Genomic DNA, 56,150 nt, shown 5'->3' on the forward strand with positions numbered 1-56,150 from the left:
CGACGTGAAAGAGATCACCCCGGAAAAACTCGCCAGCCTCAACGAGCTGGGCGGTTCCGAGGCGAACGTTGCCACCGGCTACCACGCGATCGAATTCCTCCTATGGGGCCAGGATCTGAACGGCACCGGCCCTGGCGCTGGCAACCGTCCGGCCTCGGACTATCTGGAAGGCGCCGGCGCCACCGGTGGTCACAACGAGCGTCGTCGTGCCTACCTGAAAGCCGTGACCCAACTGCTGGTCAGCGACCTGGAAGAAATGGTCGGCAACTGGAAGCCGAACGTGGCCGACAACTACCGCGCCACCCTGGAAGCCGAGCCAGGCGAAACCGGCCTGCGCAAAATGCTCTTCGGCATGGGCAGCCTGTCCCTGGGTGAACTGGCGGGCGAACGCATGAAGGTTTCCCTGGAAGCCAACTCCCCGGAAGACGAGCAGGATTGCTTCAGCGACAACACCCACTACTCGCACTTCTACGACGCCAAAGGCGTGCGTAACGTTTACCTGGGCGAGTACACCCGTGTTGACGGCACCAAGCTGACCGGCGCCAGCCTGTCGTCGCTGGTAGCCAAGGCCGACCCGGCTGCCGACACCGCGCTGAAAGCCGATCTGGCCGCGACCGAAGCGAAGATCCAGGTCATGGTCGATCACGCCAACAAGGGTGAGCACTACGACCAGTTGATCGCTGCCGGCAACACCGCTGGCAACCAGGTCGTTCGCGACGCCATCGCCGCGCTGGTCAAGCAGACCGGCTCGATCGAAGCGGCAGCGGGCAAACTGGGCATCAGCGACCTGAACCCGGACAACGCCGATCACGAATTCTGATCGCAGCGTCCGCGTCAAAAAGAGGCGACCTTCGGGTCGCCTTTTTCATTATTGGCACACCACTATCCCTGTGGGAGCGAGCCTGCTCGCGAAGGCTTGATCCGGCGCAGCATTTACAGCGCGTCGGGCATCGCTTTCGCGAGCAGGCTCGCTCCCACAGTGTTGGCATGCGCTTCAAGGCTTGCGCGATATCAAGCAAACGATAATTCCTCTTATTCAAACTCCCCCGCCCTGTTAGACTTTGCGCCTTTGTTTTCGCCCGTTTGCAGGATGTCTGATGCTGTCGTTGCCGCTTCGCTTGTCCGCACTGTTGCTGGCCCTGGGCCTGAGTGCCTGCGATGACGCCCCGCGTTTCACCAAGGCCGAGCCGGGGGAAGCGCGTTCGGGCGGTGCGGCGACTGTGCGCAAGAGCGATCAGAACGCCTTCTCCCTGCCATCGGCCAACCTGCCGCCCTCGCGGCGCGTGGATTTCAGTGTCGGCAACAGTTTCTTTCGCAGCCCGTGGGTGATCGCGCCGTCGACCACCACGGCGCGCGACGGCCTCGGCCCGTTGTTCAATACCAACGCCTGCCAGAACTGCCACATCAAGGACGGTCGCGGGCATCCGCCGGCATCTGACGCATCCAATGCGGTGTCGATGCTGGTGCGCCTGTCGATTCCCGACGCGCCGGCCTACGCCAAAGTCATCGAACAGCTCGGCGTAGTGCCGGAGCCGGTGTATGGCGGGCAGTTCCAGGACATGGCCGTGCCCGGCGTCGCCCCGGAAGGCAAGGTGCGGGTCGACTACACACCGGTGTCCGTACGCTTCAAGGACGGCACTGAAGTCGAGCTGCGCAAGCCGACCCTGCAGATCACTCAACTCGGTTACGGCCCGATGCACCCGGACACGCGTTTTTCCGCGCGGGTGGCGCCGCCGACGATTGGTCTGGGCCTGCTCGAAGCCATCCCCGAGGAGGCGATCCTCGCCAACGCCGCCGCCCAGGCGAAAGAGAACAACGGCATCAACGGCCGGCCCAACCGTGTCTGGGATGACCAGTTGCAGAAAACCGTCATCGGCCGGTTCGGCTGGAAAGCCGGGCAGCCGAATCTCAATCAACAGAATGTTCATGCGTTCTCGGGTGACATGGGCCTGACCACCAGCCTGCGGCCGTTCGACGATTGCACCGAGGCGCAAAGCGCCTGCAAACAGGCGCCGAACGGCAATGGCCCGGACGGCGAACCGGAAGTCAGCGACAACATCCTGCGGCTGGTGCTGTTCTACAGCCGCAATCTCGCAGTGCCGGCGCGCCGTGGCGTCAACGATCCACAGGTGCTGGCCGGCAAGAATCTGTTTTTCCAGGCCGGTTGCCAGTCGTGCCACACGCCGAAATACACCACCGCCGCCGATGCCGCCGAACCGGAATTGGCCAATCAGGTGATTCGTCCGTACAGCGACTTGCTGCTGCATGACATGGGCGAAGGCCTGGCGGACAACCGCACGGAATTTCAGGCCTCCGGCCGCGACTGGCGCACCCCGCCGTTGTGGGGGATTGGTCTGACGCAAGCGGTCAGCGGTCACACCCAGTTTTTGCATGACGGTCGCGCACGCAACCTGCTCGAAGCGGTGCTCTGGCATGGCGGCGAAGCGTCGGCGGCGCAGCAACAGGTTTTGTCTTTCAATGCCGAGCAGCGCGCTGCGTTGCTGGCTTTTCTGAACTCACTTTAAATACTGTAAAAGCATCGGGAGCCCGACATGTTCCGTCCCAAGTTACTGTTCACCAGCCTCGCCGCGCTCGCCCTCGGCGCCTGCTCGCCGCAGGACCCGCAAGCGGTCACTTCGGCGGCGATCGCCAAATCGGTGATCCTGCCGACCTACACTCGCTGGGTCGAAGCCGACCGGCAACTGGCGGTCAGCGCCCTCGCCTATTGCCAGGGCAAGGAAAGCCTGGAAACTGCCCGTGCCGATTTCCTTCACGCGCAGAAAGCCTGGGCCGAACTGCAACCGCTGCTGATCGGGCCGCTGGCTGAGGGCAATCGTTCGTGGCAAGTGCAGTTCTGGCCGGACAAGAAAAACCTCGTCGGCCGTCAAGTCGAGCAACTGGTCGTCGCCCAGCCGCAGATCGACGCCGCCGCACTGGCCAAATCCAGCGTCGTGGTGCAAGGCCTGTCGGCTTACGAATACATCCTCTTCGACGCCAAGCCTGACGTCGCCAACGACGCGCAAAAAGCCAAATACTGCCCGCTGCTGATCGCCATCGGCGAACGCCAGAAGCAACTGGCCGAAGAGATCCTGCAGGGCTGGAACAACACCGATGGCATGCTCGCGCAGATGAGCAAGTTCCCCAACCAGCGCTATGCCGACTCCCACGAAGCGATCGCCGATCTGCTGCGCGTACAAGTGACTGCACTGGATACCCTGAAGAAAAAACTCGGCACGCCGATGGGCCGGCAGAGCAAAGGCGTGCCGCAGCCATTCCAGGCGGATGCGTGGCGCAGCCAGTCGTCGCTGACCGCACTGGAAGCCAGCCTAGCCGCGGCCAAAACCGTCTGGGAAGGCGTCGACAACAAAGGCCTGCGCGGTCTGCTGCCGGCCGAACAGAAGCCGTTGGCGGACAAGATCGATGCCGCCTATGCCGCTTCGCTGAAGCTGTTCGACAGCACCCAGCGCTCGCTGGGCGAAATGCTCGAAGACGACGCCGGTCGCCAGCAACTCAACGATATCTACGACAGCCTCAACGTCGTCCATCGCCTGCATGAAGGCGAGCTGGCCAAGGCGCTGGGCATCCAACTGGGCTTCAACGCCAACGACGGTGACTGATGAGGGCGAGTGCCATGCTGCGACGTCAGGTTCTGACTTTAGGTAGTGCACTGCTGGGAGCAGTGACGCTGGGCGGCTGGACGCTGTTCAAACGCAAGGATCAGAGCCCGCTGTTGCTGTCGGCGCGCGACGATACTGACGGCAAGCATTACGCCGTCGGCTATCGGCTCGACGGTACGCGGGTGTTCGCCACCCACGTCGGCCAGCGTTGCCACGACATCATCAATCATCCGACGCAGCCGCTGGCGCTGTTCGTTGCACGGCGCCCGGGTACCGAGAGTTACCTGATCGACCTGCGCGACGGCAAGCTGCTGCAGACCGTGACCTCGCAGCCGAACCGGCACTTCTACGGCCACGCCGTGGTGCACAAGGACGGCGAATACCTGTACGCCACCGAGAATGACACGAGCGATCCCGGCCGTGGCCTGCTCGGCGTGTACAAGTTCGAGGGCGAACGGCTGGTGCACACGGGCGAGATTTCCACCCATGGCCTGGGCCCCCATCAGGTGTCGTGGATGCCCGACGGCGAGACGCTGGTGGTGGCCAACGGCGGCATTCGCACCGAGGCGGAAAGCCGCGTCGACATGAACCTCAACGCCATGGAGCCGAGCCTGGTATTGATGCAGCGCGACGGCACGTTGCTGAGCAAGGAAACCCTCGCCCAGCAGATGAACAGCGTGCGCCACCTGGGCATCGCCAGTGACGGCACAATCGTTGCCGGTCAGCAATTCATGGGGCCGTCCCACGAGCGCTCGGAGCTGTTGGCGGTCAAGCGCCCCGGACAAGCGTTCGTGGCGTTCCCGGTGGCCGAGCAGCAGTTGCAGGCGATGGGGCACTACACCGCCAGCGTCGCGGTGCACAGCGACCTGCGTCTGGTCGCGTTGACAGCGCCGCGCGGCAATCGCTTCTTTATCTGGGATCTGGACAGCGGCGAACTGCGCCTCGATGCGCCTTTGCCTGATTGCGCCGGCGTTGGTGCGGTAAAGGATGGCTTTGTCGTGACCTCGGGTCAGGGCCGTTGCCGTTACTACGATTGCCGGCAGGAACAGCTGCTGGCCAAGCCGCTGGAATTGCCGGCGGGGCTCTGGGACAACCATCTGCACTTGATGGCCTGACAACAAGTCCCGTGGCTGACAATCAACCTGTGGCGAGGGGATTTATCCCCGTTGGGTGGCGCAGCCGCCCTTAAAACTGCAATTGCGGTATGACTGAAGGATTCAGGGGGCCGCTTCGCAGCCCAACGGGGATAAATCCCCTCGCCACAGGGTTCATATCCGGCCTTCACGTAATAACTGCCAGTTGGAATCCCCACCTGACTCGGAGTAATGTGCCCGCCTGTCTCATGATTTATCCAAGGAAATGGAAATATGCTGCGTCGCCGCATGCTGATCATGTTGGGTGTTGTTTTGCTGATCGTCCTGGTACTGGGCGGATACAAAGCCTTTTCGATCTACACGATGATCCAGGGCTTTTCCAAGCCCAAGCCGCCGATCAGCGTCGCCGTGGCCACTGCCGGCGCACAGCCGTGGCAGATGCGCCTGCCCACCGTCGGCACGCTCAAGGCACTGCAAGGTGTCGACTTGAGTCTGGAAGTCGCCGGCACCGTCACTGAACTCAAATTCGAATCAGGGCAGAAGGTCAAGGCCGGGCAACCGTTGCTGCAACTCGACAGCGCCGTGGAAACCGCCCTGCTCGAAACCGCCAAGGCTGATCTGGGCCTGGCGCAACTGGACTTCGGCCGTGGCGCGCAACTGATCGACAGCCGCGCGATCTCCAAAGGCGAGTACGACCGCCTCTCCGCCGTGCTGCAAAAGAACAAGGCCACGGTCAATCAGCTCAACGCGTCGCTGGCGAAAAAGCGCATCCTCGCGCCATTCAGCGGCACCATCGGCATCCGCCAGGTCGACGTCGGCGACTACCTCGCCAGCGGTACCAAAATCGCCACGCTGCAAGACTTGAGTAGCCTCTACGCCGACTTCTACGTGCCGGAACAAGCGGTGCCGAAACTCGCTATCGGTCAGCCCGTGCAGTTCACCGTCGCCGCTTATCCGGGGCAGAACTTCGTCGGCAAGATCAGCGCAATCAACCCGATCGTCGAAAGCACCACGCGCAACATCCTCGTCCGCGCCACCCTCGCCAACCCCGACGGCAAACTGTTGCCGGGCATGTTCGCCAGCCTTGAAGTGCTGCTGCCTGATCCGCAAAAGCACATCGTGGTGCCGGAGAGCGCGATCACCTACACCCTGTACGGCAACTCGGTGTACGTGGTCGGGCAGAAGAAGGCCGAGGACGGCAGCGTCGCCAAGGATGACAACGGCCAACCGCTGCTGATCGCCGAACGTCGTTTCGTCGAGACCGGTGAACGCCGCGATGGCCTGGTGATGATCAACAAGGGCGTGCAGAGCGGCGAACAAGTGGTGACGGCGGGCCAGATCAAACTGGACAACGGCGCCCACATTGCCATCAGCGACGACAAGACCCTCGGCGAGCAGAACAGTCCGCCTCGCGCCGACTGATCAAGGAATTCCCATGGCTTTTACCGATCCGTTCATCCGCCGCCCGGTGCTCGCCACCGTGGTCAGCCTGCTGATTGTGCTGCTTGGCTTCCAGGCCTGGAGCAAGCTGCCCCTGCGCCAGTACCCGCAAATGGAAAACGCCCTGATCACGGTGACCACGGCTTATCCCGGGGCCAACGCCGAAACCATTCAGGGCTACATCACCCAGCCGATGCAACAGAGCCTGGCCAGCGCCGAGGGCATCGATTACATGACCTCGGTCAGCCGGCAGAACTTCTCGGTGATTTCGATCTACGCGCGCATCGGTGCCAACACCGACCGCTTGTTCACCGAACTGCTGGCCAAGGCCAACGAGGTGAAGAACAAGCTGCCGCAGGACGCCGAAGACCCGGTGCTGAGCAAGGAATCCGCCGACGCTTCGGCGCTGATGTACATCAGTTTCTTCAGCAAGGACCTGAGCAACCCGCAGATCACCGATTATCTGTCGCGGGTCATCCAGCCGAAACTGGCGACGCTGCCGGGCATGGCCGAAGCGGAGATCCTCGGCAATCAGGTGTTCGCCATGCGCCTGTGGCTCGACCCGGTGAAACTCGCCGGCTTCGGCCTCAGCGCCGCCGACGTGACCGCTGCGGTGCGCCAGTACAACTTCCTCTCCGCTGCCGGCGAGGTGAAAGGCGAGTACACCGTCACCAGCATCAACGCCAACACCGAACTGAAATCCGCCGAAGCCTTCGCGGCGATTCCGCTCAAGGTCGATGGCGACAGCCGTGTGTTGCTGCGTGATGTCGCGCGGGTGGAAATGGGCGCGGAAAACTACGATTCGATCAGCTCGTTCGGCGGCACGCCGTCGGTGTATATCGGCATCAAGGCCACCCCCGGCGCCAACCCGCTGGACGTGATCAAGGAAGTGCGCAAGCTGATGCCCGAGCTGGAAGCGCAGCTGCCGCCGAACCTGAAAAGCGAAATCGCCTACGACGCCACGCTGTTCATTCAGGCCTCGATCGATGAGGTGGTGAAAACCCTGTTCGAAGCGGTGCTGATCGTCATCGTCGTGGTGTTCCTGTTCCTCGGCGCGCTGCGTTCGGTAGTGATCCCGGTGGTGACCATTCCGCTGTCGATGATCGGCGTGATGTTCTTCATGCAGATGATGGGTTACTCGATGAACCTGCTGACGCTGCTGGCCATGGTGCTGGCCATCGGTCTGGTGGTGGACGATGCGATCGTCGTGGTGGAAAACATCCACCGGCACATCGAGGAAGGCAAGACGCCGTTCGATGCAGCCCTGGAAGGCGCGCGGGAAATTGCCATGCCGGTGGTGTCGATGACCATCACCCTGGCGGCGGTGTATGCGCCGATCGGTTTCCTCACCGGGCTGACCGGAGCGCTGTTCAAGGAGTTCGCCCTGACCCTGGCCGGTGCGGTGGTGATCTCCGGCGTCGTCGCCCTGACGCTGTCGCCGATGATGTGCGCGTTTCTGCTGCGCCACGAAGAGAATCCCAGCGGCCTGGCCCATCGCCTCGACCGCGTCTTTGAAGGCCTCAAGCGCCGTTATCAAAGCATGCTCCACGGCACGCTCAATACGCGGCCGGTGGTGCTGGTGTTTGCGGTGATCGTGCTGTGCCTGATTCCGGTGTTTCTCAAGTTCACCAAGTCGGAACTGGCCCCGGACGAGGATCAAGGCATCATTTTCATGATGGCCAGCGCACCGCAGCCGACCAACCTCGACTACCTGAGCACCTACACCGACGAATTCATCACCATCTTCAAAGAGTTTCCCGAGTACTACTCATCGTTCCAGATCAACGGCTACAACGGCGTGCAGGCCGGTATCGGCGGCTTCCTGCTCAAGCCATGGAACGAGCGCAGCCGCACGCAGATGGAAATCCTCCCCGAGGTGCAGAGCAAACTGGAGAGCATTCCCGGCCTGCAGATCTTCGGTTTCAACCTGCCCTCCCTGCCCGGCACGGGTGAAGGCCTGCCCTTCGAATTCGTGGTCAACACCGCCAATGACTACGAGCTGCTGCTGCAAGTCGCCGAGCGCATCGAGAAGCGCGCCATGGAGTCGGGCAAGTTCGCCTTCGTCGACCTCGATCTGGCGTTCGACAAGCCGGAAGTAGTCGTGGATATCGACCGCGACAAGGCCGCGCAGATGGGCGTGTCGATGCTTGACCTCGGCAGCACGCTGGCGACCTTGCTCGGCGAGGCGGAAATCAACCGCTTCACCATCGACGGGCGCAGCTACAAGGTCATCGCCCAGGTTGAACGGGCCTACCGCGACAACCCGGACTGGCTGAACAATTACTACGTGAAAAACACTCAGGGCGAATTGCTGCCGCTGTCGACCTTGATCAAGGTCAGCGACCGCGCACGACCGCGCCAGCTCAATCAGTTCCAGCAGCTCAACGCAGCGAAGATTTCCGGTTTCCCGCTGGTGAGCATGGGCGAAGCCATCGACACCGTGCTGCAGATTGCCCGCGAAGAAGCACCGGCCGGGTTTGCCTTCGACTACGGCGGCGCCTCGCGCCAGTACGTGCAGGAAGGCAGCGCATTGTGGGTAACTTTCGCTCTGGCATTGGCGATCATCTTTCTCGTGCTGGCCGCACAGTTCGAAAGCTTCCGTGATCCGCTGGTGATTCTGGTGACCGTACCGCTGTCGATTTGCGGGGCGCTGATTCCGCTGTTCCTCGGCTGGTCGAGCATGAACATCTACACCCAGGTCGGGCTGGTGACGCTGATCGGCCTGATCAGCAAGCACGGCATCCTGATCGTCGAATTCGCCAACCAGTTGCGCAAGGACAAGGGTTTGAGCGCCCGTGAAGCCGTAGAGGAAGCAGCGGCAATTCGCTTGCGCCCGGTGCTGATGACGACGGCGGCAATGGTGTTCGGCATGGTGCCGCTGATTCTGGCCACCGGTGCGGGAGCCGTGAGCCGCTTTGATATAGGCATGGTGATTGCGACGGGGATGTCGATCGGCACGTTGTTTACGCTGTTCGTGCTGCCGTGTGTTTACACGTTCCTGGCGAAACCGGACCGCAAATAACACGCATCACGCTGTGGGAGCGAGCCTGCTCGCGAATGCGGTATTTTGATCGTTCCCACGCTCTGCTTGGGAATGCAGCTCGGGACGCTCCGCGTCCCATTGGAACGCGGAGCGTCCTTTGAGGCGTTCCCACGCAGAGCGTAGGAACGATCAAGCAAGATCAAAAGATCGCAGCCTTCGGCAGCTCCTACACAATCCGTATTCCAAAAAAAAGGCCTCGCAACTGCGAGGCCTTTCATTTGGGCTTCAATCGTTTCAACTGGCTGGCCTCATTCCCTGAGACAGTCCGAACATGAACAACAGCAAATCATGATCGGGCTGGGTCGCCACGGAGGATTTCGCCACCCGTGGAACCGAACAATGAGCGTCGTTCCCGGACGCCCCTATGACCTGCATGCGCGGCTGCTCCCAGGCAGCCACCGCCAGTGAAGCAACTGCCAAGGCCCCGACCAGGAACAAACCTCGTGCAATTTCGAGTTTCATCGCTATAAACCTTTGATAGCGCTGCCAAACGCCGTCTCATAAAAGTAGACGAGTTTTTTCCAGTCGGCATCGCGGAACGACGAATGGCGACGCAGTTGCTTCATGTCATGCTGCGCGGCGCGATAGGGTGTCAGACGCTGACGGCACTTCTCCAGATCGATCAACGCCACTTCAACCTGCGCCGCTTCACCTTCACCGGTGACGCGCACGAAAACGTGTTTGATGTAGATGCAGCTGTGTTGCCAGCGGCCCTTGTGCATGCGCGCCAGGTTCTCGGCGAGGTCCTTGAGGACTTTCTCGTAGACCACGTCACCACATTGATCGCGACCACCGGCAGCGGCCAGCCAGTGTTCCAGTTCCTGGAAACCGTCGAGGGATTTGGTGACGAGCAGCGCGCGCCACTTGTGTTGCGGATCCGGTTGCGCGCCGCAAAAAACGATTTGCGGAACACGCACGCCGAGTTTGCTTACGCCGGTCAGCGCATCGAGTTCACGCAATACGGTCGGGCGACCGAACGGGTGCAACCAACTGCGATAGATGTGCCCGGTCTGGCGCTTGGCGTACAAGAGCTGACCGTCACGGTCGACGATGCGCTGCACCCCGCTTTCGCCACCACGGCGCACATTGGGCTCTTCAACCCATTCGCCGCGCTGGTTCCAGTAATAATCGAAACGATCCAGGGGAGCGACATCCGCTTCAACCGCTGCTTGCACTGCCATCCTCTACCTCTTGCGTAATACGTAAACTCGCCACATCGCATAGAGCGGTATGAAGTCCAGTTGTTCCTGAATGCGGAAACCCGCCTGTTCAAATTCTTTCTCGATCATCGCCGCCGGAATCAGAAATCGATTCTGGTAATCATGACTTGGCCGATCCCGCTCGGCACGCTTGCGCTTCCAGGCCTTGAAATTGCCGTCAACCCACAACGAAACAATCACGCTGTCACGGGTCACCCGCTCGAACTCGCGCAGGATCACCCGGCGGTGCTCGGCCTCGCCGATGTGGTGCAACAGACGCATGCAAAAGATGCTGTCGACCGAGTTATCCGGCAGAGCGATATCGAATGCCGAGGTGTGCAGCGGTTGTACACGCTTGACCACATCGGCTGGCTGCCCTCGCAGCGCGGTCTTGATCATCGACTCGGAATTGTCCGCGCCGATGATCACCCGGTTGGGCTTCTCCGCGAGCATTGGCCAGAAACGCCCGGCACCGCAGGGCAGATCCAGCACCAGCCCGGGATCTCCCGCCAGCGCCAAGGCCTTGCGGCCGACTTGCTCATCGCGCCAGTGCGACAGGCGGCGACCGAGGCTTTGCTGGTGCTTGCGCAGATATCGTTGTGCGTGTTGGTCGTCGTACTTTTCGGAAAAATCGAGCTTGATCGGGCCGGCCATCATCTGGACTCCTGTTCTGATGACGCCACCTTAAGCAGCGGCGTGTCAGCGTCAGGTCATCCAATTGTGAAAATTCTGTCAGGTAAATCTGCAAAGTATTACAACGTTATACAGGATTTAGACAGGTGGGCGGGAGTAGCCTCGAGCCACTATTTGCTGGCATTCACGCCAAGATCTACCTCGAATCGGCAGCCATTGGGCTCCATCGTGCTCAAACTGACCGTCCAGCCCTGGTTTTCGCAGATACGCTGGACCAGCGACAGGCCCAAGCCGAGACCCTCGCCACGTTTCTCGCTACCGCGCACAAACGGCTCGAACATCGCCTCGCGTTTTTCCTCGGGAATACCCACCCCTGAGTCCTCGACGACAAAACCGTTGGCAGTGAGGGTAAGGCGAATAAAACCCTCTTCGGTGTAATGCAGTGCGTTACGCAGCAAGTTGCCCATCACCGCATTGAGCAAGGTCGCGTTGTAACGTGTGTCCGGTGGATCGCCCGGCTCGAACATCAGCGTCAGGCCCTTGCGCTCGATCGGTTCGCGCCACAGGCAGAGCAGGCTTTCGGCTACTTGCGTGAGGTTCTGCTGCGGCGCGGCGCCGGCCTCTTCGTTCTGTGCGCGCGCCAGCATCAGGAAGGTCTGCACCAGTTCGCGCATCTCCTCGCTGGCCCGGGCAATGCGCTCGACCTGGGCGCGACCGCGCTGATCGAGACCGGGGTTTTCCAGCAGCAGTTCGCAGGAACTGGCGAGGACCATCAGCGGCGTGCGCAATTCGTGGCTGACGTCGCTGGTGAACAAACGCTCGCGGTTCAGCGCCTGACGCAAGCGCCCCAGCGTGGCATCGAACGCCACCGCCAGTTCACCGACTTCATCCGCCGCATAGTCCGGCGCCAGGGGCGGCGCCAGCCCGAGCAACTGGTCGCGATGACGGACCTGCCGCGCCAGGCGCACCACCGGCGCCATCACCTTGCGCGCGAGCACCCAGCCAAGAAACACCGCCAGTGCCAGGCTGAGCACGAAGCCCACCAGCACCACGGCAAACAGCACGCGCTCGCGCTCTTCGAAATCGCTTTGGTCCTGCAATAGTACGTAGCGTCGACCATCCACCACCTCGACCATGGCGTGATAGGACAGCTGCTCGCGAAAGACCTCGTGGAAACCGGCATCGAGGTGACGCAGATCCTTGGGCAAATCGAAATCCCCCGGCCCGCCACTGAAATAGAACAACTGATCCGGCTCGGGGCGATGGCTCCAGTCGGAGACGTTGTCCATCAGCAGCAAACGTTGCAGGTCGCCGCCCAGCCCTGCGGAAATCAGTTTCTCTTCCACCAGGTGCACCGTCGCAACGATGCCCATGGCGAAAGCGCCGGCGACCAGTGCGCTCATCAGCGCAAAGGCGATGATGATCCGCTGGGAAAGACTCTGCTTAAACTCCATCTCGCCCCTCGGCCAAGCGATAACCGACACCGTGCACGGTGTGCAGCAGTGGCTTGGCGAATGGCTTGTCGATCACCTGGCGCAACTGGTGAACATGGCTGCGCAGGCTGTCGCTGTCCGGGCAGTCATCGCCCCACAGCGCTTCCTCGAGAATCTCCCGACGCAGCACGTGCGGGCTCTTCTGCATCAGCACTGCGAGCAGCTTGAGACCGACCGGGTTGAGCTTGAGCAGCTTGCCTTCGCGGGTCACTTCCAGGGTGTCGAGGTCGTAGCTCAGATCACCGACCTGCAATGCCCGGCGACCGCCGCCCTGAGCGCGGCGCATGACCGCTTCGACGCGGGCAGCCAGCTCGGACAGCGCAAACGGTTTGATCAGGTAATCGTCGGCGCCGGACTTGAAGCCTTGCAGCCGGTCGTCGAGTTGATCGCGGGCGGTCAGCATGATCACCGGCGTATCGCGCCGGGCGTCTTCACGCAGGCGCTTGCACAAGGTGTAGCCGTCGATGCCGGGCAGCATGATGTCGAGCACGATCAGGTCGTAATGCTCGGTCGCCGCCAGATGCAGACCGGACAAGCCGTCTTGTGCGCAATCGACGGTATAGCCTTTCATGCCCAGGTAATCGGCCAGATTGGCCAGGATGTCACGGTTGTCTTCGACCAGCAGAATTCGCATGGACATCTCCTCCGAACGGGGTAACGGCCGTCTTGGCCCGCGCAGCTTACGGCCAAGTGTGGCTCAGGGCTAGGGGCGTTTTTTGATAAACCTGCGCTGCGCGCGCTGCGACGTTTTTTTCACTTTCGGTTAACAAATCGCCGACGCCAGCGCGCGCAGACTCCCCGCGATTACGCTCTCTCGTCCGTTCATCGACCAAGGAACCTGCCATGGTGTCGACCTCTGCCCTTCCCGCTTCAAGACCGCTGAACTGGTGGTTGTGTCTGGGCATTCCCGCAGCGGCGGCGATCATTCTGCTGTTGCTCGAACTGACCGATCTGGACATGGTTCTGGCGCAAATGTTCTACGACCCGGTCGCCGGGGATTTCATCGGGCGGCACAGCTATTTTCTTGAAGACATCCTGCATGACCGGGCGAAACAGCTGGTGATCGGCTTCTCGGTGTTTGCCATTCTGGGTTTCATCGGCGCGTTTTTCATCGAACGGCTGAAACCGTTCAAGCGTGAACTGGGTTGCCTGGTGCTGTCGCTGGGGCTGGCGACTTCGTTTGTCACTCCAGTCAAAGCCGTCACTGCCGTGCAATGCCCGTGGAGCCTGGAGCAATTCGGCGGTCACGAGACCTACAGCAAACTGATGGAGCATCGCCCCGCCACGGACAGGCCGGGACGTTGCTGGCCGGGTGGCCATGCGGCAACCGGGTTTACGTTGTTTGCGTTGTTCTTCGTGTTGCGCGACCGCCGCCCGCGACTGGCAGGGCAGGCGTTTGTGTTCGCCTTTGCGCTGGGTTCGGTGTTCTCGATCAGTCGCATGATGCAGGGCGCGCACTTCTTTTCGCACAACGTGTGGACGGCGATTTTTTGCTGGCTGATTTGTCTGGGGGCTTATTACTGGGTGCTGTATCGCCCGGCTGGCAAGACTTCGACGGCGATGAACACACAGCCGATCAACGCCTGATATAAACAACCTGTGGGAGCGAGCCTGCTCGCGAATTGGCGGCTCAACTGGCTTGCATGTCGGATGACAGACCGCTTTCGCGAGCAGGCTCGCTCCCACAGGGGGATACCAGTGAGCTTCGAAATTGGGGCAATAAAAAACCCCGCTGACTTTCGCCAGCGGGGTTTTGCGTTACAGGGCCAGGGCTGGCTTACATCATGCCGCCCATGCCACCCATGCCGCCCATGTCTGGCATACCGCCGCCAGCTGCACCTTCTTTCTTCGGTGCGTCGGCAACCGCTGCTTCGGTGGTCAGGATCAGACCGCCGATGGAGGCTGCAGCTTGCAGAGCCGAACGGGTTACCTTGGTTGGGTCCAGGATACCCATTTCGATCATGTCGCCGTATTCGCCGGAAGCAGCGTTGTAACCGAAGTTACCTTTGCCGTTCTTCACTTCGTTGACGACTACGCTTGGCTCGTCACCGGAGTTGGCAGCGATCTGACGCAGCGGCGCTTCAACAGCGCGACGCAGCACAGCGATACCGACGTTCTGGTCAGCGTTGTCGCCGGTCAGCTCGGTCAGTGCTTCCAGAGCACGGATCAGCGCCACGCCACCGCCAGGTACCACGCCTTCTTCAACGGCTGCGCGGGTTGCGTGCAGGGCGTCTTCAACGCGGGCTTTCTTCTCTTTCATTTCAACTTCGGAACCAGCGCCAACCTTGATCACTGCAACGCCGCCGGACAGCTTGGCCAGACGCTCTTGCAGTTTTTCACGGTCGTAGTCCGAGGAAGTTTCGGCAACCTGGGCGCGGATCTGAGCGATACGGCCTTCGATGTCTGCCTGCACGCCAGCACCGTCAACGATGATGGTGTTTTCCTTGGACAGAGTTACGCGCTTGGCGTTACCCAGGTGCTCCAGGGTGGTGCTTTCCAGGCTCAGACCGATCTCTTCGGAGATAACGGTACCGCCGGTCAGAACAGCGATGTCCTGCAGCATGGCCTTGCGACGGTCGCCGAAGCCCGGTGCCTTGACGGCAGCGACTTTGACGATGCCACGCATGTTGTTCACAACCAGAGTCGCCAGGGCTTCGCCTTCAACGTCTTCGGCCACGATCAGCAGTGGGCGGCCGGCTTTGGCAACGGCTTCCAGCACTGGCAGCATTTCGCGGATGTTCGAGATCTTCTTGTCGACCAGCAGGATCAGCGGGCCGTCGAGCTCGGCAACCATGGTGTCCGGCTTGTTGACGAAGTATGGCGACAGGTAGCCACGGTCGAACTGCATGCCTTCTACAACCGACAGTTCGTTTTCCAGGCCCGAGCCTTCTTCAACGGTGATCACGCCTTCTTTACCGACTTTTTCCATGGCTTCGGCAATGATGTCGCCGATGGAGTTGTCGGAGTTGGCCGAGATGGTGCCGACCTGAGCGATGGCTTTGAAGTCAGCGCATGGCTTGGACAGGGCTTTGAGCTCTTTGACAATGGCGATGGTCGCCTTGTCGATACCGCGTTTCAGGTCCATCGGGTTCATGCCGGCAGCGACGGCTTTCAGGCCTTCGTTGACGATCGACTGAGCCAGAACGGTAGCGGTGGTAGTACCGTCACCAGCGTCATCGTTGGCACGGGAGGCAACGTCTTTGACCAGCTGCGCGCCCATGTTTTCGAAGCGGTCATCCAGTTCGATTTCTTTGGCGACGGAAACGCCGTCCTTGGTGATGGTCGGAGCGCCGAAGCTCTTCTCGATAACCACGTTACGGCCTTTCGGGCCCAGGGTCGCTTTTACCGCGTCAGCCAGAACGTTGACGCCTTTGAGCATCTTGGTACGGGCGGCATCGCCGAACTTAACTTCTTTAGCAGCCATGATCGATATTCCTTAAATACTTTGTAGTAGCGGGAAAATGAACGGGGATATCAGCCTTCGATAACCGCGAGGATTTCGTTCTCGCTCATTACCAGCAGGTCTTCGCCATCGACTTTCACAGTGTTGCTGCCGGAGTAAGGACCGAACACAACCTTGTCGCCTTCCTTCACGGACAGTGCACGCACTTCACCGTTTTCCAGAGCTTTGCCCGGGCCTACAGCGAGAATCACACCGTGGTTGGCTTTTTCAGCAGCCGAACCTGGCAGGACGATACCGCCAGCGGTTTTCTTTTCTTCTTCGCTGCGACGGATGACGACGCGGTCATGCAGAGGACGAAGCTTCATTGTCGATCTCTCCTAATTGTGGTTTTCATCGGCCGGTGTAGTCCCGGCGGGTTTAACGAATCCGGCCTGCGCCGGTTGCGGTCCGTCGAGCGAACCGCGCAAGTCTGTCCGGTTTGAATACCGGAAACCTTTCGGTGACCGATACATAGGGGCGTACAAGCCGATTACAAGGGCTGGCGGAAAAAATTTTTCATCCAGACACGGCAAATAACAGCCATAAACGAGCACGGCACCCGCAGGTGCCGTGTCGATGCTGATATCACTTGTTGTCGCGGTGTTCGAACTCGCCTTCGATCACATTCGGCTCCCGACCGAGCGGCTCGCGCGGGGCCGGGCCGCCACGGGGTTGCAGGTCGTCGGCGAAGGCACGCTGGCGCATCGCCTGGTCTTCAGCGCGCTGGCGCATCTTGTTCGCCAGCAGACGACGGGTGACCGGCAACAGCATCACCAGACCGACCACGTCACTGATGAAGCCGGGAATGATCAACAGGCCGCCGGCCAGTGCCAGCATCAGGCCTTCGAGCATGGTCTGCGCGGGCAATTCGCCGCGATTCAGGCTTTCCCGGGCACGCAATGCGGTGGCCAGACCGGCGACGCGCAGCACGAACACACCGAACATCGAGCCGAGAATGATCAGCAGCAGGGCCGGGAAGAACCCGATAGAGCCTGCCACTTTGACGAATACGAACAGCTCCAGCACTGGAAACAGCAGAAAGAGCAACAGAAAAGGGCGCATCAAAGTTTCCTCAACGCAAGAAATGCCTTGCAGTAAGCCTTAGATGACGTCGCCCTTGCGTGAATTCAAGCTTAACTTTGCGCTTTTTTCGGCCAGGACTGGGCGTGAGCCAGAGAAACCAAGGCCTCGCGCACTTGTGTCGGCGTATTACATGGCGCCGCGAAGGGCAACCAGTAGACGGCCTGACCGATGCGCAGGTGCATGCCCTCGCTGTCGATGCCGGCCAGTTGCGCCGGCGTGCTGTTGGGCAGCCCGGCCAGCTCGACGTAATGGGCAATGGCCTTGGCGTGATCGCTGTTCATGTGCTCGACCATGCTGATTTCCGCCTTGCCGGCGAACGGGTTGGCCAAGGTCAGATCGTCGATCCAGTGGATCGCGCCAAAGCCGCCGATGTAGCGATGGCGCACCGGATCGAGCACCCAGAAATCGAAATCGTGGGCCTGGTGATAATTCTGCGAGTCGGGGAAATAGCGGTAATAGCGCTCGGCGGCAGCCTCGATCGCTGCCGGTTCTGCGAGCTTCTGCGCTTCGGCCAGATAAGTCAGCCGCCCGACCGCCTGCACATCGTCGGCCTCGCGCTCGCCCACCAGCATCGAACACTTCGGATCTTTCTGCAGGTTATGCGTGTGCTGCGCGATGCGGCTGATCAGGATCAGCGGCCGGCCCTGCTCGTCCAGGCAATACGGCACAACCGAGCCAAAGGGAAAACCCGGCATCGATTTGGAGTGGGTCGACAGCACTCCACGGTATTCCTTGAGAAGCAATTCTCGGGCATTCTTCGCCACTTCAGCGCTCAATTTGTGACTCCTTAAATGGGTTCCGTCTAGAAAACGGACAGGCGCGCAGCGAAAAGTAACCGGCGCGCATCGGGCAAATGTTCGTGTGCAACCAGGCCTGACCGGTGCCGATCGAGCGTTGCCGACAACAAAAACAACTCAGACCTGCCAGCGGGACATGCGAATGCAACTCAACGACAAAGTAATCATTATCACCGGCGGTTGCCAGGGTTTGGGCCGTTCCATGGCCGAGTATTTCGCCGGCAAGGGCGCGAAACTGGCCCTGGTCGATCTGAATCAGGAAAAACTCGACGACGCCGTGGCCGCCTGTAAAGCCAAGGGTGTCGAAGCGCGCAGCTACCTGTGCAACGTCGCCAATGAAGAACAGGTCGAGCATATGGTCGCGCAAGTGGCCGCAGACTTCGGCGCCATCCACGGCCTGATCAACAACGCCGGGATCCTGCGCGATGGTCTGTTGCTGAAGGTCAAGGACGGTGAGATGACCAAGATGAGCCTGGCGCAGTGGCAGGCGGTGATCGACGTCAATCTGACCGGCGTGTTCCTCTGCACCCGTGAAGTCGCAGCGAAAATGGTCGAGCTGAAGAACAGCGGCGCGATCATCAATATTTCCTCGATCTCCCGCGCGGGCAACGTCGGCCAGACCAACTATTCCGCCGCCAAGGCTGGCGTCGCAGCGGCGACCGTGACCTGGGCGAAGGAGCTGGCGCGTTACGGCATTCGCGTGGCGGGCATCGCACCGGGCTTCATCGAAACCGAAATGACTTTGGGCATGAAGCCGGAAGCGCTGGAGAAGATGACGTCGGGGATTCCGCTCAAGCGCATGGGCAAGCCCGAAGAGATCGCCCATTCGGCGGCGTATATCTTCGAGAACGACTACTACACCGGGCGGATTCTGGAGATGGATGGCGGCTTGCGCATCTGACTGTCACCCTGAAACAAATGTGGGAGCGAGCCTGCTCGCGAAAGCGGTGGGTCAGCCAACATCTTCGTTGACTGACACTCCCTCTTCGCGAGCAGGCTCGCTCCCACATTTTCATCCAGCGTTTATTCAATCGTCGCTGATGGTGATATTCGGTATCGCCGGCGTGGCCGCTTCCTGCAACACGATCCGCGCACCGACGTGGCGGGCCAGTTCCTGATAGACCATGGCGATCTGGCTGTCCGGCTCGGCGATTACGGTTGGCTTGCCGCCATCGGCCTGTTCGCGGATCAGCATCGACAGCGGCAGTGAGGCCAGTAGTTCGACGCCGTACTGGGTGGCCAGTTTCTCGCCGCCGCCTTCACCGAACAGATGCTCGGCATGCCCGCAGTTCGAGCAGATGTGCACCGCCATGTTTTCCACCACGCCCAGCACCGGAATGTTGACCTTGCGGAACATTTCCACGCCTTTGCGTGCGTCGAGCAGTGCCAGGTCCTGCGGCGTAGTGACGATCACCGCGCCGGCCACCGGGACTTTCTGCGCCAGGGTCAGCTGGATGTCGCCGGTGCCCGGTGGCATGTCGATGACCAGATAATCCAGATCGCCCCAAGCGGTTTGCGTAACCAGTTGCAACAGCGCCCCGGAAACCATCGGCCCGCGCCAGACCATCGGCGTGTTGTCGTCGGTCAGGAACGCCATCGACATGACTTCCACGCCGTGAGCCTTGAGCGGCACGAACCACTTCTGATCCTTGACCTCGGGCCGGGTGCGCTCGGGAATGCCGAACATGATGCCCTGGCTCGGGCCGTAGATATCGGCATCGAGGATGCCGACTTTGGCGCCTTCGCGGGCCAGCGCCAGCGCGAGGTTGGCAGCGGTGGTGGATTTGCCCACGCCGCCCTTGCCGGACGCGACGGCGACGACGTTCTTGACGTTGGCCAGCCCGGGAATCTGCGCCTGGGCCTTGTGCGCGGCGATCACGCTGGTGACCTCGACGCGGGCGATGACCACGCCGTCGAGGTTTTCGATGGCCAGTTGCAGCAATTGCGCCCAGCCGCTCTTGAACAAACCGGCGGCGTAGCCGATTTCCAGCTGCACATTGACGCGGTCACCGATGATCTCGATGTTTTTCACGCACCCGGCGCTGACCGGATCCTGGTTCAGGTAGGGGTCGGTGTATTGGCTGAGGACGGCTTCCACCGCTGCGCGAGTGACGGCGCTCATGGGCAACTCCGATAACGAGACTGGAAAAGATGGCGGCTATCGTACGCTGGACACCGATTTGAGGCGAACAGATTACTTGCGCTGAAAAGCCACTGTGGTGAGGGGACTTATCCCCTCACCACACGAGCTCTCAAAGTACCCAGTGGCGCAGGGGTGAAAAATATGCGCCGGCGCTTTATAGTGGCCGACCTCCGTTTCATCAAGTAGCGAAGCCCCATGTCCGAGCCACGCAAGATCCTCGTCACCAGCGCCCTGCCCTACGCCAACGGTTCGATCCACCTTGGCCACATGCTGGAATACATCCAGACCGATATGTGGGTGCGCTTCCAGAAGCATCGCGGCAACCAATGCATCTATGTCTGCGCCGACGACGCCCACGGTTCGGCGATCATGCTGCGCGCGGAAAAGGAAGGCATCACCCCGGAACAACTGATCGCCAACGTGCAGGCTGAACACAGCGCCGACTTTGCCGACTTCCTCGTCGATTTCGACAATTTCCACTCCACTCACGCCGAAGAAAACCGTGAGCTGTCGAGCCAGATCTACCTCAAGCTGCGTGACGCCGGGCACATCGCCCAGCGCTCGATCACGCAGTATTTCGACCCGGAAAAGAAAATGTTCCTGGCCGACCGCTTCATCAAGGGCACCTGCCCGAAATGCGGCACCGAAGACCAGTACGGCGACAACTGCGAAAAATGTGGCGCGACCTACGCACCGACCGACCTGAAGGATCCGAAGTCGGCGATCTCCGGCGCCACCCCGGTGCTCAAGGATTCCCAGCACTTCTTCTTCAAGCTGCCGGATTTCCAGCAAATGCTGCAGACCTGGACCCGCAGCGGCACCCTGCAGGACGCCGTAGCCAACAAGATCGCCGAATGGCTGGATGCCGGCCTGCAGCAGTGGGACATCTCGCGCGATGCGCCGTACTTCGGTTTCGAGATTCCGGGCGAGCCGGGCAAGTATTTCTACGTCTGGCTGGATGCGCCGATCGGTTACATGGCCAGCTTCAAGAACCTCTGCAACCGCACGCCAGAGCTGGACTTCGACGCGTTCTGGGGCAAGGATTCGACTGCCGAGCTGTACCACTTCATCGGCAAGGACATCGTCAATTTCCACGCGCTGTTCTGGCCAGCCATGCTCGAAGGCGCCGGCTACCGCAAGCCGACCGGCATCAACGTGCACGGCTACCTGACCGTCAACGGCCAGAAGATGTCGAAGTCGCGCGGCACCTTCATCAAGGCCCGCACTTATCTCGATCACCTGTCGCCGGAATACCTGCGCTACTACTACGCGGCCAAGCTCGGCCGTGGCGTCGATGACCTCGACCTGAACCTCGAAGACTTCGTGCAGAAGGTCAACTCCGACCTGGTCGGCAAAGTGGTCAACATCGCCAGCCGTTGCGCCGGATTTATCCACAAAGGCAACGGCGGTCTGCTGGTCGACAACAATGCCGCGCCGGAGCTGACAGAGGCCTTCCTCGCCGCCGCGCCGAGCATTGCCGACGCCTACGAGGCCCGCGACTTCGCCCGCGCCATGCGTGAAACCATGGCCCTGGCTGACCGCGCCAACGCGTGGATCGCCGACAAGGCGCCGTGGTCGTTGAACAAGCAGGAAGGCAAGCAGGATGAAGTCCAGGCGATCTGCGCCACCGGCATCAACCTGTTCCGCCAGTTGGTGATCTTCCTCAAACCGGTACTGCCACTGCTGGCCGCTGATGCCGAGGCGTTCCTCAACGTCGCGCCGCTGACCTGGAATGACCACACCACCCTGCTGGCCAATCACCAGCTCAACGAATTCAAACCGTTGATGACCCGCATCGACCCGGTAAAAGTGCAAGCCATGACCGACGCCTCCAAGGAAGACCTGACCGCCAGCCAGACCGACACTGGCGCAGCCGCCCCTGCGGGCAACGGCGAACTGGCCAAGGATCCGCTGTCGCCGGAAATCGATTTCGACGCCTTTGCCGCCATCGATTTGCGCGTCGCTTTGATCGTCAAGGCCGAACACGTCGAAGGCGCGGACAAGCTGCTGCGCCTGACCCTCGACATCGGTGACGAGCAACGCAACGTGTTCTCCGGGATCAAGAGCGCGTATCCGGACCCGTCCAAGCTCGACGGTCGCCTGACCATGATGATCGCCAACCTCAAGCCGCGGAAAATGAAGTTCGGTATTTCCGAAGGCATGGTGATGGCAGCCGGTCCCGGCGGTGAAGAGATCTACCTGCTGAGCCCTGACAGCGGCGCCAAGCCGGGTCAGCGCATCAAGTAAGACGTTGCGATAAAACGATCCCACCGACGTGCTCTGCATGCCGGTGGGATTTTTCATATCTGGCCCGATAGTGCCTACCCTTAAGAGACACTGCCCGTTTCGCTGGCAGAACCATGACCGAACTCGTGTTAACGCTGATCAGTGCTGCGCTGCTCAACAACTTGGTGTTGCACTGGCCGCTGGGCGTCGCTCCGCTGCTGGCGGGCAGCCGTCGCCAGGTGCATGCGCTGGGATTGGCGACGTTGTGCCTGATGCTGGTAGTCAGCGTTATCGGTCATGCGATCTGGCAGTGGATATTGCTGCCGTTGCAGCTTGAAGCGCTGCGCCTGTTCGTGTTTCTGCCGTTGAGTGTGTTGTTGATCGCGCCGCTGCTGAAACTGCTGGCGCGCGGGCTGCCGGATTGGCCGTTCGAAGGATTGTGGCCGCTGCTGCTCGGCAATGCCGGCGTACTCGGGCTGGCGTTGATCAATGCGCAAAACGATCAAGGCCTGCTGCACGCAACGGCGTTGAGCTTCGGCGCCGGGCTGGGTTTCTGGCTGGTGTTGAGTGTGTTCTGCGACCTGCGCGAGCGCACGGTCGACAACGATGTTCCCTTGCCCTTTCGCGGCCTGCCGATCGATCTGATCAGCGCCGGACTGGTCGCAGTGATTTTTCTCGGATTCAGTGGATTGATCAAAACATGAGTCTGCTTCAACGCATCGATGCCCTGCTGCCGCAGACCCAATGCGGCAAGTGCGGACATCCCGGATGCAAACCCTATGCGCAAGGCATTGTTGACGGCGAGCCGATCAACAAGTGCCCGCCGGGCGGCGATGAAACCATCGCTGCCCTGGCCGAGCTGTTGAAAATACCGGTCCTGGAACTGGACATCAGCCGTGGCCCGGCACCGCCGCAAGTCGCCTTCATCCGCGAGGCCGAATGCATCGGCTGCACCAAGTGCATTCAGGCCTGCCCGGTCGACGCCATCGTCGGCGCGGCAAAACTCATGCACACGGTGCTGATCGACGAGTGCACCGGTTGTGATCTGTGCGTTGCGCCGTGCCCGGTCGACTGCATCGAAATGCATCCTTTGCCTGCGAACACGATCCCAGTGGTTGGCGGTCTCGCATTCGATCTTGAAGAACAGCGCGCCCGCGCGATCAAACGTGACCACGCGCGCCAGCGTTTCGAGCGCCGCAACCAGCGCCTGCTGCGTGAAGAACAGCAAAAGCAGGCCGAACGTGAAGCGCGAGCCGCGCGTGCGGCACAACCGCAAGTCTCGACCGCCGACCCGGTGCAGGCTGCGCTGGAGCGGGTGCGTGCGCAAAAAGCCGCGAACGCCGATGCGGCGCTGAAGAAGGCCAAGGTCGATGTGGCGATGAGTCGAGCGCAACTGCACAAATCGCTGAAAGCCTTCGGTCATCCGCCGACATTCGAGCAGCAGTCGCAATTGATCGTCCTGCAGCAACAATTCGAAGCCGCCGAGCACGCGCTGGCGAATCTGGAAAGCAGCCAACCGGTGATTCCCGCCGTCCCTGCTCCGAGCAACGACGCGGAGTTGAAACGGGCGAAGATTCAACTGGCCATGCGCCGCGCCGAGTTGAAAAAAGCCCAGGCAGCGGAGGCTGCGCCGGAGCAGATCGCAGCACTGGAGCAAGCCGTGACTGACGCCGAGCGCCGGGTGCAAGACCATGCCACCCCTTGAGGCAGCGGACGATCGCCTGCAACAGGCGATGAATACCGTGCTGCTCGCAGCGCTGCCGGGGCTGCTCGCTTTGTTCTGGTTGTATGGCTGGGGCGTGTTGATCAATCTGCTGTTGGCGGTTGCCAGTGCTTTGCTCGTCGAAGCCGGGGTCGCCCATTTGCGTCGGCAAGCGGTGCAAGCGGCACTGCGTGATGGCAGCGCGCTGGTCAGTGCAATGTTGCTGGCCGTTGCGCTGCCGGCTTATTGCCCTTGGTGGCTGACGGTCACCGCGACCGCTTCAGGCTTGTTGTTCGGCAAGCACCTGTATGGCGGCGTCGGCAGAAATCCGTTCAACCCGGCGATGCTTGGCTTTGCCCTGAGCATGGTGCTGTTTCCGCAAGCGATGACCCATTGGCCCGGTCATGGCCTCGATTTCCTCTCGGCGTTGCATCAGGTTTTCAACCCGACTCCAGCACCGGACGCCTGGGCGCAGGCCACGGCACTGGACAGTCTGCGCATCAATAAAAGCCTGACCATCGATGAGCTGTTCGCCAGCAACCCGGCCTTCGGCCGTTTCGGCGGGCGCGGTGTGGAATGGGTGAATCTGGCGTTTCTGCTCGGCGGTCTGTGGCTGTTGCAGCGGCGGATCTTTTCCTGGCATGCGCCGGTGGGGATGCTCGCCAGTCTGTTCCTCATCAGCCTGTTGTGCTGGAACGGCTCGGGGTCGGATTCCCATGGTTCGCCGCTGTTTCATCTGCTCAGCGGCGCGACCATGCTCGGTGCATTTTTTATCGTGACAGAACCTGTGTCCGGCGCGAAAAGCGCCCTCGCCCGCCTGTTGTTTGGCGTCGGGGTCGGCCTGCTCACGTACCTGATTCGCACATGGGGCGGATACCCGGACGGCGTCGCGTTTGCGGTATTGCTGATGAATCTGCTGGTGCCGACGCTGGAGCGCTTCGCCGCCAGCCGCCATCTGCCGGTGAGCACATGAACCGCTCGGTGAGTGTCGTGACGGTTGTACTGCTGGCTCTCGTTGGCGTGAGCGCGACATACGTGCTGCAGCGCAGCAGTGCACCGCAGATTGCCAGCGAGCAGCGCTTGCTCGCCAGCCGCCAATTGCTCGATGTCATGCCTGCAGCGCTCTACGACAATCAGCCGCTGGAGCAACCGCTGACGCTCGCCGAGCCTGTTTTGCGCCATAGCACGCTGTCAGGCGGCTATCGAGCGACCCGCTCCGGACAGACAGTTGCGGTGCTGTTGCGCAGTCGCAGCGAAGGTTACGCAGGCACTCTGGAACTGCTGATAGCCATCGATGCAAACGGCAGAGTTCTAGGCGTGAAAACCCTTGAGCAGCGCGAAACGCCGGGATTGGGTGGTCACATCGGTGAATGGCCGAATGCCTGGCTTCAGACCTTCCTCGGCAAATCCCGCACTGAGCCGACAGACGCCGGTTGGGCGCTGAAAAAGGATCAGGGGCAGTTCGATCAAATCGCTGGCGCGACCATTACCTCCCGTGCCGCCATCAACGCGATTCATGACGCACTGCGTTATTTCGATGAGCATCGGGCGTTGCTGTTAGGAACTGGCTCATGAAACGCACGGTAGGTTTATTGATGCTGGTGCCGCTATTGGGCGCCACACAAACACTCAGCGCTGCACTGGGGATAACCTTGATGCTCGGCGCGGTGCTCGGCGTTTTTGCCGTTTGCATGTCGCCGCTGCGCGAACGCCTGACGGGCACCCGTGCGTTGCTCGCCAGCCTGACGCTTGCTGCGACGTTGACTAGTTGCGCGGATATTGTGGCGCAACGCTGGTTTTTGCCATGGCAGCAAACATCTGGGCTCTACATAGGGCTGATCGCCTTGCACTGCGTCGTGCTTGAATACCACGGTGCCTTCCGCGAGCCCGTCGCTGTCAGCTTCAAACGCTGCGCCTTGTTCGGCGCGCTCATGCTGGTGGTCGGCGGGCTGCGCGAGATCATCGGTTATGGCAGCCTTGGCCGAGGTCTTTCGGAGCATTGGCAAGGTCTGATTTTGTTCCCCGATGGGCTGCATCTGTTTACGCTGGTCCCCGGCGCTTTCGTTTTACTGGGCCTGCTTCTCGCCGTACGTCAGGCGTGGACACGCCGCAACTCTGTCATCAAGGAAACGCATCGCCCATGAATGCTGCAAAACGTCTTGAGATATTTCGCCGACTGCACGAAGACAATCCCGAGCCGAAAACCGAACTGGCCTACTCTTCGCCGTTCGAGCTGCTGATTGCGGTGATTCTTTCGGCGCAGTCCACCGATGTCGGGGTCAACAAGGCGACTGCCAAACTCTTTCCCGTCGCCAATACACCTGCCGCGATTCATGCGCTGGGTGTCGAGGGGCTGTCCGAGTACATCAAGACCATTGGCCTGTACAACAGCAAAGCGAAGAACGTCATTGAAACCTGCCGTTTGCTGGTTGAACGCCACGGCGGTGAAGTTCCGCAAACCCGGGAAGAACTGGAAGCCTTGCCCGGCGTCGGGCGCAAGACCGCCAACGTGGTGCTCAACACCGCTTTCCGTCAATTGACCATGGCGGTCGACACGCACATTTTCCGCGTCAGCAATCGCACCGGCATCGCGCCGGGGAAAAATGTGGTGGAAGTTGAAATGAAGCTGATGAAGTTTGTACCGAAAGAATTCCTGCTCGACTCCCATCACTGGCTGATTTTGCATGGCCGCTATGTTTGCCTGGCGCGTAAACCGCGCTGTGGCAGCTGCCGCATCGAAGATCTGTGCGAATACAAACATAAAACTTCTGACGATTGAGCCGTCATCGGTTTTTCGTATCCATCGATTGAAAAAATCTTTTTTACCCGCCGCAGTAATGTCGATATAAGGAGCGCCAAAGGCAGTCTTAGCCGGGAGTTGACTTCATGAGTACCGACAAAGAGCAACTGGATGTAGAAGAAGATTTTATTGCCGTCGAGGCCGATGAGGTCGAACCGGTGGTCGAGGTGGCGAAGACCAACCTCAGCAAGCGTCGCACAATCGACAACCTGCTTGAGGAGCGCCGACTGCAAAGGCAATTGGCCGATTACGATTTTGATCTGTGATACCTGAAGGCCTCCCGAAGCGGAGGCTTTTCATTTTCTGCGACAACCGAGCTTGATCGGCCCATGACGGTCTCAGCTGTCGAATCGTTCAAACCAGGCCGTTGCGCTGCGCCAACTCGATCAGATCAACCAGAGACCGCGCATTGAGTTTCAGCAACAGGCGAGTCTTGTAAGTGCTTACAGTCTTGTTGCTCAAAAACATGCCGTCGGCGATTTCCTTGTTGGTCTTGCCGCGCGCCAATTGCTGCAACACCATCATTTCCCGCCCGGACAGACGATCAACCATGTCCGCCTCACTCGCATTGCCCAGACTGGTACGCACAGTGTGCAGGGCCTGATTGGGGAAATAGCTGTAGCCGGACAGAACTGCCTTGATCGCACTCAGCAGTTCGGTCAGATCCTGCTGCTTGCACACATAACCCGCTGCACCCGATTGCATGCAACGCATTGAAAAATGTCCGGGAGCCTGGGAAGTCAGCACCAGCACTTTCACCGGCATGGCGGTGGAAGTCAGGCGAGCAATAACTTCCAGTCCATCGAGTTTGGGTATTCCAATATCCAGAATGACAAGATCCGGTATTTGTTCACGAGCAATTTGTAGTGCATCAACGCCATTATCCGTTTCTGCAATGACTTCGTAGCCATGCCGTTCCATCAGCATACGTACCGCAAGTCGAATGACGGGGTGGTCATCCACGATCAGCACTTTATTCATGGGCAAGTCCAGTTTTCGCTGTTCGAATTTTTAGAACACGCACGATATCCCAGTCACTTGCTTCAAGGGATGGCAACTTTTACACGCATTTGCATCGAGAGACATTCCCTACAGGCATTGAGGATAATTCCCACAAATAGGTCCCGTCGCATCCATCGCAACTGCTTCCCGTCCTTCAAGACCGCAGCGAATTTCCGTTTACTGCGCACACGTCCTACGCAGCTGCGAATTCCAATCGAGCCATCTGAAATTTCCTGGACCACTTTTGCCGGCTGCCGATTCGACATATGACGTAACGAACCGCCGCTACTGCATATTCGACGCACCGGCAGCCCTTCTATAAAACTTGAAACAACAGCCTGAAACTTCAATGAAGGCTTTTGCTATATATAGAAATATTCAACCTCAAACAAACAGCATAGAACTTGAATCATGCTCAAGATAACGAAAAAGATCACTAACCCAATGACCGTCATCGCGATATTCGCCATTATCTCGGAAACTTCAGCGGCGGTATCGCTGCCGTTTCTCGACAACAAGGACCGGGAGATTTATGTCTGGTTTCTGATCAGCTTTCCGTTTTACTTGTTATTTCTTTTTTTTATCACGCTGAACTTCAACCACCGCTCACTCTACTCGCCCTCGGATTTCGGCAAGGACAAAAATTTCCTGAAGGCGGCTGAACATTCGGAACGCGACAGCGAACGAAAAGTACCGTTGCGAAAAACCGATGGATCGTGCGCTTTCGAGATAACCAGCTGCGTCGTGTCCAGCAACACTGGGAGCGGCGGATTCCAGCGTCCATGCAGGATTCACAACGCGCCTGACCCACCAACCGATATCGATGGCCAAGCGAACCCCGTGGTGCAGACGATCAAACTGTCACCGCTGATAAGCGAACTGAACATCATCGACGCCCGGGACGTTGATGCGTCCAGGGAGTTCGATGCGATTCTCGACACTCTTCGGAGCGCCGGTAAAAAAAATCCGCGAGTGCTGGTTTTTCTGTCGAATCATGTTTCGGACTCTCTGGCGCATACTTCGCTGCAACAGATCAAACAGGCGAAGAAAAGCTCAGGTGCAACACTGTGTGTCGTTTACAACCTGTGCACACAGACAGTTACCCTGCTGGGGCGAACCAGCTGACAGGCGTGGCACATCCCGCAAGCGGGCAGACAAGAGAAACGGCTTGATGAACCCGATGAAAATTCCGAAAAAAAAGGCGGCCCTGAACTGGCCGCCTTTTTTATTGCGCGTGGGTCTGAGCCGCTTAGAACAACTTGCGGCCCTTGTTGGCAGCAATGCGCATGCGCAGCGCGTTGAGCTTGATGAAGCCCGCCGCGTCGGCCTGGTTGTAAGCGCCGCCATCTTCTTCGAAGGTGGCGATGTTGGCGTCGAACAGCGAATCGTCGGACTTGCGACCGGTGACGATGACGTTGCCCTTGTACAGCTTCAGGCGCACTACGCCGTTCACGTTGACCTGCGAAGCATCGATCATCTGTTGCAGCATCAGACGCTCAGGGCTCCACCAGTAACCGGTGTAGATCAGGCTGGCGTACTTGGGCATCAGCTCGTCTTTGAGGTGAGCGACTTCGCGGTCCAGAGTGATCGATTCGATGGCGCGGTGCGCGCGCAGCATGATGGTGCCGCCCGGGGTTTCGTAGCAGCCGCGGGACTTCATGCCGACATAACGGTTTTCGACGATGTCGAGACGACCGATGCCGTGCTCGCCGCCGATCCTGTTCAGCGTCGCCAGTACGGTGGCCGGGGTCATTTCGACGCCGTCCAGTGCGACGATGTCGCCGTTGCGGTAGGTCAGTTCCAGGTATTGCGGGGTGTCGGGAGCCTTCTCCGGGGAGACGGTCCAGCGCCACATGTCTTCTTCGTGCTCGGTCCAGGTATCTTCCAGCACGCCGCCTTCATAAGAGATGTGCAGCAGGTTGGCGTCCATCGAGTACGGAGATTTTTTCTTGCCGTGGCGTTCGATCGGGATCGCGTGCTTCTCGGCGTAGTCCATCAGCTTCTCGCGGGACAGCAGGTCCCACTCGCGCCAAGGGGCAATAACTTTTACGCCTGGCTTGAGCGCGTAGGCGCCCAGTTCGAAACGCACCTGGTCGTTGCCCTTGCCGGTGGCGCCATGGGAAATGGCGTCGGCGCCGGTTTCGTTGGCGATTTCGATCAGGCGCTTGGCGATCAGCGGACGGGCGATGGAAGTACCCAGCAGGTACTCGCCTTCGTAAACGGTGTTGGCGCGGAACATCGGGAACACGAAATCACGCACGAATTCTTCGCGCAGGTCGTCGATGTAGATTTCTTTGACGCCCATGGCCTGAGCCTTGGCGCGGGCCGGCTCGACCTCTTCGCCTTGACCAAGATCAGCGGTGAAGGTCACCACTTCACAGTTATAAGTATCCTGCAGCCACTTGAGGATCACCGAAGTGTCCAGGCCGCCGGAATACGCCAGAACGACCTTGTTTACGTCCGCCATGCCATCACTCCACGGGGTTCTACGGAAAGCCGGGGAGTCTACCGCTCAAACGCGATAATTTACAGAGGCGCGACAGCTTAAGACGACAAAGCGACAGAATCTGTCGAGAGCGCGACGATGACCGGCGAGTCAGGAAGTCGTTGCGGCCGTGGCCGGCGTACTCGCTTGCGGCGCCGGAGCCGGGGCGGTAGTCGGTGCGACGCGCGACAGTTTCACGTTGACCCGACGGTTCTTCGCACGATTGGCCTTGCTGGTGTTGGGCACGATCGGATACTGCTCGCCGTGGAAACGCACGGTGATCTGCGATTCCTGAATGCCGTTGGCCTTGAAGAAATCCACCACCGCCAGCGCGCGGCGGCGCGACAATTCGCGGTTGGTCAGACGATTGCCGCTGTTGTCGGAATGACCGTCGAGGTCAATGTGGTTCACCGTCGGGTCGGCCTTCATGTATTCGAGCATCACTTGCAGCTTGGCCTTGGCAGCCGGATCCAGCTCAACGCCTTCGCCGGGGAAGCCGATCTGCGACTGCTTGATCTGGTCGAAATTCTGCGGCAGCAATTTCGCCACGCAGCCTTGATAGTCGTTGAACGCCTTGCTGAATTTCACCGGCAACAAACGCACTTCGGAGACGCGGCCATCGCCAGACGCACGGCGTACCACCGGGCTGCGACCGTCCAGCAGACCGCTGATCAATCCCCCGGCCTGGGATTGCGAGCTGTTGAACAACACATTGCCGCTGCCCAGACGCACAGAGCCCAGATTGATGTCGCCACGCCCTGGCTGCCAAGGTGCTGCGGCAGCGAGCAAGGTCGCCGAACCGCCGCCGAGCATGGCGTTGTAGGCGTTCAGGCGAAAGATCGCCTGCTCACCGGCCTTGCGCACGAACTCGCCCGAGCCGAAATCGGTGATCGGCTGGGTCAGGCGGCATTCGAACTGGTCGCCGGCGACCGTCCACTCAATGTTCTCCAGACGGGTCTGGTAAGTCAGCGCCATCGCGGGAAGGCTGGCAAACACACTGAGCAGGGCTAAATAACGCTGGCGCACGGGAGGCTCCATTGGCTTGTGAAACACAAACACCGATTCACACAATGTTTACGGCATACCTCCGGGATATCGGACGCGTGTGGCAAAACTTGATAGCGGGTGCCTGCAAGAGTCTTTTCCGGTAGCATTCGCCTCAGTTTGACCCGCCTGGAATCCCCTCATGTCCGACCGCCTGACCCTGCTGCGTCCCGACGACTGGCACATTCATCTTCGCGATGGTGCCGTGTTGACCAATACCGTTGCCGATGTGGCCCGCACCTTCGGGCGCGCGATCATCATGCCGAACCTGGTACCGCCGGTGCGCAACGCCGCTGAAGCCGACGGCTATCGTCAGCGCATTCTCGCTGCCCGCCCGGCCGGCAGTCAGTTCGAGCCGTTGATGGTGCTGTACCTCACCGACCGCACCCAACCGGAAGAAATTCGTCAGGCCAAGGCCAGCGGTTTCGTCTACGCCGCCAAGCTGTACCCGGCCGGCGCGACCACCAACTCCGATTCCGGCGTGACCAGCATCGACAAGATCTTCCCGGCGCTGGAAGCCATGGCCGAAGTCGGCATGCCGCTGTTGATCCACGGTGAAGTCACCCGTGGCGACGTCGATGTATTCGACCGCGAAAAGATTTTCATCGACGAGCACATGCGCCGCGTGGTCGAGCGTTTCCCGACGCTGAAAGTGGTGTTCGAACACATCACCACCGGCGACGCCGTGCAGTTCGTCAACGAGGCTTCGGCCAACGTCGGCGCGACCATCACCGCGCATCACCTGCTGTACAACCGCAACCACATGCTGGTCGGCGGGATTCGGCCGCACTTCTACTGCTTGCCGATTCTCAAGCGCAACACCCATCAGGAAGCCTTGCTCGACGCCGCCACCAGCGGCAGCGCCAAGTTCTTCCTCGGCACCGACTCGGCGCCCCACGCCCAGCACGCCAAGGAAGCCGCCTGCGGTTGTGCCGGTTGCTACACCGCTTACGCCGCCATCGAGATGTATGCCGAAGCGTTCGAACAGCGTAACGCGCTGGACAAGCTCGAAGCCTTCGCCAGCCTCAACGGCCCGCGTTTCTACGGCCTGCCGGCAAATACCGATCGCATCACCCTGGTCCGTGAAGAATGGACCGCCCCGACCAGTCTGCCATTTGGCGAGCTGACCGTTATCCCGCTGCGCGCCGGTGAAAAACTGCGCTGGCGCCTGCTGGAGGAACACGCGTGAGTGAAGACAATTTCGACGATGAACTGGACGGTCAAGGTGGCGGCGGCGGTTCCCGTCATCCGATGGCAGCGCGCTTTCGCGGCTACCTGCCGGTTGTCGTCGACGTAGAAACCGGTGGCTTCAACGCAGCCACCGATGCCTTGCTGGAGATTGCCGCGACCACCATCGCCATGGATGAAAAGGGTTTCGTCTACCCGGATCACACCTACTTCTTCCGCGTCGAGCCATTCGAAGGCGCCAACGTTGAAGCGGCAGCGCTGGAGTTCACCGGGATCAAGCTCGATCATCCGCTGCGCATGGCCGTCAGCGAAGAAACCGCGCTGACCGACATCTTCCGTGGCATCCGCAAGGCGCTGAAAGCCAACGGCTGCAAGCGGGCAATTCTGGTCGGGCACAACAGCAGTTTCGACCTGGGCTTCCTCAATGCAGCAGTTGCGCGCCTGGACATGAAGCGCAACCCGTTCCACCCGTTCTCCAGTTTCGACACCGCGACCCTGGCGGGTCTGGCGTATGGTCAGACCGTGCTGGCGAAAGCCTGTCAGGCGGCCGGCATCGATTTCGACGGTCGTGAAGCACACTCGGCGCGTTACGACACCGAAAAGACAGCTGAGCTGTTCTGCGGCATCGTCAATCGCTGGAAGCAGATGGGCGGCTGGGAAGACTTCGACGACTGATCGTCGGCGAACAAATCCCGCGCATGAAAAAACCGGCCACGTGGGCCGGTTTTTTTGTACCTCGACGTTGCGCCTTACAGGGCCGCAGCGTTCTCGGTCAGGTAAGCCGCAACGCCTTCCGGCGAAGCGTTCATGCCTTTGTCGCCTTTCTTCCAGTTGGCCGGGCAGACTTCGCCGTGCTCTTCGTGGAATTGCAGCGCGTCGACCAGACGGATCAGCTCTTCCATGTTACGGCCCAGTGGCAGGTCGTTGATGATCTGCGAGCGAACCACGCCTTTGTCGTCGATCAGGAACGCGCCACGGAAAGCCACGCCGCCTTCGGATTCAACGTCGTATGCCTTGGCGATGTCGTGCTTCATGTCGGCAGCCATGGTGTATTTCACCTGGCCGATGCCGCCATTGTTCACTGGAGTGTTGCGCCAGGCGTTGTGGGTGAAGTGCGAGTCGATCGACACAGCGATCACTTCAACGTTGCGCGCCTTGAAGTCAGCCATGCGGTTGTCCAGAGCGATCAGCTCGGACGGGCAGACGAAGGTGAAGTCCAGCGGATAGAAGAACACCAGGCCGTATTTGCCTTTGATGGCCGAGGACAGGGTGAAGCTGTCAACGATCTCGCCATTGCCGAGCACGGCCGGGACGGTGAAGTCTGGGGCTTGTTTGCCTACGAGTACGCTCATTGATATCTCCTGGTGTAAAAACTTGAAGTTCAGGGTCCGGGCCAGCCTGTCACCCTCAGGCGACAGCCCTGTGACACGAACCCTCTTCGCAAGGGACGACCATCATACACTGCGTGTTTGGCCTGTCCGTAACGGATTTTCCCTGTTCGGTTATCCACTGCGTATTCATGGGGTCAGACGCGCATTTGGAAAATACCGTTCGTCAGTCGCTGGGAAATTGGCTGGGAAGCGTTCCGAAAGCACTTTGACAATCATTCTCGTTAACATTAAGATCCATTGCAATTGAGTCACAACCAGCGACGGTTCTTACTTATGTATGTTTGCCTCTGCACTGGCGTCACCGACGGACAGATCCGCGAAGCGATCTATGAAGGTTGCTGCAGCTACAAAGAAGTTCGCCAGGCCACCGGCGTCGCCAGCCAGTGTGGCAAATGCGCCTGCCTTGCCAAGGAAGTGGTGCGCGAAACCCTGACCAAGCTGCAAACCGCCCAGGCCGCGATCCCTTACCCGGTAGAATTTACTGCTGCGTAAATGCCCCATTTCAAAGAACCGGACTAGATGTCCGGTTTTTTTATGCCTGAAAATCAATTGCTTAGCGTCCAGACGCGGAACACAAACATTCTTATTCCGATTAATTTTCATTTATTATTCAATAACTTAGGTTTGACACTTATAACTGCCAAGCTCAAACTCCGCCTTATATACGGTTAATTCAGGGCAGGACTCCGATCATGAAAGGCGACATTACAGTCATCCAGCATCTCAACAAGATCCTCGCCAATGAGCTGGTCGCGATCAATCAGTACTTCCTGCATGCGCGCATGTATGAAGATTGGGGTCTGAACAAGCTCGGCAAGCACGAATATCACGAATCCATCGACGAGATGAAACACGCGGACAAGCTGATCAAGCGCATCCTGTTCCTTGAAGGCCTGCCGAACGTTCAAGACCTGGGCAAGCTGCACATCGGCGAGCACACCCGCGAGATGCTCGAATGCGACCTGCGCATCGAAAAGACCGGCCACGCCGATCTGAAAGCCGCCATCGCCCATTGCGAAACCGTTGGCGACTTCGGCAGCCGTGAACTGCTCGAAGACATTCTCGAGTCGGAAGAAGAACACATCGACTGGCTGGAAACCCAGCTCGGCCTGATCGACAAGATCGGCCTGGAAAACTATCTGCAGTCGCAGATGGGCGAAGAGTAGGAGCTGTCGAGTGAAACGAGGCTGCGATCTTTATCGATTTCAGCCTTGATACTCAGTCAACTCGTATAACCAACAAAAAGCCCCGCCCTCTTTCGAGGTGCGGGGCTTTTTGCTGGCCGAAGATCATAAGATCGCAGCCTCGTTTCACTCGACAGCTCCTACAGGAGACGCGTCGTCGAGCGAAACTCTATGAAAGTAGAATCAGGCTTCGGACTTGTTCGCCGCTGCCGCTTCCACAGCCGCCTTGATGGTGCTTTGCAGCGAACCGTCTGCAGCCATCTCGGTCATGATGTCGCTGCCGCCGACCAGCTCACCGCCGACCCACAGTTGCGGGAAAGTCGGCCAGTTGGCGTACTTTGGCAGGTTGGCGCGGATTTCCGGGTTCTGCAGGATGTCCACGTACGCGAACTTTTCACCACAGGCCATCACGGCTTGCGCAGCTTTCGCGGAGAAGCCGCACTGCGGGGCATTCGGCGAGCCTTTCATGTAAAGCAGAATGGTGTTGTTGGCAATCTGCTCTTTAATCGTTTCGATGATATCCATGGAGCACCTCGGCTGAACTTTCCGACTCAGGGGTCGGCACGGTGGCGCATTGTAACGGAATCCCGAGCGCCATGCTCGGTCTCCCCGACAGACCCGCTCAAGCCGCCGCCACCGTCACCGGCACACCGTTCAACGCCGCGTTGCCCGACAGTTCGTCGAGCTGGCACTCGTCGGTCAGGTCGTTGGCGCTCGATCCCGGCTGGCCGCTGGCGATCGCCATCTGCACGCCCGGGCGCGCATGGCCCCAACCGTGGGGCAGGCTGACCACGCCTTTCATCATGTCGAGACTGGCGAGCACTTCCACCTCGATCTGCCCGACCCGCGAACTCACCCGAACCCGTTGCCCGTCAGCCAGGCCACGGCTGGCCAGATCATCCGGGTGCATCAGCAACTGATGCCGCGGCTTGCCCTTCACCAGTCGATGGAAGTTGTGCATCCACGAATTGTTGCTGCGCACATGGCGGCGGCCGATCATCAACAATTCATCGGCAGCCGGCGCCTGCAACGCGGCAAAGCGAGCGAGGTCAGCGAGAATTTCCGGCGGTGCGGCCTGGATACGCTGATTCGGCGTTTTCAGACGTGATGCCAGATTCGGCTTCAGCGCACCCAGATCCACGCCATGCGGATGATCGAACAGCGTCGCCAACGACAACTTGTGCTCGGACGCATCGCCGTAGCGGCCCATGCGCAGGCCCATGTCGATCATCTTCGCCGGCGGCATCGTCGGTTTCAGTTCTTTACCGGTTTTCTCGGCGAAGGCCTTGGCCAGCCCGACGAAGATCTCCCAATCATGCAAAGCCCCCTCGGGCTTGGCGAGGATGGCGCGATTGAAGCGGGTGACGTTACGCACCGCGAACAGATTGAACGTGGTGTCGTAGTGATCGTTTTCCAGCGCCGAGGTCGACGGCAGGATCAGATCGGCATAGCGCGTGGTTTCGTTGATGTACAGGTCGATGCTGAGCATGAAGTCGAGGCCGTCCAGCGCCTGCTCCAGCTGCCGGCCGTTGGGTGTCGACAACACCGGGTTGCCGGCCACAGTGATCAGCGCGCGGATCTGCCCCTCGCCCTCCGTGAGCATCTCTTCGGCCAGTGCCGAGACCGGCAACTCGCCGCCGTATTCAGGACGCCCGGAAACCCGGCTCTGCCATTTGTTGAAATGCCCGCCCGAGGTCGACGCCACCAGATCCACCGCCGGCTCGGTGCAAAGAGCACCGCCAACGCGGTCGAGATTGCCGGTGACCAGATTGATCAACTGCACCACCCAGTGACAGAGGGTGCCGAAGGCCTGGGTCGAGACGCCCATGCGCCCATAGCAGACCGCACTCGGTGCGGCAGCGAAGTCGCGCGCCAGTTGGCGAATCTGTTCGGCAGGCACTGCGCAGAGCGGGCTCATCGCTTCGGCACTAAACGCAGCCACGGCGCTGCGCACCTCGTCGAGGCCATCGACCGGCAAATGGCTGTCGCGGGTCAGGCCTTCGCTGAACAGCGTATTGAGCATGCCGAACAACAGCGCCGCATCGCCGCCCGGGCGGACGAACACGTGCTGATCAGCCATCGCTGCGGTTTCGCTGCGGCGCGGATCGACCACCACCACTTTGCCGCCGCGCGCCTGAATCGCCTTCAGGCGCTTCTCGACGTCCGGCACGGTCATGATGCTGCCGTTGGACGCCAGCGGATTGCCGCCGAGGATCAGCATGAAGTCGGTGTGATCGATATCGGGAATCGGTAACAGCAAACCGTGGCCGTACATCAGGTAGCTGCTGAGGTGGTGCGGCAGTTGATCGACCGACGTTGCCGAGTAGCGATTGCGGGTTTTCAGCAACCCCAAGAAGTAATTGCTGTGGGTCATCAGGCCGTAGTTGTGCACGCTCGGATTGCCCTGATACACCGCAACGGCGTTCTGCCCGTGACGTTCCTGAATCGCCGCGAGTTTCTCGGACACCAGCGCAAACGCCTCGTCCCATTCGATCGGCAGCCATTCGCTGCCGACGCGGCGCATTGGCTGACGCAGCCGGTCGGGATCGTTTTGAATATCTTGCAGGGCCACGGCTTTCGGGCAGATATGGCCGCGGCTGAAGGTGTCGAGGGCATCGCCCTTGATCGAGGTGATCGCGACATCGCCATCGGTTTCCGTGGTTTCGATGGTCAGGCCGCAAATGGCTTCGCACAGATGGCATGCACGGTGGTGAAGAGTCTTGGTCATGGCCAGTCTCTGTCTTGTTCGGGAGCAGGCAATCACGCCCGCGGGAACAAAACTATGGCCCGTGCGCAGAGACGGCGCCAGCGACGTTCGTCTTGTGAATCGACGGTTATCAGGACAGCCGATAAATCGCCGCCGTCAGTTCGGCGGCAACTGCGGCGGTGCCGCCAGCTGGATTTCCTGAATGGTTTCTATCTGCTCATGGGCGACGTGGACGCCGGTGAGCTCGCCGATCAAACGCCAGTGCTCATCAAGCCCGGCGCTGATGGTGGCCATGCGATCGATCATGTGTCGACCGGCGGATTTGACCACTTCATCGTCACTGCGCAGCAACTCGAAAGACATCGAGGTGACGGACGCGGTGAGATGGGTCAGGGAGCGAGCCGTGTGGCCCAGCAGCTCCATTAACAGTTGTTCTTTCGATTCCATGCGGAGGCTTCCTGCGTCGCTCGAAACTTATTTATAACCCAGCACTTTGCTTTAGCAAATGTTTCAGTCTGAACATCCGACCAAGCGAATCGGTGGCGCCGCGTTCGTAAACCGACCAGGACCGCTGCGTTGCCGTCGCGGCGCATTGCCAAGCCCGGCGGCGCCAGTGTACAAAGAGGCTCACCGCTGTACTGAATCCGGCTTCAACATGCGTGATCGAAATGCTCGGTCCGCGCTCCGAATCCCGCTGAATAAGTACCCTATTGGAAAAACGCGACATTTAGTGTCAATATCGCGCCTTCCCCTATTTCGTCGCCCCGTGCGGCTTACGCCGCAGGTCTCGCCCGTTGTTCCGTTAAACAAGGCTTTGAGCATCTGCGGTCTGTAGCAAAAAGGTAGTCAATGATGAGCGCAAGGCACTTTCTCTCCCTGATGGATTGCACGCCCGAAGAGCTGGTCAGCGTGATCCGTCGAGGCGTTGAGCTCAAGGACCTGCGTAACCGCGGCGTACTGTTCGAGCCTCTGAAAAACCGCGTGCTGGGGATGATCTTCGAAAAATCCTCGACCCGCACCCGGATTTCCTTCGAGGCCGGCATGATCCAGCTCGGCGGCCAGGCGATTTTCCTGTCCCCGCGCGATACCCAACTGGGCCGTGGCGAGCCGATCAGCGATTGCGCCATCGTCATGTCGAGCATGCTCGATGCGGTGATGATCCGCACCTTCGCCCATAGCACCCTCACCGAATTCGCCGCCAACTCGCGGGTGCCGGTGATCAACGGCCTGTCCGATGATCTGCACCCGTGCCAGTTGCTCGCCGACATGCAGACCTTCCTCGAACACCGTGGCTCGATCCAGGGCAAGACCGTGGCCTGGATCGGTGACGGCAACAACATGTGCAACAGCTATATAGAAGCGGCGATCCAGTTCGACTTCCAATTGCGCGTTGCCTGCCCGGAAGGCTACGAGCCGAACCCGGAATTCGTCGCCCAGGCTGGTGATCGCGTGACCATCGTCCGCGATCCGCAAGACGCCGTGCGTGGCGCGCATCTGGTCAGCACCGACGTCTGGACTTCGATGGGTCAGGAAGAGGAAACTGCCAAGCGCCTCAAGCTGTTCGCGCCGTTTCAGGTCAACCGTGCCCTGCTCGACCTCGCTGCCGAGGACGTGCTGTTCATGCACTGCCTGCCGGCGCACCGTGGCGAAGAAATCAGTCTCGACCTGCTCGATGACCCGCGCTCCGTCGCCTGGGATCAGGCAGAAAACCGTCTCCACGCACAGAAGGCCCTGCTCGAGTTCCTCGTCGAACCGGCATATCACCACGCATGAGCCATGAATTACTGCTGAACCTGCGCAACCTCGCTTGCGGCTATCAAGATCAACGCGTGGTGCAGAACCTCAATCTGCACCTCAACGCCGGCGACATCGGCTGCCTGCTTGGCTCGTCCGGCTGCGGCAAGACCACCACCCTGCGCGCCATCGCCGGTTTCGAACCGGTGCACGAAGGCGAAATCACCCTCGGTGGCGAAACCCTCTCCAGTGCCGGTTTCACCCTGGCGCCGGAGAAACGCCGGATCGGCATGGTGTTTCAGGACTACGCGCTGTTCCCGCACCTGAGCGTGGCCGACAACATCGCCTTCGGCATTCGCAAGCACCCGAACAAGGCGCGCGTGGTCGAAGAGCTGCTGGAACTGGTCAACCTGAAAAACCTCGGCAAGCGCTTCCCCCACGAGCTGTCCGGCGGCCAGCAACAGCGCGTCGCCCTCGCCCGCGCCCTGGCGCCGGAACCGCAGCTGTTGCTGCTCGACGAGCCGTTCTCCAACCTCGATGGCGAGTTGCGCCGCAAGCTCAGCCATGAGGTACGCGACATCCTCAAGGCCCGTGGTACCAGTGCGATTCTGGTCACCCACGATCAGGAAGAAGCCTTTGCCGTCAGCGATCACGTTGGTGTGTTCAAGGAAGGTCGGCTGGAACAGTGGGACACGCCCTACAACCTCTACCACGAACCGGCGACGCCGTATGTCGCCAGTTTCATCGGTCAGGGCTATTTCATTCGCGGCCAACTCGTCAGTCCGGAGTCGGTGCAGACCGAACTCGGTGAACTGCGCGGTAATCGTGCTTACACCTGGCCGATTGGCGGCGCGGTGGACGTGCTGTTGCGTCCGGATGACATTGTTTATGCGCCGGATAGCTCACTGAAGGCGCAGATCGTCGGCAAGACATTCCTCGGCGCGGCGACCTTGTATCGCCTGCAACTGCCGACCGGTGCGCAACTGGAATCGATCTTCCCCAGCCATGCCGATCATCTGGTTGGCGCGCAGGTCGGGATTCGCGTAGCGGCGGATCACCTGGTGCTGTTCCAGGCTTCGGGGAGCACTGCGGCACAGATTCCGGCGGTGGAAAACGGCGTCCGTCGATTCAGCACCAGCCTTTAATCCGCACTGGATAAAAATTGTGGGAGCGAGCCTGCTCGCGAATGCGGTGTTTCAGTCGCCGAAGATGTTGACTGAAAGAGCGCTTTCGCGAGCAGGCTCGCTCCCACAGTTGGTATTGCCTCAGCCTAAAAACAGGGTACCGCTGGCCACCAGCGTCGCATTGCCGCCAATCTTCACCCGCTCACCTTCCAGCCGACAGAACAACTCCCCGCCCCGCGCCGAGCGCTGGCACGCGGTCAGGTTCGATTTGCCCAGACGTTTGGCCCAGTAAGGAATCAGGCTGCAATGGGTCGAGCCGGTCACCGGGTCTTCATTGATACCGATGGCCGGGGCGAAATAGCGCGAGACGAAGTCATGCTGGTTGCCACGCGCAGTAACGATCGCGCCCAGCCATGGCAGTTTCGCCAGCGCCGCCATGTCCGGTTTGCAGTCGAGCACGGCCTGTTCCGAGTCCAGCACCACGAACAGCTCGTTGGAGCCGAGCACATCAACCGCCTCGACACCGAGCGCCCGCTCGACGTCCAGCGTCACGCCGATTTCCGACGGCACGATGGTCGGGAAATCCAGCCACAAGCGGTCGCCTTCACGGCTGACACTCAAAGGGCCGGACTTGCAGGTGAAGTCGATGCGCTCGGCGCTTTCCTGATAAATTTCGAACAGCACAAATGCGCTGGCCAGGGTCGCATGCCCGCACAGCGGCACTTCGGTGGTCGGGGTGAACCAGCGGATATGCCAGGCCTGGCCTTCGCGCACCAGAAACGCAGTCTCCGCCAAGTTGTGTTCGGCGGCGATCTTCTGCATCAAGTCATCGGCCAGCCAGCTGTCGAGCCGATAGACCATCGCCGGGTTGCCACTGAACGGCCGATCACTGAACGCGTCGACCTGATGAAACGCAAGCTGCATGATTTTCTCCCTGAATTGGTCGACCGAGCATGCAACGGCGGGCCGGATCACTGCCAGTGACAGAAGCGCAATTTTTTCTTCATACAGCCGGCGCGACTATTACGCGCGGCCGATATCGGCGAACTGCGCCTGGGTGTGCTCAGCCAATACTGCTGGCGCCAGCTCCACTTCAAGTCCTCGCCGCCCGGCACTCACATAGATAGTCGCAAACTCCTGAGCGGAATTGTCGATGAAGGTGCGCAGGCGTTTCTTCTGCCCGAGCGGGCTGATGCCGCCCAACAGGTAGCCGGTGGAGCGTTGCGCGGCGGCGGGATCAGCCATTTCGGCTTTTTTCACTCCAGCGGCATGGGCCAGGCCCTTGAGGTCGAGCGTTCCGACGACCGGCACTACGGCCACCAGCAGTTCGCCTTTTTCACTGGCGGCCAGCAGGGTTTTGAACACTTGCGCCGGTGCGAGCCCGAGCTTCTCCGCTGCCTCCAGCCCGTAGGACGCGGCCTTCGGATCATGTTCGTAACTGTGCACGCGATGTTCGGCACGAACTTTTTTCAACAAGTCCAACGCAGGGGTCATGGCAGCTCCGGGTTCGGCAATCTTTGAAAAAACTGCGGCGGATTCTAGGTCATCGTTGGGCAAAAGGCTCTATTCCAAGCCGCGAATCCCGTGGCTTCGCGCTGCTTTCAAGCCATTCGCGCCGCTGATCATTCACATGGCGAATAGTTTTATTGTGACCGACGGTTCACTTTCGACCTTTGACAGGTTTGTTTCTTGTCTATATTTTTTCGAATCTGAATAATGTAAGAATCATGCTCCGCGCAGTACCCAGCAGTAACCCGGGAACCGAATGGGGATTCCGACCCGGTGAAGATCGCGCCCTGCTCCGTTGGCAAGGCGCTACACAAGAAAAAGAACCGAGGTTTTCAATGACAGCTGCTTTACCGCAACCATCGCTTTCCGGCCAATGCATGGCCGAATTCCTGGGCACCGCCCTTCTGATCTTCTTCGGCACCGGTTGTGTCGCCGCGCTCAAAGTCGCGGGCGCCAGCTTCGGCCTGTGGGAAATCAGCATCATCTGGGGCGTCGGCGTGAGCATGGCGATCTACCTCACCGCCGGGGTTTCCGGCGCGCATCTGAACCCGGCCGTGAGCATCGCTCTGGCAATCTTCGCTGACTTCGAAAAGCGCAAACTGCCGTTCTACATCCTTTCGCAAATTGCCGGCGCCTTCTGCGGCGCGTTGCTGGTCTACACGCTCTACAGCAATCTGTTCTTCGATTACGAACAAACCCACCAGATGGTTCGTGGCTCGGCCGCCAGCCTGGAATTGGCCTCGGTGTTCTCTACCTACCCGAACCCGGTGCTGTCGACGGCCCAGGCGTTTCTGGTCGAGATGATCATCACCGCGATCCTGATGGGCGTGATCATGGCCCTGACCGATGACAACAACGGCCTGCCACGCGGCCCGATGGCGCCGCTGCTGATCGGTTTGCTGATCGCCGTGATCGGCAGTGCGATGGGCCCGCTGACCGGTTTCGCGATGAACCCCGCGCGTGACTTCGGTCCGAAACTGATGACTTTCTTTACCGGTTGGGGTGAAATTTCCTTCACCGGTGGTCGTGATATTCCGTACTTCCTGGTTCCGATTTTTGCACCGATTGTCGGTGCCTGCCTCGGCGCTGCCGGGTATCGCGGGCTGATTGCCCGTCACCTGACCGGCGCCACACCTGCTACAAAGGATGCAGAACCGGCCATTGACGGCAAACCAAGAACTTCTTGAAACAGTCGGCGCCGGCTCCTGCCCATCCGAGCCTGCGCCACGGCCCACTCTCGTTTTTTTTCGTCCAAGGCAATCGACATGACCGACATTCAGAACAAGAACTACATCATTGCCCTTGATCAGGGTACGACCAGCTCGCGCGCGATCATCTTCGACCGCGACGCGAACGTGGTCTGCACCGCGCAGCGCGAATTCGTTCAGCATTACCCGCAAGCCGGTTGGGTCGAGCACGACCCGATGGAAATTTTCGCCACCCAGAGCGCGGTGATGGTTGAGGCGCTGGCCCAGGCCGGCCTGCATCATGACCAGGTCGCCGCGATCGGCATCACCAACCAGCGTGAAACCACTGTGGTCTGGGACAAGACCACTGGCCGTCCGGTCTATAACGCAATCGTCTGGCAGTGCCGCCGCAGCACCGAGATCTGCCAGCAGCTCAAGCGCGATGGTCACGAAGACTACATCCGCGACACCACCGGCCTGGTCACCGACCCGTACTTCTCCGGCACCAAACTGAAGTGGATCCTCGACAACGTCGAAGGCAGCCGCGAGCGTGCGCGCAACGGCGAACTGCTGTTCGGCACCGTCGATAGCTGGCTGATCTGGAAATTCACCGGCGGCAAGGTGCACGTCACCGACTACACCAACGCCTCGCGCACCATGCTCTTCAACATTCACTCGCTGGAGTGGGATTCGAAGATGCTGGAGATCCTCGACATCCCGCGCGAGATGCTCCCGGAAGTCAAAGCCTCCTCGGAAATCTACGGTCGCACCAAGAGCGGCATCGCCATCGGCGGTATCGCTGGCGACCAGCAGGCAGCACTGTTCGGCCAGATGTGTGTGGAGCCGGGCCAAGCGAAAAACACCTACGGCACCGGTTGCTTCCTGCTGATGAACACCGGCGACAAAGCAGTGAAATCCCAGCACGGCATGCTCACCACCATCGCCTGCGGCCCACGCGGCGAAGTGGCTTATGCTCTGGAAGGCGCCGTGTTCAACGGCGGTTCGACCGTGCAATGGCTGCGCGATGAACTGAAAATCGTCAACGACGCCCACGACACCGAATACTTTGCCAACAAGGTCAAGGACAGCAACGGCGTGTATCTGGTGCCGGCGTTTACCGGTCTCGGCGCACCGTACTGGGACCCGTATGCCCGTGGCGCGCTGTTCGGCCTGACGCGCGGCGTACGCGTGGATCACATCATCCGCGCCGCGCTGGAATCGATCGCCTACCAGACCCGCGACGTACTCGACGCCATGCAACAGGACTCCGGCGAACGCCTCAAGGCCCTGCGTGTGGACGGCGGCGCGGTGGCGAACAACTTCCTCATGCAGTTCCAGGCCGACATCCTCGGCACTCAGGTGGAGCGCCCGCAAATGCGCGAAACCACTGCACTGGGCGCGGCTTATCTGGCCGGTCTGGCCTGCGGTTTCTGGGGCAGCCTGGAAGAACTGCGCGGCAAGGCAGTGATCGAGCGCGAGTTCGAACCGAGCCTGGACGAAGTCGAGAAAGAGAAACTCTACAAAGGCTGGAAAAAAGCCGTCAGCCGCACCCGTGACTGGGCGCGTGAGGACGCTGAATAAGCCAGCCTTGAGTTACACATAGGTATCTAACTGGTCGGGAGCGGATTCCTGCGGCATCATGGGCAAATTTTGCACGGCAGCCCAAAGGAAGCCCCATGAATCTGCCTCCCCGTCAGCAGCAAATCCTCGAGCTGGTCCGCGAACGCGGCTATGTGAGCATCGAGGAAATGGCCACGCTGTTCGTTGTCACCCCGCAAACTATCCGCCGCGACATCAATCAGCTCGCGGAAGCCAATCTGCTGCGTCGCTACCACGGTGGCGCCGCGTACGATTCCAGTGTCGAAAACACCGCGTATGCGATGCGCGCCGATCAGATGCGCGACGAAAAGCAACGCATCGGCGAAGCCATCGCCGCACAGATCCCCGATCACGCCTCGCTGTTCATCAATATCGGTACCACCACCGAATCGATCGCCCGCGCCCTGCTCAATCACAATCACCTGAAGATCATCACCAACAACCTGCACGTCGCCTCGATGCTCAGCGCCAAGGATGATTTCGATGTGCTGCTGACCGGCGGCAACGTGCGGCGGGATGGCGGAGTTGTAGGTCAGGCAAGTGTGGACTTCATCAACCAGTTCAAGGTCGATTTCGCCTTGGTCGGCATCAGCGGGATCGATGAGGACGGCAGCCTGCTCGACTTCGATTATCAGGAAGTTCGCGTTTCCCAAGCGATCATTGCCAATGCGCGGCAGGTGATTCTGGCGGCGGACTCGAGCAAGTTCGGGCGTAACGCGATGATTCGACTGGGGCCGATCAGCCTGATCGATTGCCTGGTTACCGATCAGCAACCGGTGCCGGCGCTGGCGCAGTTGCTGAGTCAGCACAAGATTCGGCTGGAAGTCGTCTGATTCCTCTCCCTCGCTGACCGAACCGACGCTTTCGCGAGCAGGCTCGCTCCCACTCTTGGAATGCATTGCAAAATGTGGGAGCGAGCCTGCTCGCGAAAACAATCGATCAAACAACACATCTTCTGCGCCCTTGCGCGCGTTCATGTTCGAAAATTTTCTTTTAATCGCCCTTCGATGAGTTTTTTCAATCGAACGCGACTGGCTGCGCGCGTGTTTATGGGCTACCATTTTCGTAAATGAACATTAATGTTCGATTTCCAAGACATAAAACCAAAAGAACCGAGGCCAGCCGATGTCCACCTCTACCTTGCGTACGCCCCCTCTCTCCGAGATCTATGACGTTGCCGTGATTGGCGGCGGGATCAACGGCGTAGGGATCGCAGCGGATGCCGCCGGTCGCGGTCTTTCGGTGTTCCTTTGCGAAAAAGACGACTTGGCCAGCCACACCTCGTCGGCCAGCAGCAAGCTGATCCACGGTGGCCTGCGCTATCTGGAGCATTACGAATTCCGTCTGGTGCGTGAAGCGCTGGCTGAGCGCGAAGTGCTGCTGGCCAAGGGGCCGCACATCGTCAAACCGATGCGTTTCGTCCTGCCACACCGCCCGCACCTGCGGCCGGCGTGGATGATTCGTGCCGGCCTGTTCCTTTACGACAACCTCGGCAAGCGCGAAAAATTGCCGAGTTCGAAAAGCCTGAAGTTTGGCGCCGACAGCGCGCTGAAAAGCGAAATCAAGAAAGGCTTCGAATACTCCGACTGCTGGGTCGATGACGCCCGCCTCGTGGTCCTGAACGCTATGGCCGCCCGCGAAAAAGGCGCCCACGTTCATACCCAGACCCGCTGTGTCAGTGCCCGCCGCAGCAAAGGTTTGTGGCATCTGCATCTGGAGCGCGCCGACGGCAGCCTGTTTTCGATCACCGCCAAAGCCCTGGTCAACGCCGCCGGTCCGTGGGTGGCGAAGTTCATTCGTGACGACCTGAAGATGGAATCGCCGTACGGCATCCGTCTGATTCAGGGCAGCCATATCATCGTGCCGAAACTGTACGAAGGCGAACATGCGCACATTCTGCAAAACGAAGACCAGCGCATCGTTTTCACCATTCCGTACCTGAACCACTTCACCCTGATCGGCACCACCGACCGCGAGTACACCGGCGACCCGGCGAAAGTGGCGATCACCGAAGGCGAAACCGATTACGTGCTGAAAGTGGTCAACGCCCACTTCAAGAAGCAGCTGAGCCGCGAAGATATTGTGCACAGCTACTCGGGCGTTCGCCCGCTGTGCAACGACGAATCCGACAACCCGTCGGCAGTGACCCGCGATTACACCCTGGCGCTGTCGGGCAGTACCGAAGAAGCGCCGTTGCTGTCGGTGTTCGGTGGCAAGCTGACCACTTACCGCAAACTCGCCGAGTCGGCGATGGCGCAATTGATGCCGTTCTTCACCCAAATGCGCCCGAGCTGGACTGCCACCGCCACCCTGCCCGGCGGCGAAGACATGACCACGCCAGAGGCGCTGAGCGCGCGAATTCGCGACAAATTCGATTTCGTCCCGACTGAAATCGCCCGGCGCTGGGCCGTCACCTACGGCAGCCGCACCTGGCGCATGCTCGAAGGCGTGGAAACACTGGCCGACATGGGCGAACACATCGGCGGCGGGCTCTACACCCGCGAAGTCGATTACCTTTGCAGCGAAGAATGGGCGACCACGGCGCATGACATTCTGTGGCGCCGCACCAAGCTAGGCTTGTTCACCACAGCGGAGGAGCAGCAGAAGCTCGCGACGTATCTGGGCAAGGTTGAGCAGAATCGGAAGATCGAAGCGGCTTGATCTCACCGTTCAAATGAAAGCCCCTGAATCGAGAGATTCAGGGGCTTTTTGTTATGTGGACTTTGTTGAACCTGATTGGGGCAGTTAGATCTTTTCCCCCTCACCCCAGCCCTCTCCCCCCAGGGGTAGAGGGGGAAAGGGAGCCGATCTCCGTGGGTTCCACAGTCCGAGGTCGACTCGGTATCTCACGTCGCCGTAACTCGACCATCCACCGCAGTCAGTCCCCTCTCCCTCCGGGAGAGGGTTAGGGTGAGGGGCTTTTGATCGTTCGGTTTTCCGAACGCGACTCCACAGTCGATTCGGTTAACCGGATCTCATCTTCAACAAATTACCGCCACAAAACTTTAATAACGTTATAAAACAACCGCTTAACTGACTTCGACTGCTCTGGCACGAGTCATGCTCTACACTCTCTCGACGAATGCCTGCTGTGCCAACACTTCAGGAGCCGTCAGGCATTCGAAGCACAAAAAGGGCCGACAAACTGGCTCCATAAAAAAAACAATGTCGAGGAAAATTTGATGCGCATCGTTCCCCATATCCTGGGCGCAGCCATTGCTGCCGCTCTGATCAGCACGCCAGTTTTCGCCGCCGAGCTCACCGGCACCCTGAAGAAAATCAAAGAGTCCGGTGTCATCACCCTGGGCCACCGTGACGCCTCCATTCCGTTCTCCTACATCGCTGATGCATCCGGCAAACCGGTCGGCTACTCGCACGACATCCAGCTGGCCATCGTCGAAGCGATCAAGAAAGACCTCGACCTGCCGAACCTGCAAGTCAAATACAACCTCGTCACCTCGCAGACCCGTATCCCGCTGGTGCAGAACGGCACCGTGGACGTCGAGTGCGGTTCGACCACCAACAACGTCGAGCGTCAGCAGCAGGTCGACTTCTCCGTCGGCATCTTCGAAATCGGTACCCGTCTGCTGTCCAAGAAAGACTCCAAGTACAAGGATTTCGACGATCTGAAAGGCAAGAACGTCGTGACCACCGCCGGTACTACTTCCGAGCGCATCCTCAAGGCGATGAACGCCGACAAGCAGATGGGCATGAACGTCATCTCCGCCAAAGACCACGGCGAGTCCTTCCAGATGCTGGAATCGGGCCGTGCCGTTGCCTTCATGATGGATGACGCACTGCTGGCCGGCGAAGCCGCCAAGGCCAAGAAAGCCGCCGATTGGGAAGTGACCGGCACGCCACAGTCGTATGAAATCTACGGCTGCATGATGCGCAAAGGCGACGAGCCGTTCAAAAAAGCTGTGGATGACGCGATCAAGGCCACCTACGCTTCGGGCGACATCAACAAGATCTACGAGAAGTGGTTCATGCAGCCGATTCCGCCAAAAGGCCTGAACCTGAACTTCCCGATGAGCGACGAGCTCAAGGCGCTGATCGCCAATCCGACCGACAAAGCGGCTGACGACAAGAAGTCCTGATTTTCTGACTAACCTTATCCCCTGAGGAGGCGCCTGCCTTTTCAGGGGATGGTCACTCCCTGCTGGCATTTTTTCTGGAAACACTCGAACCGGTGGCTGTCGAGCCGATCGCGTGTGCCCGGTCTTTGAAAAAAGACTGGGGAGGGAACGGAGTTCCCCAGGCGGGCACTTGTACATCGATCGAATCGAGGGGAGACCCTAATGAATTACAACTGGGACTGGGGCGTGTTCTTCAAGTCCACCGGCGTGGGCAGCGAGACCTATCTCGACTGGTTCATCTCCGGTCTGGGCTGGACCATCGCCATCGCCGTCGTGGCGTGGATCATCGCCCTGCTGCTCGGCTCGCTGCTGGGCATCATGCGCACCGTGCCGAACCGCATCGTATCGGGCATCGCGACCTGCTACGTCGAGCTGTTCCGTAACGTGCCGCTGCTGGTGCAGCTGTTCATCTGGTACTTCCTGGTTCCCGATCTGCTGCCACCGGATCTGCAGGAGTGGTACAAGCAGGACCTCAACCCGACCACTTCGGCCTACCTGAGCGTTGTCGTCTGCCTCGGTCTGTTCACCGCCGCCCGTGTCTGCGAGCAAGTGCGCACCGGTATCCAGGCACTGCCTCGTGGCCAGGAATCCGCCGCCCGCGCGATGGGTTTCAAGCTGCCGCAGATCTACTGGAACGTGCTGCTGCCCCAGGCCTACCGGATCATCATTCCGCCGCTCACCTCGGAATTTTTGAACGTGTTCAAGAACTCCTCCGTGGCGTCCCTGATCGGTTTGATGGAATTGCTGGCGCAGACCAAACAGACCGCCGAGTTCTCGGCCAACCTGTTCGAAGCGTTCACCCTGGCAACCCTGATCTATTTCACCCTCAACATGAGCCTGATGCTGCTGATGCGCCTGGTCGAGAAGAAAGTCGCGGTGCCCGGCCTGATCTCCGTGGGGGGTAAATAATGGAATTCGATTTCAGTGGCATCGTCCCGGCCATTCCCGGTTTGTGGAACGGCATGGTGATGACCCTCAAGCTGATGGCCATGGGCGTGATCGGCGGGATGATACTCGGCACGATCCTCGCGCTGTGCCGTCTGTCGCACAACAAGCTGCTGTCGAGCATCGCTGGCGCCTACGTCAACTATTTCCGCTCGATCCCGCTGCTGCTGGTGATCACCTGGTTCTACCTGGCAGTGCCGTTCGTGCTGCGCTGGATCACCGGCGAAGACACGCCGATCGGTGCGTTCACCTCGTGCGTCGTGGCATTCATGATGTTCGAAGCGGCGTACTTCTGCGAAATCGTCCGGGCCGGTGTGCAGTCGATTTCCAAGGGCCAGATGGGTGCCGCACAAGCGCTGGGCATGAACTACGGGCAGATGATGCGCCTGATCATCCTGCCGCAGGCGTTCCGCAAGATGACCCCGCTGCTGCTGCAGCAGAGCATCATCCTGTTCCAGGACACCTCGCTGGTCTACACCGTGGGCCTGGTGGATTTCCTCAACGCCTCGCGCGCCAGCGGCGACATCATCGGCCGCTCCAATGAGTTCCTGATTTTCGCCGGTCTCGTGTACTTCATCATCAGCTTCGCCGCCTCGCGGTTGGTCAAGCGTCTGCAAAAAAGGTTCGCCGTATGATCTCTATCAAAAACATCAACAAGTGGTATGGGGACTTCCAGGTGCTGACTGATTGCAGCACCGAGGTCAAAAAAGGCGAAGTGATTGTGGTCTGCGGCCCGTCGGGTTCCGGCAAGTCGACGCTGATCAAGTGCGTCAACGCCCTGGAGCCGTTCCAGAAAGGCGACGTGGTGGTTGACGGTACGTCGATCGCTGACCCGAAAACCAACCTGCCGAAACTGCGTTCGCGGGTGGGCATGGTGTTCCAGCATTTCGAGCTGTTCCCGCACCTGACCATCACCGAAAACCTGACCATCGCGCAGATCAAGGTGCTCGGTCGCAGCAAGGAAGAGGCGACCAAAAAAGGTCTGCAACTGCTCGAGCGCGTAGGTTTGTCGGCGCACGCCCACAAGCATCCGGGGCAACTGTCCGGTGGTCAGCAACAGCGTGTGGCGATTGCCCGTGCGCTGGCGATGGACCCGATCGTCATGCTGTTCGACGAACCGACCTCGGCGCTCGACCCGGAAATGGTCAACGAAGTGCTCGACGTCATGGTGCAACTGGCTCACGAAGGCATGACCATGATGTGCGTGACCCACGAAATGGGCTTCGCCCGTAAAGTGGCCGACCGGGTGATCTTCATGGACCAGGGCAAGATCATCGAAGACTGCCCGAAAGAGGAATTCTTCGGCGACATCAGCGCCCGCTCCGAACGCGCGCAGCACTTCCTTGAGAAAATCCTGCAGCACTAAAAGCAACACACCCGCACCCTGTCTGTGGGGTGCGGGCAGCCTGACAATGAGATCCCCTGTGGCGAGGGGATTTATCCCCGTCCGGCTGCGCAGCAGTCGTAAAACCTCTGCATGCGGTCTTTCAGTTAAACCGCAGTGATGGTTTTGGGGCCGCTTCGCGGCCCAACGGGGATAAATCCCCTCGCCACAGGCACAAACAAGTGTTGTGGTTGACCCAAGGCATCTGTGATGAAATGCGACCCCACTCTTTATCGCGCTGCAGAGCCATCACTTGCCGTGAAGCCCCGTCTGATCCGTCATCTGTTCCTGCCGCCGCTGATCATCGCCCTGATGGTCGGCCTGGGTTTCATCGGCTTCTGGACCAGTGAACACTTCGGCATCCGCAGCCTCGGCGAAAACGGTCAGCGTCAGCTGGAACTGCACGCCCGGGCGGTCGAAAGCGAGATCAGCAAATACACCTACCTGCCCAGTCTGCTGGAACTCGAAACCAGTGTGCCGCAGTTGCTGGCCGACCCGACCCCGGAGCACCGGCAGACGGTCAACGACTACCTCGAAGGCCTGAACCGCCGCAGCCGCAGCCGGGCCATCTACGTCATGGACACCACCGGCCGGGTCATGGCCACCAGCAACTGGCGCGATGTCGACAGTTATCTGGGTGAAGACTTGTCCTTCCGCGCCTATTTCAAAGACGCCGTGCGCGGCCAGCCCGGGCGCTTCTATGGCATCGGCAGCACCAATGGTGAACCCGGTTACTACCTCGCCCACGGCCTCGAAGAGCACGGCAAGATCATCGGTGTCGCAGTGGTCAAGGTGCGTCTGGAAGCCATGGAAGAGCGCTGGCAACGGGCGCGTCTGGAAGCGTTCGTCAGCGATGAGAATGGCATCATCATTCTCTCCAGCGATCCCGCCAGGCGGCTGAAATCGGTGATCCCGCTCAGCGATGAGGTCAAGGAAAAACTCGCTCGCAGCCTGCAGTACTACTGGTTTCCACTCAACGAACTGCAACCGCTGGCCCGCGAGACACTGGCCGAGGGCGTGGAGAAACTGACCTTCCCGGCCAACAGCGAATTGCAGCCCGACGAAGACGACATCAGTTATCTGGCGCAAACCCGACTGCTGAGCGACACGCCGTGGAATTTCACTCTGCTGACACCGTTGCAGGACCTGCGCCGCGAAGCGATCAACCAAGGCATTCTGGTGGCGGTGGCGTTCGCCCTGTTCGCCTTCCTGCTGATTGCCTGGAACGAGCGACGCAAAGTCCTCGCCACCCGCCTCGCCGCCCGCGAAGCGTTGCAGGAAGCCAACAGCCAACTCGAACGTCGGATTACCGAACGCACCGCCGATCTGCGCGCCAGCAACGAACGCCTGAAGAGTCAGATCCGCGAGCGCCGCCAGGCCGAAGAGACGTTGCGCCGCGCCCAGGATGAACTGGTGCAGGCCGGCAAACTTGCGGCCATCGGCCAGATGTCGACCAGCATTGCCCATGAACTGAACCAGCCGCTGGCGGCGATGCGCACGCTGTCGGGCAACACCGTGCGCTTTCTCGAGCGCGGCCAGCTCGACGTCGCCAGCACCAACCTCAAGACCATCAACGACCTGATCGACCGCATGGGCCGGATCACCGCCAGCCTGCGTTCGTTTGCCCGGCGCGGCGACAACAAGGGTCAGGCCAGTCTCGGCAAAGCCGTCGACGCCGCGTTGCAAGTGCTCGGCGCGCGCGTGGAAAACACCGCGCTGCAGATTCACCGGCAGTTTGCCGATGTGCAGCTGCTGATCGATCAGACCCGCCTCGAACAGATCCTCGTCAACCTGATCGGCAACGCCCTCGACGCCATGCACGCGCAACCGCAGCCGCAGCTGTGGCTGGAAGGTGAAGAATTCAACGGCAAGTATCGCTTGCGGGTGCGCGACAACGGCCACGGCATCGACGCCGAAGCGCGCAAGCATCTGTTCGAACCGTTCTTCACCACCAAACCCGGCGAGCAAGGCCTGGGCTTGGGCCTGACCCTGTCCGCCAGCCTCGCCGCCGCTACCGGCGGGCACCTGGGTGTCGAACACCCGGCCGGCGGTGGCACCACTTTCGTCCTCAGTTTACCGTTGGTAAGCCCTCTTTCTGCCGAGCCAATATGAACCCTGAACTCAGTGTGCTGATTGTCGAAGACGACCCCCATGTGCTGCTCGGCTGCCAACAGGCGCTGACCCTCGAAGACATTCCGTGCATCGGCGTCGGCAGTGCCGAAGAGGCGCTGGCGCAGGTCGGCGACAACTTTGCCGGCATCGTCATCAGCGACATCCGCCTGCCGGGCATCGATGGCCTGGAATTGCTCACCCGTCTCAAGCAACGTGACCGCAGCCTGCCGGTGGTGCTGATCACCGGCCACGGCGACATTTCCATGGCCGTCGGCGCGATGCAGAAAGGCGCCTACGATTTCATGGAAAAACCGTTTTCGCCGGAGCGTCTGGTAGACGTCGCGCGGCGGGCGCTGGAGCAACGCAGCCTCGCCCGCGAGGTTTCCTCGTTGCGTCGACAACTGGCTGAACGCGACTCCCTTGAAGGGCGGATCATCGGCCGTTCACCAGCGATGCAGAATCTGCGCGAACTGATTGCCAACGTCGCCGACACTTCGGCCAACGTCTTGATCGAAGGCGAGACCGGCACCGGCAAGGAACTGGTCGCCCGTTGCCTGCACGATTTCAGTCGGCGCCACAGCAAACAGTTCGTCGCGCTGAACTGCGGCGGCCTGCCGGAAAACCTTTTCGAAAGCGAGATCTTCGGCCACGAAGCCAACGCCTTCACCGGCGCCGGCAAACGCCGCATCGGCAAGATCGAGCACGCCGACGGCGGCACGCTGTTTCTCGACGAAGTGGAAAGCATGCCGCTGCCGTTGCAGATCAAGTTGCTGCGCGTATTGCAGGAACGCACCCTCGAACGGCTCGGCTCGAACCAGAGCGTGGCAGTGGATTGCCGGGTGATTGCGGCGACCAAATCCGACCTTGATGAGTCGAGCAAGGCCGGTGAGTTTCGCAGCGACTTGTACTACCGCCTCAACGTCGTGACCCTGGAATTGCCACCGCTGCGCGAACGCCGCGAAGACATCCTGCAACTGTTCGAACACTTCACTCAGCAATCGGCGCTGCGCTTCGATCGCGCGCTGCCGGAGCTGGACAACCAGACCCTGTCGAACCTGATGAGCCACGACTGGCCGGGCAACGTGCGCGAACTGCGCAACGTCGCCGAACGCTTCGCCCTCGGCCTGCCGGCTTTCAAGAAATCCGGGGCCAGCGCCGGCCAGGGTCTGGCGTTTGCCGAAGCGGTGGAAGCCTTCGAGCGCAATCTGCTGGTCGACGCCTTGCAACGCAGCGGCGGCAACCTGACCCAGGCCAGCCAGGAACTGGGCATGGCCAAGACCACGCTGTTCGACAAAGTCAAAAAGTACGGGCTGAGCCACTGATGGATCTGATTCTCAAAGCCGCTATCGGCGCGGCAGTGGTGCTGATCCTCGCGGCACTGTCCAAGACCAGAAACTATTACATCGCCGGCCTGGTGCCGCTGTTCCCGACCTTTGCCCTGATTGCGCACTACATCGTTGGCAAGGGGCGTTCGGTCGACGACCTGAAGACCACGATCGTGTTTGGGATGTGGTCGATCATTCCCTACTTCGTGTATCTGGCGACGTTGTATGTGATGGTCGACCGCATGCGCCTGGAAGCGTCACTGGCGGTGGCGGCGGTAGCCTGGTTGATAGCGGCGACGGTGCTGGTGAGCGTGTGGGTCAGGCTGCATGCCTGAACCCACGCGCATCTGCCTCTAGCGACCGTAGACTCGGGCCAGTTGCGCGGACGACAAGGCATCCTCGAACGGCACCGGCACTGACTTCACCGCACCGTAGAGATTGCGGTAGCGCCAGTAGTTGCCGCTCTGCGCCAGTTGATAACCGCGCTCGACCACGCGCTGGCCGTCGAGCACGTAACGCAGGGTTTCCTGCGCGGCGGGCGGTGGCGTCGGTTGCATCAGGTCGGCGCTCAACACGCGCATGGATTCATCAATGCATTCATCCAGCACGGCGGTGACCTTGGCCAGGTCAAGGGCGCCATCATCAATGCATTGCTTGCCGCAACGACGAATCGGCTGACTGGCCACTTCGATGCGCATGCGGTACAGCGGCGAGCCGGCGATATCCTGCAATTGCACCTGATTGACCAGCACGAAACTGCCGCGATCGGGCGTCAGCATCAGCTTCGGTTCGATCAGCAAGCGTGCCGTCACCGCACCTGCCCCCTGCTTGAATCCGGACACCTGCGACGCCGCCTGAAAACGCTGTTGCAAGCGCTCCTGCAACGGCACGCCAGCAAGCAGGTCGGCCAGCGGCCGCGATTCGTTCAGCGCGGCTTTTTCGGCATCGCGCTGTAACGTACCGGAACCCATTTGCGTGTTGATCAGGCTGGCCACCAGAATCCCCGCCAACCCGGCGCCAGCGCCGGAGCTCGACACCAGTGTGTAGCTGGAATTGGCCGCGTTCACTGCCGCCTTGCTGTCGATCACCGTGCTGGCGCCGACGAATTCCGCCGGCAGTTGCACGTCGACCTTCAGCCCGTGTGCCTGCACATAGCTCATGGCGGCCTGATCCTTGAAACCGGCCTCGGGTGCCGGTTTCTGCGCACAGCCAGGCAACACCAGCAGCGAGATCGCCGCGAGGGTCAGCGCCAGACGTTTCATTGCGCGAACGGGGCGATCATTTGCTGACGGCTGTTATCCATCGCCTGATAGAACGCGTTGGACAGGTTGGTGTAGGACGGCTCGTCCCACTCGCCTTGCGCGGCTTGCACAGCGGCGAAT

55 protein-coding genes and 2 pseudogenes (2 of these 57 running past the window's edge) are annotated in these 56,150 nt (G+C 60.2%); 35 read left to right on the forward strand and 22 right to left on the reverse strand.

Annotated features, from left to right (window positions below; genetic code table 11):
* From D8U82_RS13535 to D8U82_RS13560, 6 genes are all read left to right on the forward strand, one after another.
* Window positions 1–820: the 3' portion of an imelysin family protein gene (locus D8U82_RS13535; RefSeq protein WP_122507743.1), read on the forward strand. 533 nt of this gene lie to the left of the window's left edge; the window shows 820 of its 1,353 coding nt (coding positions 534–1,353); its start codon lies beyond the left edge, outside the window; the stop codon is at window positions 818–820.
* A 277-nt stretch (window positions 821–1,097) separates the two neighbouring features.
* Window positions 1,098–2,525 (forward strand): di-heme oxidoredictase family protein, encoded by a 1,428-nt coding sequence (locus D8U82_RS13540; RefSeq protein WP_130902340.1) that lies wholly within the window; start codon window positions 1,098–1,100, stop codon window positions 2,523–2,525.
* A 27-nt stretch (window positions 2,526–2,552) separates the two neighbouring features.
* Window positions 2,553–3,617, forward strand: coding sequence for an imelysin family protein (locus D8U82_RS13545; protein WP_024014143.1), 1,065 nt, complete (start codon window positions 2,553–2,555; stop codon window positions 3,615–3,617).
* Window positions 3,618–3,631: 14 nt separating this feature from the next.
* Window positions 3,632–4,732 carry a DUF1513 domain-containing protein gene (locus D8U82_RS13550; RefSeq protein WP_130902341.1) on the forward strand — a complete coding sequence of 367 codons (1,101 nt, stop codon included), beginning with the start codon at window positions 3,632–3,634 and terminating at the stop codon, window positions 4,730–4,732.
* 252 nt (window positions 4,733–4,984) lie between these two features.
* Complete coding sequence (locus D8U82_RS13555) at window positions 4,985–6,133, forward strand: efflux RND transporter periplasmic adaptor subunit (RefSeq protein WP_130902342.1); 1,149 nt, start codon at window positions 4,985–4,987, stop codon at window positions 6,131–6,133.
* A 13-nt stretch (window positions 6,134–6,146) separates the two neighbouring features.
* A complete protein-coding gene (locus D8U82_RS13560) occupies window positions 6,147–9,173 on the forward strand; it encodes a multidrug efflux RND transporter permease subunit (RefSeq protein ID WP_125925635.1) in 3,027 nt (1,008 codons plus the stop codon).
* Between the two features lie 255 nt (window positions 9,174–9,428).
* On the opposite strand, the gene D8U82_RS13565 is transcribed toward D8U82_RS13560, so the two are convergent.
* The 5 genes from D8U82_RS13565 to colR form a co-directional block, all read right to left on the reverse strand.
* Window positions 9,429–9,656, reverse strand: a complete 228-nt coding sequence (locus tag D8U82_RS13565; protein ID WP_125925636.1) for a hypothetical protein — start codon at window positions 9,654–9,656, stop codon at window positions 9,429–9,431.
* A 2-nt stretch (window positions 9,657–9,658) separates the two neighbouring features.
* Window positions 9,659–10,375: a lipopolysaccharide kinase InaA family protein gene (locus D8U82_RS13570; protein WP_130902343.1), complete on the reverse strand. Its 717-nt coding sequence runs from the start codon at window positions 10,373–10,375 to the stop codon at window positions 9,659–9,661.
* Window positions 10,376–10,378: 3 nt separating this feature from the next.
* On the reverse strand, window positions 10,379–11,047 hold the full coding sequence (locus D8U82_RS13575) for a class I SAM-dependent methyltransferase (protein ID WP_130902344.1): 669 nt from the start codon (window positions 11,045–11,047) through the stop codon (window positions 10,379–10,381).
* 149 nt (window positions 11,048–11,196) lie between these two features.
* The gene (locus D8U82_RS13580) at window positions 11,197–12,480 is read right to left on the reverse strand and encodes a HAMP domain-containing sensor histidine kinase (protein ID WP_130902345.1); all 1,284 of its coding nucleotides are present in this window, start codon (window positions 12,478–12,480) and stop codon (window positions 11,197–11,199) included.
* Entirely contained in the window at window positions 12,470–13,153 is a 684-nt protein-coding gene (gene colR, locus D8U82_RS13585) for a two-component system response regulator ColR (RefSeq protein WP_016773421.1), read from the reverse strand. Before colR ends, D8U82_RS13580 begins: the two co-directional genes overlap by 11 nt.
* A gap of 209 nt (window positions 13,154–13,362) precedes the next feature.
* On the opposite strand from colR, the gene D8U82_RS13590 reads away from it, so the two are divergent.
* Window positions 13,363–14,106: a phosphatase PAP2 family protein gene (locus D8U82_RS13590; RefSeq protein ID WP_130902346.1), complete on the forward strand. Its 744-nt coding sequence runs from the start codon at window positions 13,363–13,365 to the stop codon at window positions 14,104–14,106.
* 190 nt (window positions 14,107–14,296) lie between these two features.
* On the opposite strand, the gene groL is transcribed toward D8U82_RS13590, so the two are convergent.
* The 4 genes from groL to D8U82_RS13610 form a co-directional block, all read right to left on the reverse strand.
* Window positions 14,297–15,943 carry a chaperonin GroEL gene (groL, locus tag D8U82_RS13595; RefSeq protein ID WP_016773419.1) on the reverse strand — a complete coding sequence of 549 codons (1,647 nt, stop codon included), beginning with the start codon at window positions 15,941–15,943 and terminating at the stop codon, window positions 14,297–14,299.
* A 50-nt stretch (window positions 15,944–15,993) separates the two neighbouring features.
* The gene (locus tag D8U82_RS13600; RefSeq protein WP_007916610.1) at window positions 15,994–16,287 is read right to left on the reverse strand and encodes a co-chaperone GroES; all 294 of its coding nucleotides are present in this window, start codon (window positions 16,285–16,287) and stop codon (window positions 15,994–15,996) included.
* Between the two features lie 259 nt (window positions 16,288–16,546).
* A complete protein-coding gene (locus D8U82_RS13605; protein ID WP_016773418.1) occupies window positions 16,547–17,023 on the reverse strand; it encodes an FxsA family protein in 477 nt (158 codons plus the stop codon).
* A 71-nt stretch (window positions 17,024–17,094) separates the two neighbouring features.
* The gene (locus D8U82_RS13610) at window positions 17,095–17,820 is read right to left on the reverse strand and encodes a HugZ family protein (protein ID WP_095181796.1); all 726 of its coding nucleotides are present in this window, start codon (window positions 17,818–17,820) and stop codon (window positions 17,095–17,097) included.
* Between the two features lie 163 nt (window positions 17,821–17,983).
* On the opposite strand from D8U82_RS13610, the gene D8U82_RS13615 reads away from it, so the two are divergent.
* Together D8U82_RS13615 and D8U82_RS28465 are read left to right on the forward strand one after the other, a co-directional pair.
* On the forward strand, window positions 17,984–18,742 hold the full coding sequence (locus D8U82_RS13615; protein WP_053123391.1) for an SDR family oxidoreductase: 759 nt from the start codon (window positions 17,984–17,986) through the stop codon (window positions 18,740–18,742).
* Window positions 18,723–18,848 (forward strand): annotated as a pseudogene (locus D8U82_RS28465) (metal ABC transporter ATP-binding protein); the annotation flags it as partial. The gene D8U82_RS13615 and the pseudogene D8U82_RS28465, both read left to right, overlap by 20 nt.
* A gap of 20 nt (window positions 18,849–18,868) precedes the next feature.
* Here the strand turns inward: D8U82_RS28465 and apbC are convergent.
* On the reverse strand, window positions 18,869–19,963 hold the full coding sequence (gene apbC / locus D8U82_RS13625) for an iron-sulfur cluster carrier protein ApbC (RefSeq protein WP_130902347.1): 1,095 nt from the start codon (window positions 19,961–19,963) through the stop codon (window positions 18,869–18,871).
* A 216-nt stretch (window positions 19,964–20,179) separates the two neighbouring features.
* On the opposite strand from apbC, the gene metG reads away from it, so the two are divergent.
* The 8 genes from metG to D8U82_RS13665 all read left to right on the forward strand — a co-directional run bounded on the left by metG (window position 20,180) and on the right by D8U82_RS13665 (window position 26,978).
* The gene (gene metG / locus D8U82_RS13630; protein ID WP_122611889.1) at window positions 20,180–22,231 is read left to right on the forward strand and encodes a methionine--tRNA ligase; all 2,052 of its coding nucleotides are present in this window, start codon (window positions 20,180–20,182) and stop codon (window positions 22,229–22,231) included.
* A gap of 113 nt (window positions 22,232–22,344) precedes the next feature.
* Entirely contained in the window at window positions 22,345–22,914 is a 570-nt protein-coding gene (locus tag D8U82_RS13635) for an Rnf-Nqr domain containing protein (RefSeq protein WP_130902348.1), read from the forward strand.
* On the forward strand, window positions 22,911–23,915 hold the full coding sequence (gene rsxB / locus D8U82_RS13640) for an electron transport complex subunit RsxB (RefSeq protein ID WP_130902349.1): 1,005 nt from the start codon (window positions 22,911–22,913) through the stop codon (window positions 23,913–23,915). Before D8U82_RS13635 ends, rsxB begins: the two co-directional genes overlap by 4 nt.
* On the forward strand, window positions 23,902–24,885 hold the full coding sequence (locus D8U82_RS13645; RefSeq protein WP_125925644.1) for an RnfABCDGE type electron transport complex subunit D: 984 nt from the start codon (window positions 23,902–23,904) through the stop codon (window positions 24,883–24,885). The genes rsxB and D8U82_RS13645 overlap by 14 nt, the downstream gene beginning before the upstream one ends.
* On the forward strand, window positions 24,882–25,487 hold the full coding sequence (locus tag D8U82_RS13650; protein WP_125925645.1) for an RnfABCDGE type electron transport complex subunit G: 606 nt from the start codon (window positions 24,882–24,884) through the stop codon (window positions 25,485–25,487). Before D8U82_RS13645 ends, D8U82_RS13650 begins: the two co-directional genes overlap by 4 nt.
* Complete coding sequence (locus D8U82_RS13655; RefSeq protein WP_130902350.1) at window positions 25,484–26,056, forward strand: Rnf-Nqr domain containing protein; 573 nt, start codon at window positions 25,484–25,486, stop codon at window positions 26,054–26,056. The genes D8U82_RS13650 and D8U82_RS13655 overlap by 4 nt, the downstream gene beginning before the upstream one ends.
* The gene (gene nth / locus D8U82_RS13660) at window positions 26,053–26,691 is read left to right on the forward strand and encodes an endonuclease III (RefSeq protein ID WP_016773410.1); all 639 of its coding nucleotides are present in this window, start codon (window positions 26,053–26,055) and stop codon (window positions 26,689–26,691) included. The genes D8U82_RS13655 and nth overlap by 4 nt, the downstream gene beginning before the upstream one ends.
* Before the next feature lie 107 nt (window positions 26,692–26,798).
* A complete protein-coding gene (locus D8U82_RS13665; protein ID WP_016773409.1) occupies window positions 26,799–26,978 on the forward strand; it encodes a hypothetical protein in 180 nt (59 codons plus the stop codon).
* An 88-nt stretch (window positions 26,979–27,066) separates the two neighbouring features.
* Here D8U82_RS13665 and D8U82_RS13670 read toward each other — a convergent pair whose 3' ends face one another.
* Complete coding sequence (locus tag D8U82_RS13670) at window positions 27,067–27,693, reverse strand: response regulator transcription factor (RefSeq protein WP_016773408.1); 627 nt, start codon at window positions 27,691–27,693, stop codon at window positions 27,067–27,069.
* Between the two features lie 432 nt (window positions 27,694–28,125).
* On the opposite strand from D8U82_RS13670, the gene D8U82_RS13675 reads away from it, so the two are divergent.
* Complete coding sequence (locus D8U82_RS13675) at window positions 28,126–28,839, forward strand: hypothetical protein (protein WP_110646234.1); 714 nt, start codon at window positions 28,126–28,128, stop codon at window positions 28,837–28,839.
* A gap of 124 nt (window positions 28,840–28,963) precedes the next feature.
* Here the strand turns inward: D8U82_RS13675 and D8U82_RS13680 are convergent, their stop codons facing one another.
* Together D8U82_RS13680 and D8U82_RS13685 are read right to left on the reverse strand one after the other, a co-directional pair.
* The gene (locus D8U82_RS13680; protein WP_011335737.1) at window positions 28,964–30,181 is read right to left on the reverse strand and encodes an argininosuccinate synthase; all 1,218 of its coding nucleotides are present in this window, start codon (window positions 30,179–30,181) and stop codon (window positions 28,964–28,966) included.
* Window positions 30,182–30,310: 129 nt separating this feature from the next.
* Window positions 30,311–31,225, reverse strand: coding sequence for an OmpA family protein (locus D8U82_RS13685; protein WP_016773406.1), 915 nt, complete (start codon window positions 31,223–31,225; stop codon window positions 30,311–30,313).
* 160 nt (window positions 31,226–31,385) lie between these two features.
* On the opposite strand from D8U82_RS13685, the gene pyrC reads away from it, so the two are divergent.
* Together pyrC and rnt are read left to right on the forward strand one after the other, a co-directional pair.
* Window positions 31,386–32,432 (forward strand): dihydroorotase, encoded by a 1,047-nt coding sequence (pyrC, locus tag D8U82_RS13690; RefSeq protein WP_016773405.1) that lies wholly within the window; start codon window positions 31,386–31,388, stop codon window positions 32,430–32,432.
* Complete coding sequence (rnt, locus tag D8U82_RS13695; RefSeq protein WP_016773404.1) at window positions 32,429–33,106, forward strand: ribonuclease T; 678 nt, start codon at window positions 32,429–32,431, stop codon at window positions 33,104–33,106. The genes pyrC and rnt overlap by 4 nt, the downstream gene beginning before the upstream one ends.
* Before the next feature lie 74 nt (window positions 33,107–33,180).
* Here rnt and D8U82_RS13700 read toward each other — a convergent pair whose 3' ends face one another.
* Entirely contained in the window at window positions 33,181–33,783 is a 603-nt protein-coding gene (locus tag D8U82_RS13700; RefSeq protein ID WP_003227723.1) for a peroxiredoxin, read from the reverse strand.
* Window positions 33,784–34,095: 312 nt separating this feature from the next.
* On the opposite strand from D8U82_RS13700, the gene D8U82_RS13705 reads away from it, so the two are divergent.
* Both D8U82_RS13705 and bfr read left to right on the forward strand, forming a co-directional pair.
* On the forward strand, window positions 34,096–34,314 hold the full coding sequence (locus tag D8U82_RS13705) for a bacterioferritin-associated ferredoxin (protein ID WP_003227725.1): 219 nt from the start codon (window positions 34,096–34,098) through the stop codon (window positions 34,312–34,314).
* A 200-nt stretch (window positions 34,315–34,514) separates the two neighbouring features.
* On the forward strand, window positions 34,515–34,988 hold the full coding sequence (gene bfr / locus D8U82_RS13710) for a bacterioferritin (protein ID WP_016773403.1): 474 nt from the start codon (window positions 34,515–34,517) through the stop codon (window positions 34,986–34,988).
* 201 nt (window positions 34,989–35,189) lie between these two features.
* Here the strand turns inward: bfr and grxD are convergent, their stop codons facing one another.
* From grxD to D8U82_RS13725, 3 genes are all read right to left on the reverse strand, one after another.
* Window positions 35,190–35,531: a Grx4 family monothiol glutaredoxin gene (grxD, locus tag D8U82_RS13715; RefSeq protein WP_016773402.1), complete on the reverse strand. Its 342-nt coding sequence runs from the start codon at window positions 35,529–35,531 to the stop codon at window positions 35,190–35,192.
* A gap of 97 nt (window positions 35,532–35,628) precedes the next feature.
* Complete coding sequence (locus D8U82_RS13720; RefSeq protein WP_130902351.1) at window positions 35,629–37,734, reverse strand: molybdopterin oxidoreductase family protein; 2,106 nt, start codon at window positions 37,732–37,734, stop codon at window positions 35,629–35,631.
* 135 nt (window positions 37,735–37,869) lie between these two features.
* Window positions 37,870–38,160: a hypothetical protein gene (locus D8U82_RS13725; RefSeq protein WP_016773401.1), complete on the reverse strand. Its 291-nt coding sequence runs from the start codon at window positions 38,158–38,160 to the stop codon at window positions 37,870–37,872.
* A 405-nt stretch (window positions 38,161–38,565) separates the two neighbouring features.
* Here D8U82_RS13725 and argF point away from each other — a divergent pair, with 405 nt between their 5' ends.
* A complete protein-coding gene (gene argF, locus D8U82_RS13730) occupies window positions 38,566–39,486 on the forward strand; it encodes an ornithine carbamoyltransferase (RefSeq protein ID WP_024014160.1) in 921 nt (306 codons plus the stop codon).
* Window positions 39,483–40,592, forward strand: coding sequence for an ABC transporter ATP-binding protein (locus D8U82_RS13735; protein WP_110603265.1), 1,110 nt, complete (start codon window positions 39,483–39,485; stop codon window positions 40,590–40,592). The genes argF and D8U82_RS13735 overlap by 4 nt, the downstream gene beginning before the upstream one ends.
* 17 nt (window positions 40,593–40,609) lie before the next feature.
* On the opposite strand, the pseudogene D8U82_RS28470 reads toward D8U82_RS13735, so the two are convergent.
* The 3 genes and pseudogenes from D8U82_RS28470 to ybaK all read right to left on the reverse strand — a co-directional run.
* Window positions 40,610–40,708: pseudogene (locus tag D8U82_RS28470) on the reverse strand (metal ABC transporter ATP-binding protein); the annotation flags it as partial.
* A gap of 4 nt (window positions 40,709–40,712) precedes the next feature.
* Window positions 40,713–41,495, reverse strand: a complete 783-nt coding sequence (locus tag D8U82_RS13740; RefSeq protein ID WP_125925650.1) for a PhzF family phenazine biosynthesis protein — start codon at window positions 41,493–41,495, stop codon at window positions 40,713–40,715.
* A 99-nt stretch (window positions 41,496–41,594) separates the two neighbouring features.
* Complete coding sequence (ybaK, locus tag D8U82_RS13745) at window positions 41,595–42,065, reverse strand: Cys-tRNA(Pro) deacylase (protein WP_024014161.1); 471 nt, start codon at window positions 42,063–42,065, stop codon at window positions 41,595–41,597.
* Between the two features lie 350 nt (window positions 42,066–42,415).
* On the opposite strand from ybaK, the gene D8U82_RS13750 reads away from it, so the two are divergent.
* From D8U82_RS13750 to D8U82_RS13800, 11 genes are all read left to right on the forward strand, one after another.
* Window positions 42,416–43,267 carry an MIP/aquaporin family protein gene (locus D8U82_RS13750; RefSeq protein ID WP_125925651.1) on the forward strand — a complete coding sequence of 284 codons (852 nt, stop codon included), beginning with the start codon at window positions 42,416–42,418 and terminating at the stop codon, window positions 43,265–43,267.
* Window positions 43,268–43,345: 78 nt separating this feature from the next.
* Window positions 43,346–44,848 (forward strand): glycerol kinase GlpK, encoded by a 1,503-nt coding sequence (gene glpK / locus D8U82_RS13755; protein WP_042607375.1) that lies wholly within the window; start codon window positions 43,346–43,348, stop codon window positions 44,846–44,848.
* Window positions 44,849–44,943: 95 nt separating this feature from the next.
* The gene (locus tag D8U82_RS13760) at window positions 44,944–45,699 is read left to right on the forward strand and encodes a DeoR/GlpR family transcriptional regulator (RefSeq protein WP_007916700.1); all 756 of its coding nucleotides are present in this window, start codon (window positions 44,944–44,946) and stop codon (window positions 45,697–45,699) included.
* A 292-nt stretch (window positions 45,700–45,991) separates the two neighbouring features.
* Complete coding sequence (gene glpD / locus D8U82_RS13765) at window positions 45,992–47,527, forward strand: glycerol-3-phosphate dehydrogenase (protein ID WP_130902352.1); 1,536 nt, start codon at window positions 45,992–45,994, stop codon at window positions 47,525–47,527.
* 521 nt (window positions 47,528–48,048) lie between these two features.
* Complete coding sequence (locus D8U82_RS13770; RefSeq protein WP_024014164.1) at window positions 48,049–48,963, forward strand: glutamate/aspartate ABC transporter substrate-binding protein; 915 nt, start codon at window positions 48,049–48,051, stop codon at window positions 48,961–48,963.
* Between the two features lie 201 nt (window positions 48,964–49,164).
* Window positions 49,165–49,911, forward strand: a complete 747-nt coding sequence (locus D8U82_RS13775; RefSeq protein WP_056790046.1) for an amino acid ABC transporter permease — start codon at window positions 49,165–49,167, stop codon at window positions 49,909–49,911.
* Entirely contained in the window at window positions 49,911–50,582 is a 672-nt protein-coding gene (locus tag D8U82_RS13780; RefSeq protein ID WP_016773391.1) for an ABC transporter permease subunit, read from the forward strand. Before D8U82_RS13775 ends, D8U82_RS13780 begins: the two co-directional genes overlap by 1 nt.
* Window positions 50,579–51,313 carry an amino acid ABC transporter ATP-binding protein gene (locus D8U82_RS13785; protein WP_016773390.1) on the forward strand — a complete coding sequence of 245 codons (735 nt, stop codon included), beginning with the start codon at window positions 50,579–50,581 and terminating at the stop codon, window positions 51,311–51,313. The genes D8U82_RS13780 and D8U82_RS13785 overlap by 4 nt, the downstream gene beginning before the upstream one ends.
* A 228-nt stretch (window positions 51,314–51,541) precedes the next feature.
* Complete coding sequence (locus tag D8U82_RS13790; RefSeq protein ID WP_056790048.1) at window positions 51,542–53,443, forward strand: ATP-binding protein; 1,902 nt, start codon at window positions 51,542–51,544, stop codon at window positions 53,441–53,443.
* Complete coding sequence (locus tag D8U82_RS13795) at window positions 53,440–54,765, forward strand: sigma-54 dependent transcriptional regulator (protein WP_024014166.1); 1,326 nt, start codon at window positions 53,440–53,442, stop codon at window positions 54,763–54,765. Before D8U82_RS13790 ends, D8U82_RS13795 begins: the two co-directional genes overlap by 4 nt.
* A gap of 8 nt (window positions 54,766–54,773) precedes the next feature.
* Entirely contained in the window at window positions 54,774–55,103 is a 330-nt protein-coding gene (locus D8U82_RS13800) for a GlpM family protein (RefSeq protein ID WP_172834034.1), read from the forward strand.
* Window positions 55,104–55,121: 18 nt separating this feature from the next.
* On the opposite strand, the gene D8U82_RS13805 is transcribed toward D8U82_RS13800, so the two are convergent.
* Together D8U82_RS13805 and D8U82_RS13810 are read right to left on the reverse strand one after the other, a co-directional pair.
* The gene (locus D8U82_RS13805) at window positions 55,122–56,030 is read right to left on the reverse strand and encodes a hypothetical protein (RefSeq protein WP_130902353.1); all 909 of its coding nucleotides are present in this window, start codon (window positions 56,028–56,030) and stop codon (window positions 55,122–55,124) included.
* Window positions 56,027–56,150 carry the 3' portion of a hypothetical protein gene (locus D8U82_RS13810; RefSeq protein ID WP_024014168.1) on the reverse strand. 572 nt of this gene lie beyond the right edge of the window, so the window shows 124 of its 696 coding nt (coding positions 573–696); its start codon lies beyond the right edge, outside the window; its stop codon occupies window positions 56,027–56,029. Before D8U82_RS13810 ends, D8U82_RS13805 begins: the two co-directional genes overlap by 4 nt.

This window comes from Pseudomonas sp. Sample_23 (assembly GCF_004307595.1).
In the GTDB taxonomy this organism is placed as follows: Bacteria; Pseudomonadota; Gammaproteobacteria; order Pseudomonadales; family Pseudomonadaceae; genus Aquipseudomonas; species Aquipseudomonas atacamensis.

Bases quoted from the DNA above. Each gene is read 5' to 3' on its own strand.
- D8U82_RS13655 (WP_130902350.1), top strand. From the start codon at position 25,484: ATGAAACGCACGGTAGGTTTATTGATGCTGGTGCCGCTATTGGGCGCC.
- D8U82_RS13790 (WP_056790048.1), top strand. From the start codon at position 51,542: ATGAAATGCGACCCCACTCTTTATCGCGCTGCAGAGCCATCACTTGCC.
- pyrC (WP_016773405.1), top strand. From the start codon at position 31,386: ATGTCCGACCGCCTGACCCTGCTGCGTCCCGACGACTGGCACATTCAT.
- D8U82_RS13780 (WP_016773391.1), top strand. From the start codon at position 49,911: ATGGAATTCGATTTCAGTGGCATCGTCCCGGCCATTCCCGGTTTGTGG.
- D8U82_RS13565 (WP_125925636.1), bottom strand. From the start codon at position 9,656: ATGAAACTCGAAATTGCACGAGGTTTGTTCCTGGTCGGGGCCTTGGCA.
- ybaK (WP_024014161.1), bottom strand. From the start codon at position 42,065: ATGACCCCTGCGTTGGACTTGTTGAAAAAAGTTCGTGCCGAACATCGC.
- apbC (WP_130902347.1), bottom strand. From the start codon at position 19,963: ATGAGCGCCGTCACTCGCGCAGCGGTGGAAGCCGTCCTCAGCCAATAC.
- grxD (WP_016773402.1), bottom strand. From the start codon at position 35,531: ATGGATATCATCGAAACGATTAAAGAGCAGATTGCCAACAACACCATT.
- D8U82_RS13700 (WP_003227723.1), bottom strand. From the start codon at position 33,783: ATGAGCGTACTCGTAGGCAAACAAGCCCCAGACTTCACCGTCCCGGCC.
- D8U82_RS13675 (WP_110646234.1), top strand. From the start codon at position 28,126: ATGCTCAAGATAACGAAAAAGATCACTAACCCAATGACCGTCATCGCG.
- D8U82_RS13650 (WP_125925645.1), top strand. From the start codon at position 24,882: ATGAACCGCTCGGTGAGTGTCGTGACGGTTGTACTGCTGGCTCTCGTT.
- D8U82_RS13680 (WP_011335737.1), bottom strand. From the start codon at position 30,181: ATGGCGGACGTAAACAAGGTCGTTCTGGCGTATTCCGGCGGCCTGGAC.
- rsxB (WP_130902349.1), top strand. From the start codon at position 22,911: ATGAGTCTGCTTCAACGCATCGATGCCCTGCTGCCGCAGACCCAATGC.
- bfr (WP_016773403.1), top strand. From the start codon at position 34,515: ATGAAAGGCGACATTACAGTCATCCAGCATCTCAACAAGATCCTCGCC.
- D8U82_RS13645 (WP_125925644.1), top strand. From the start codon at position 23,902: ATGCCACCCCTTGAGGCAGCGGACGATCGCCTGCAACAGGCGATGAAT.
- argF (WP_024014160.1), top strand. From the start codon at position 38,566: ATGAGCGCAAGGCACTTTCTCTCCCTGATGGATTGCACGCCCGAAGAG.
- D8U82_RS13785 (WP_016773390.1), top strand. From the start codon at position 50,579: ATGATCTCTATCAAAAACATCAACAAGTGGTATGGGGACTTCCAGGTG.
- D8U82_RS13600 (WP_007916610.1), bottom strand. From the start codon at position 16,287: ATGAAGCTTCGTCCTCTGCATGACCGCGTCGTCATCCGTCGCAGCGAA.
- D8U82_RS13555 (WP_130902342.1), top strand. From the start codon at position 4,985: ATGCTGCGTCGCCGCATGCTGATCATGTTGGGTGTTGTTTTGCTGATC.
- D8U82_RS13795 (WP_024014166.1), top strand. From the start codon at position 53,440: ATGAACCCTGAACTCAGTGTGCTGATTGTCGAAGACGACCCCCATGTG.
- D8U82_RS13545 (WP_024014143.1), top strand. From the start codon at position 2,553: ATGTTCCGTCCCAAGTTACTGTTCACCAGCCTCGCCGCGCTCGCCCTC.
- D8U82_RS13670 (WP_016773408.1), bottom strand. From the start codon at position 27,693: ATGAATAAAGTGCTGATCGTGGATGACCACCCCGTCATTCGACTTGCG.
- nth (WP_016773410.1), top strand. From the start codon at position 26,053: ATGAATGCTGCAAAACGTCTTGAGATATTTCGCCGACTGCACGAAGAC.
- D8U82_RS13550 (WP_130902341.1), top strand. From the start codon at position 3,632: ATGCTGCGACGTCAGGTTCTGACTTTAGGTAGTGCACTGCTGGGAGCA.
- D8U82_RS13770 (WP_024014164.1), top strand. From the start codon at position 48,049: ATGCGCATCGTTCCCCATATCCTGGGCGCAGCCATTGCTGCCGCTCTG.
- D8U82_RS13760 (WP_007916700.1), top strand. From the start codon at position 44,944: ATGAATCTGCCTCCCCGTCAGCAGCAAATCCTCGAGCTGGTCCGCGAA.
- D8U82_RS13720 (WP_130902351.1), bottom strand. From the start codon at position 37,734: ATGACCAAGACTCTTCACCACCGTGCATGCCATCTGTGCGAAGCCATT.
- D8U82_RS13615 (WP_053123391.1), top strand. From the start codon at position 17,984: ATGCAACTCAACGACAAAGTAATCATTATCACCGGCGGTTGCCAGGGT.
- D8U82_RS13775 (WP_056790046.1), top strand. From the start codon at position 49,165: ATGAATTACAACTGGGACTGGGGCGTGTTCTTCAAGTCCACCGGCGTG.
- groL (WP_016773419.1), bottom strand. From the start codon at position 15,943: ATGGCTGCTAAAGAAGTTAAGTTCGGCGATGCCGCCCGTACCAAGATG.
- colR (WP_016773421.1), bottom strand. From the start codon at position 13,153: ATGCGAATTCTGCTGGTCGAAGACAACCGTGACATCCTGGCCAATCTG.
- D8U82_RS13570 (WP_130902343.1), bottom strand. From the start codon at position 10,375: ATGGCAGTGCAAGCAGCGGTTGAAGCGGATGTCGCTCCCCTGGATCGT.
- D8U82_RS13580 (WP_130902345.1), bottom strand. From the start codon at position 12,480: ATGGAGTTTAAGCAGAGTCTTTCCCAGCGGATCATCATCGCCTTTGCG.
- D8U82_RS13740 (WP_125925650.1), bottom strand. From the start codon at position 41,495: ATGCAGCTTGCGTTTCATCAGGTCGACGCGTTCAGTGATCGGCCGTTC.
- D8U82_RS13725 (WP_016773401.1), bottom strand. From the start codon at position 38,160: ATGGAATCGAAAGAACAACTGTTAATGGAGCTGCTGGGCCACACGGCT.
- D8U82_RS13750 (WP_125925651.1), top strand. From the start codon at position 42,416: ATGACAGCTGCTTTACCGCAACCATCGCTTTCCGGCCAATGCATGGCC.
- D8U82_RS13705 (WP_003227725.1), top strand. From the start codon at position 34,096: ATGTATGTTTGCCTCTGCACTGGCGTCACCGACGGACAGATCCGCGAA.
- D8U82_RS13605 (WP_016773418.1), bottom strand. From the start codon at position 17,023: ATGCGCCCTTTTCTGTTGCTCTTTCTGCTGTTTCCAGTGCTGGAGCTG.
- D8U82_RS13665 (WP_016773409.1), top strand. From the start codon at position 26,799: ATGAGTACCGACAAAGAGCAACTGGATGTAGAAGAAGATTTTATTGCC.
- D8U82_RS13805 (WP_130902353.1), bottom strand. From the start codon at position 56,030: ATGAAACGTCTGGCGCTGACCCTCGCGGCGATCTCGCTGCTGGTGTTG.
- D8U82_RS13560 (WP_125925635.1), top strand. From the start codon at position 6,147: ATGGCTTTTACCGATCCGTTCATCCGCCGCCCGGTGCTCGCCACCGTG.
- glpD (WP_130902352.1), top strand. From the start codon at position 45,992: ATGTCCACCTCTACCTTGCGTACGCCCCCTCTCTCCGAGATCTATGAC.
- glpK (WP_042607375.1), top strand. From the start codon at position 43,346: ATGACCGACATTCAGAACAAGAACTACATCATTGCCCTTGATCAGGGT.
- metG (WP_122611889.1), top strand. From the start codon at position 20,180: ATGTCCGAGCCACGCAAGATCCTCGTCACCAGCGCCCTGCCCTACGCC.
- D8U82_RS13735 (WP_110603265.1), top strand. From the start codon at position 39,483: ATGAGCCATGAATTACTGCTGAACCTGCGCAACCTCGCTTGCGGCTAT.
- D8U82_RS13575 (WP_130902344.1), bottom strand. From the start codon at position 11,047: ATGGCCGGCCCGATCAAGCTCGATTTTTCCGAAAAGTACGACGACCAA.
- D8U82_RS13590 (WP_130902346.1), top strand. From the start codon at position 13,363: ATGGTGTCGACCTCTGCCCTTCCCGCTTCAAGACCGCTGAACTGGTGG.
- D8U82_RS13540 (WP_130902340.1), top strand. From the start codon at position 1,098: ATGCTGTCGTTGCCGCTTCGCTTGTCCGCACTGTTGCTGGCCCTGGGC.
- D8U82_RS13635 (WP_130902348.1), top strand. From the start codon at position 22,345: ATGACCGAACTCGTGTTAACGCTGATCAGTGCTGCGCTGCTCAACAAC.